The organism is Chryseolinea soli (genome assembly GCF_003589925.1).
GTDB classification, from domain to species: domain Bacteria; phylum Bacteroidota; class Bacteroidia; order Cytophagales; family Cyclobacteriaceae; genus Chryseolinea; species Chryseolinea soli.
Map to the genome: position 1 here is coordinate 5,993,930 of NZ_CP032382.1, position 57,671 is coordinate 6,051,600.

Below are 57,671 nucleotides of genomic sequence, written 5' to 3' on the forward strand. Positions count from 1 at the left end.
CGAACCGAGTAGGTGCCCACGTACATGATCTCTTTACTTTGCTGAGTTTTTTGCTGAGTGCTCTTTTGTTGCGTGCTCCTTTGCTGAGCGCTGGCCGTAAAAAAAAGCAAGAGCGATAGCAGTGCGGGTATCAGTCTTTTCATCACATTGGGGAGAAGTGTTTCAAAACTAAACTAACTTTTCACAACCGCCAAGCAGAAGCGCACACACGGCGTTTTGTATAGAGGAAAGATACAGAGAATCGCGACGTTAGCTCGCGACCTTTTTTTGAACGGCAACCCTGATCTTCTTGGTGTAGGCCAACGAAGCATACAAGTCGCCACTGGGGCGCCGGCGCCGGTGCATGGTAACGGGGTCGCATTCATACAACCCGAAGCGCATCGAAGGGCCGAGGTGCCATTCGAAATTGTCCCACGTGCTCCAGAAATAATAGCCTTTGATGTCGATGCCGTCTTGCAACGCTTCGTGGATGATGAGCGCGTAATCCTGGATCGCCTGCAAACGCAGGAAATCGCTTTCGTCGCAGACGCCGTTCTCGGTGATGATGATGGGCTTTTTGTATTTATTCCAATACCGGTCGATGCAGGTGCGGAGTCCTTCGGGGTGATATTCCCAGATGTCGTCGTGGCGGCGGCCGAGGGCTTTCATCTTTTCGGGCGTCTCCAGGAAGGTGATGGGCAATGGGTCGTGGGGGATCCGCCCGTAATAGCTCATGCCAAAAAAATCCGCTTTCTCGAAATGGCTGGGTACGTATTCCATAAACCACCAGTCCGAAAGCCGCGCGGGAAACCAACCCAACAGGTTTTCAGCCGAAAAGATCGTGGCGTTGTGCGAGATGCCCACAGGATGTGCGGGGAATTTTTCTTTGATGTAATCGTATACCTGGTCGTGTGCCAGGCCCATGTTCTTCACCACTTTACCGGCCAGCAATGGATTGATCTTGAAAGGAGGGAAGAAGGCGGTGATCCAGCCGTAGCTGGCATATACATTGGGCTCATTGAACGTGTTCCAGTACGACACGTATTCGCCAAACTCGTCCACCACTTTGCGGGCAAAGTCCACCCAATAGGGAATGTTCTCTTCTTTTTCCCATCCACCCAACCGGGAAAACCAGAGCGGGTTGGTGAAGTGATGGAGCACCATCATGATGTCGACACCCTTTGCTTTCAGATCCTGGATAAAGGCATGGTATTCCTGTGCGGTCTCGCGGTGGAACGTTCCATAGGGCTCGCGTTGCAGCTTGCTCCACTGCAAGCTCATTCGGTAGTTGGGGGCCAGCGAAGCAATGATGCCGGCGTCTTCTTTAAAGCGTTTTTCGTGATCGGTGGTGCGGTCGAACACAAATCCGTGGCGGGCTTTCACGCCTTGCCAATCGTGTTCAAATGCGGTTTCAATTTGGGGAGCGGCGGTGCTGGTGCCGAAGAAGAAGGCATCCGGGAATTGGATCTTCATCACCGGCGGGTCATGGCGCTTTGGGTAACTTCCCATTCCTTCCAATACTTCCGGAGCGTCAGGAGGTCTTCCTCGAGACAAGGATATTCGTTTTCGGAAACGGAGGGCAGTATGCCGGCGGTGAGGTGTTTGGACGTGAGGCCGCCGGTCCATTCAAAGTGGCCGGGGTCGTAGGGCTTGCGCCAGCGTCCACCCCAACGCAAACCAAGTTTTTCACCGGTCACGCCCACTTTGCGCCAGAGGGCGACATTGTCCCACACGGCAACGGAGTCAACGATCGGCACGACGTCGATCGCCAGACCATATTGGTGCTTGGAGCGGCCGGCGCCGGAGTTCGTGTATTTCTTGCCCATGGTCTTGTATTCGTTTTGCTTGGCATGGGTGCGATAGGATTCAACAACGGCCAGTTCGATGCCTTTGGCGCGGCAGTCGATGATGAGCTTTTTAATTTTATCACGGAAGTACGGATGCAGGGCGTTGAGGTCGGTGATCATGGCCATGGCGCCGCGGTCTTTGCCAAACGTGTAGTTCTGAACGCTGCTCCAGGTTTTCCAGGCCTCCAGGGTGTCGATGGCCTCTTCGGCCAGGTCGGCAGAAGGGGCGGAAAAGCCCCTGCGGTAGGGTATAACTACGTTATCCTCAACAGGTTCCTCGTGGAACCATTCGGCGTGGCTGCGGCAATCCAAAGGGGCCAAAAGGTCGCCAATTTGCGCTTGGGACGAGAAACCAGCCACTGCAAAAGCTACTGAAAGAGAGAGTTTTAGAACACTACGCATTAATACATCCTACATTATAGCAGGCAAATATATGATTTTTAGAACATTGGGTCCATATTTTTCATCACCCGAATACCGTTAATTTTTTAAGTTTTACATCCGGCGTAAGGTTTATCATGGCCTTTTCGGAATCCGCGTAGGCGCACCGTGGGGGATATACAAAATGCCATAAGCCGGAAGGCAAATCCAACAGCGACCGCTCACCCATCCAACCGTTAGCCTTTTTACGGCATATGATTATATTCGCGAAACTCTTAACCTATGAAAAAACTAGCACATGTTGTCCTCGCAGGGGTTGCCCTCGCTGCGGTGTCCTGTTCTACAAAGAAAGCGGAAGAAGACAAGCTCCCCGAGGGGGTGGGCATCAACCTTTCGTACGTAGACACGACCGTGCGTCCCCAGGATGACTTTTTCAAGTATGTGAACGGCGGTTGGATTGCCAAAACCAACATTCCCGCCGATCAAGGTCGCTGGGGCTCTTTCAACGAGCTTCGTGAATACAATAACGACGTGGTATTGAAAGTGTTGAAGAAAGCCGCCGAAAACACGCAGCTCTATCCCGAAGGCACCGATCAGCGCAAAGCTTCCGATTTCTATTCCATCGGCATGGACTCTACCTTGGCTGAGCGCGTGGGCATCACACCCATTAAACCGATCCTGGCCCAGATCGAAGCTATCAAATCCAAAAACGACATTCAGGCCTATCTGGTGGAGGATGTGCTCACCGGCGGTGGGGCCTTCTTCGGTCTGGGTATTTTGCCCGATCTGAAAAACAGCAAAAAAATGGGCGCCTACCTGGGTTCGGGTGGCATTGGCCTGCCGGAACGCGACTATTATCTGAAAGACGACGCGAAGTCCAAAGAGACGCGCGAAAAGTACAAGGAATACCTGACCAAGCTTTTCACGCTGGCGCTCGTGTCCGACACCAAAGCGAAAGCCGATGCTGCCACCGTGCTGCGCCTGGAAACCGATCTGGCAAAGGCCACACTCAGCAAAGAAGACAGCCGCAACCCGGTGAAGCAATACAACCCCCGGACGGTGGCAGAGCTCACCAAACTAACGCCCTCCATAAACTGGAAAGCCTATTTTCACGGGCTGAACGTGCACGAAGACACGATCATCGTGACCGAGCCCGAGTTCATGAAGGCCTACGAAAAGATCGTGAACACCTACAAGATCGATGACATCAAAACCTATTTGAAAGCGGCCTTACTGCGCGGCTCGTCCCCTTTCTTGAACCACGATTTTGTGGATGCCTCCTTTGAATTCAACACCAAATACCTTCGCGGCACCGACAAGATGCGTCCCCGCTGGAAGCGCGTATTGGATGTTACGGACAGCTACCTCGGCGAAGCCATGGGCAAGCTCTACGTAGACGAAGCCTTCCCACCGGAAGCCAAGAAAAAGGCCCTGGAAATGGTGGAAAACATCAAATTGGCCTTTGCCGACCGTATCAACAGCCTCGACTGGATGTCGGATTCCACCAAGAAAAGCGCGTTGCACAAGCTGAGCACGTTTACCGTGAAGATCGGCTATCCCGACAAATGGCACGACTATTCGAAGCTGACCATCGAGAAGGCCCCTGAAAAAGCCTCCTACTTTGGCAATGCCCTGGCCGCTTCACGCTTCCAGGTGATCGAGCAGATCGAGAAACTGGGCAAGCCGGTCGACAAGACCGAGTGGCAAATGACGCCCCAGACCGTGAATGCCTACTACAACCCGCTCTTCAACGAGATCGTTTTCCCCGCCGGCATTCTGCAGCCCCCGTTCTATGACTATCGCGCCGACGAGGCCGTGAACTACGGCGGCATCGGTTCGGTGATCGGCCACGAGATCTCCCACGGCTTCGACGACCAGGGCAGCCAGTTCGACGCCGACGGCAACCTGAAAAACTGGTGGCAGAGCGTTGACCTGGACAAATTCCAGGGCAAAGGCAAAGCCTACGCAAAGCAGTTTGATAAATACGAACCGCTGCCAGGCGTGTTTGTGCAAGGCCAATTCACGCTGGGTGAAAACATCGGCGACCTCGGCGGCCTCGCGGTGGCCTATGAAGGCCTGCAGCGTTTCTATAAAGACCACAAGAAACCCGGCCCCATTGACGGGCTCACACCGGAACAGCGCTTCTTCATGTCGTGGGGCACCATCTGGCGCACCAAGTACCGCGACGAAGCCCTGCGCACCCAAGTGCTCACCGACCCCCACTCTCCGGGTATGTATCGTGCCAACGGTCCACTGTCGAACTTCGAACCTTTCTATAAAGCTTATGATGTGAAGGAAGGTGACAAGATGTTCAGACCGGATAGTGCGCGTGTGAAGATCTGGTAAGCGAAATTCATTTGAACCGCGCCTCCGCGCTCGTCGAAGCCTTAGCGAAGGTGAGGCGGTTTTAAATTTTTTTCACGCCGAGTTTGTAATAAACCGATAACTCACTATTATTGCCCTCGCAAAGAGCAACCATAACATGGGAAAAGGAGATAAAAAGTCGAAAAAAGGAAAGATCTGGAGAGACTCTTACGGAGTATCCCGCAACAAAAAAGCCCTGAAGGCAAAATTGAAAAGAACGGCTTCTAAGAAGCCCGTAACCGCGGAAGCCGCTGGTGAAGCAGCAGCAAAACCGAAAAGAACAACGACTAAAAAATAAGGAGTCGAAAATCAAATGATGAAGTTTACAAACATTGCATGGTGGTGGCACAGATCGGGATCCGATATGTGAACAGCCTTGTTATGACTTTTAAGATAAGCCGAAGGCCTGCTGTTCACAGCAGGCCTTCTTTTTTTGTCCAAACTCAATCCATAGCTATACGCCGATGAAGTACAAATTGAAAACCTACTCCAAAAAACTGCTGGCCGACACGCTCACGCCCGTGAACATCTACCTGAAGCTGCGCGATGTGTATGCCGGAAGCATTTTGCTGGAAAGCTCCGATTATCACGGTCATGAAAACAGCCTCTCCTATATCTGTTGCGACCCCATCGCTTCGTTCGAAGTAAAGGACAACGCCGCCGAATACCGTTATCCCGACGGCAAAACGGAGAAGGAAACCATTACCCGTGTCGGCCAGGTCACCACCATGTTGGAGAATTTCAAGAACGCCATCGAACCCGACAACATTCCCTCGGCCTATGCCAATTGCGGCTTGTTCGGCTACATCGCCTATGATGCCATCCGTTTCTTTGAGGACGTGAAGATCGAACGGAAAGAGCAAAGCATCCCGGATGTGTTGTATAAGTTGTATCGCTATGTGATCATCGTGAACCATTTCTCCAACGAGTTGAGCTTGTATGAGCATTGCTACGCCGGCAAAGGCGAATGCCACAGCACGCTGGACCGCGTGGAGCAGATCATTTTCAGCAACAAGTTCTCGACCTACAAATTTTCCCTCACCGATGGCGAGACCTCTAATGTGGACGACGAAGAGTTTGTGAAGATCGTGGAGAAAGGGAAGGAGCATTGCTATCGTGGCGATGTGTTTCAGATCGTGTTGTCGCGCCGGTTTACCACCGGTTTCAAAGGCGATGAGTTTAATGTGTATCGCGCGCTGCGTTCCATAAACCCGTCGCCTTATTTATTTTATTTTGATTATGGAAGCTTCAAGCTGTTCGGTTCGTCGCCGGAAGCGCAGTTGCAGGTGAGCCACGGCAAGGCTCACATTTACCCCATCGCCGGAACCTTCAGGCGCTCGGGCAACGACCAGGAAGACGCCGCCATCGCGGAGAAGCTGGCCGCCGATGAAAAGGAAAATGCCGAACACGTGATGCTGGTCGACCTGGCCCGCAACGACATGAGCCGCAATGCCGAACACGTCACCGTGGAGGTATTCAAAGAGATCCAATTCTATTCGCACGTGATCCACCTGGTTTCGAAGGTGACGGGTACGTTGAAGAAAGATACGTCTGTTGTGAACATTGCAGCCGATACATTTCCGGCGGGAACCCTTTCCGGAGCTCCGAAGCACATGGCCATGACGTTGATCGACAAGTATGAAAACATCAACCGCAGTTTCTACGGCGGCGCGATCGGCTTTATGGGATATGACGGTTCTTTCAACCATGCCATCATGATCCGCACCTTCCTGAGCCGTGAAAACAAATTGATCTACCAGGCCGGTGCCGGGGTGGTGTCCAAGTCGAATTCCGAGAGCGAGTTGCAGGAAGTGAACAACAAGCTTACGGCATTGCGCAAGGCAGTTTTATTGGCAGAGAAAATCTAAAATCAACCGAAAAGAAATCATCACACGCAAAAGCAAATCAGCAGACACACATGAAAATTCTTGTTCTCGATAATTACGATTCGTTTACCTATAATCTCGTCCACATCCTGCGGGCGTTGAACTATTCCCTTGATGTTTTCAGGAACGACAAGATCGCGTTGGAAGCGGTGAAAGCTTATGATAAGATCTTGTTGTCGCCAGGCCCGGGCATCCCCGATGAAGCCGGCATCATGAAACAGGTGGTGCGCGAATATGGTCCGACCAAAAGTATCCTGGGCATTTGTCTCGGACATCAGGGTATTGGCGAAGTCTATGGAGCAACCTTATTCAACATCCCCAAAGTGCTGCACGGTGTAACGTCGGTGGCCAGGGTGACCGACCGCAACGAATATCTTTTCAAGAACGTGCCCGACACGTTCCAGGCCACGCATTACCATTCCTGGGCCGTGAAACCCGAAACCCTCACCGACGACCTGCGCGCCACCGCCACCAACGACGACGGGCTCATCATGGGACTAACCCACGTGCGCTACGACGTGAAAGGTCTGCAATTCCACCCCGAATCCATCATGACGCCGGAAGGACCCAAGATGGTGGAGAATTGGTTGAAACATTGATCGCCCTGCATTCAGACCTCATACAAAAGCATTCAATAAAAACAACATGAAAGAAATTCTCAACGAACTCATCGACCACCGCTCGCTCACCAAAGAGTCGGCGAAGAAAGTGCTGGTCGACCTGGCGTCCGGAAAATATAATCCCAGCCTGACCACCGCCTTCATGACCGTGTACATGATGCGCAGCATTACGGTGGACGAACTGCAGGGCTTTCGCGATGCCATGCTGGAACTTTGCGTGCCGGCAAAATTTGATCAGCCCGTGATGGATGTTTGCGGCACCGGCGGCGATGGCAAGAATACCTTTAACATGTCGACGTTGTCCTCCTTTGTGGTGGCGGCGGCAGGACAGCCCGTTGCCAAGCACGGCAACTATGGCGTATCCTCGGCATGCGGATCGTCAAACCTGCTGGAATATTTTGGCTACAAATTCACGAACGACATCGACGAACTGAAGCGCAGCCTTGACCGGGCAAACATTTGCTTTATGCACGCCCCGCTGTTTCATCCCGCCATGAAGAATGTGGCGCCTATACGCAAGGAATTGGGCGTGAAGACATTTTTCAACATGCTGGGTCCGATGGTAAACCCGGCCTTTCCCACGCGACAGCTCGTGGGTGTGTTCAACCTGGAGCTGGCGCGGCAATACGGGTATTTATATCAGAACACAGAAAAAGATTTTGTCATCCTCCATTCCATCGACGGCTACGATGAAGTGTCGCTGACGGGGCCGTTCAAATTCTTTTTCAACGGCGGCGAAAAGATGCTGGAGCCGGCCGACCTTGGGTTGCCCCGCCTCACGCACGACGATATTCGCGGGGGCAGCACGGTGGAGGAATCCGCGAAGGTGTTTATGAACATTTTGGAAGGGAAAGGCACGCCCGCGCAAGTATCGGCCGTGACGGCCAATGCGGCGATGGCATTGTACACGGGTCATCAAAAAGAAGGCTTGCCGCGTGCCGTGGAACGTGCCACCGAAGCGCTCAAATCCGGAAAGGCGTTGCAGTCTTTCAAAAACCTGATGGGAAAATAAAACAAAGACCGACATGAACATTTTAGACGAGATCATCGCCTATAAAAAGAAAGAAGTTGCCGATCGCAAGGAGCTTTACCCGGTGAAATTGCTGGAGCAAAGTCACTACTTTGCCACGCAGCCGGTATCATTAAAGAAATACATTCAGCGCGACGACCTTTCAGGAATCATTGCCGAGATCAAACGCAAGTCGCCTTCAAAAGGAGTGATCAATCCGCACGTGTCGGTGGAGCGTACATCCATTGGCTATATGCAAGCCGGCGCTTCCGCGTTGTCGGTGCTGACCGATACGAATTTCTTTGGCGGCAGCAACGACGACCTGATGACGGCGCGCAAATTTAATTTTTGCCCCATCCTTCGGAAGGATTTTACCGTCGATGAATACCAGATCGTGGAGGCCAAGTCGATCGGCGCCGACGCGATATTGCTCATCGCCGCCGCCTTGCCACCGGCCCGCGTAAAAGAACTCGCGGCGTTTGCACATTCCTTTGGACTGGAGGTTTTACTGGAAGTGCACAACGAAGAAGAACTAAACGCCAACCTCGACGCCCAAGCCGATCTGATCGGTGTAAACAACCGGAACCTGAAAACTTTTGAGCTCAGCGTGGAGATCTCCAAACAACTGGCCAAGCGGATCCCCGACACCGTAGTGAAAGTCTCGGAGAGCGGCATCGAATCCGTGGCAACGATTCTTGAATTGAAGACCTACGGCTACGAAGGATTTTTGATGGGGCAGAATTTTATGCAATACAGCCGTCCCGAAATCGCCGCGAAGGAATTTATACACGACCTAAAAAAAGCAACGCACTGATGGCCCGGCTCGCGGACATAAAGCTGAAGATCTGCGGCATGCGGGATGCCGAAAACATCCAGGCAGTAACTGCGTTGTCGCCACAGTACATGGGCTTTATCTTTTACCGGAAGTCGCCGCGGTTTGTCGGCGATGATTTTGTGATGCCGGCCATTTCGCCGGGTATAAAGAAAGTGGGCGTCTTTGTCAATGAGACCACGGAAAACATCCTGCGCATCGCTTCCCGGTACGACCTCACCCTAATCCAACTGCACGGGCATGAAACGCCGGAGCAATGCCGCGATCTGAAAGCCAAGGGACTGAGTGTCATCAAAGTGTTTTCCGTGGGGGAAGATTTTGATTGGAGCACCGTGCAGCCTTATAAATCGTTGGCCGATTTTTTTCTTTTCGACACCAAAGGCAAATACTACGGCGGCAATGCCCAGGCGTTCGATTGGTCGTTGCTCCAAAAATATGACCAGGAAATTCCATTCTTCCTGAGTGGTGGACTTTCGCCGGAAAATATCGATGACGTGGACCGGTTAAAAGGCATGAATCTTTATGCGCTGGATGTAAACAGCGGTGTGGAGGACAGCCCCGGTGTGAAGAATGCGTCAAAAATTGAATCTGTTCTTGAGAAATTAAAATCATTGAAGTGATCTAAACCCGAAAGCATGAAATACACTGTAAACGAAAAGGGATACTACGGCAAATTTGGAGGCGCCTATATTCCCGAAATGCTTTACCCCAACGTGGAAGAGCTGCGCACACGCTACCTGGATATCATTTACGAGGAAGGGTTTCAAAAAGAGTTTCACAAATTGCTCCGCGACTACGTGGGACGGCCCACGCCGCTCTACCTGGCGAAACGTCTTTCTGAGAAATATGGCGCCACGATCTATCTGAAACGCGAAGACCTCTGCCATACCGGCGCGCACAAAGTGAACAATACGATTGGTCAGATCCTGTTGGCAAAACGCCTCGGCAAACAAAAGATCATTGCTGAAACCGGCGCCGGACAACACGGTGTGGCTACGGCGACGGTATGCGCGCTGATGGGAATGGAATGCATTGTCTACATGGGCAAAATTGACATGGAGCGGCAGCGTCCTAACGTAGAGCGCATGCGCATCCTCGGGGCCACTGTAGTTCCCGCACTTAGCGGCAGCATGACTCTGAAAGATGCTACCAATGAAGCCATGCGGCACTGGATCAACAACCCCACCGATACACACTACATCATTGGATCGGTAGTAGGACCTCATCCTTATCCCGACATGGTGGCTCGCTTTCAGTCGGTGATCAGCGAAGAAATGAGAAAGCAATTGCAGGAAGAGATCGGCAATCCATACCCCGACTATGTGTTTGCCTGCGTCGGAGGCGGTAGCAACGCTGCGGGAGCGTTCTATCATTTCCTGGACGATGAACACGTCACACTGGTAGCATCTGAAGCTGCTGGCAAGGGAGTCGACAGCGGCGAATCCGCGGCGACTACGGCGCTTGGAAAACCCGGTGTGCTTCACGGCAGCAAAACGATATTGATGCAGACCGAGGATGGTCAAGTGGTGGAACCCTATTCCATCTCGGCCGGGTTGGATTACCCCGGCATCGGGCCTATACACGCCCACTTGTTTGATGTAGGACGTGTAAAGTTCGTGAGCGCCACCGACGACGAAGCCATGAATGCGGGGCTGGAGTTGAGCCGGATGGAGGGCATCATTCCTGCCATCGAATCGGCCCATGCGCTGGCTGCCTTGAATCAATTCACCTTTGAAAAGGACGACGTGGTGGTGGTCAATTTATCGGGCCGTGGCGACAAGGATTTGGAAACCTATATCCGTTGGGGAAAATATTAACGAGACCCGATCGACACTTCACCCACACATCAACCTCAAAACGAAGAAAATGAAAAACAGGATCAAAGACCTTTTCGCAAGCGGAAAAGGAAATATATTGTCAGTGTTCTATACGGCAGGCTTCCCCACGTTAGACAGCACGGCGGCTATTGCCACAGCCCTGGAGAAAGGCGGTGCGGACATCATCGAGATCGGCATTCCCTATTCTGATCCGGTGGCCGACGGACCGACCATCCAGGAAAGCAATAAAGTGGCACTGGAGAATGGCGTAACGTTGCCTAAAATACTAGAACAAGTAAAGCTCATCCGCAAGACGGTTAAAATTCCCATTATCCTGATGGGCTATGTAAATCCCGTCATGCAATACGGCATCGAGCGCTTTGCTAAAGACGCCGCTACGGCTGGGGTAGACGGTGTAATTTTGCCCGATCTGCCGATGGACGCATTTCTGGCCGAATACAAAACCACCTTTGAGGCCGCCAACCTCAGTAACACGTTCCTGATCTCGCCCACCACCTCAGAGGAGCGCATTCGCAAAATCGACAACGAGACAGACGGGTTCATCTATGCAGTTTCAGCCTCCAGCATCACGGGCGCTCGCGGCGAGTTCGCCGATACACAGCTGCAATATTTTGACCGCTTGAAGAAGATGAAGTTGAAAAATCCTTTCCTCATCGGCTTTGGCATCTCCGATCATACCACGTTTGCTAAAGCATCGTCCTATGGTGCTGGGGCCATTGTGGGCAGCGCGTTTATCAATTTGCTCAAGAAATCCACCAACGTCGCCGCCGACAGCGAGGCGTTTGCCATCTCACTTAAAAATAACGCCAAGTCATGATCATTCAATTGCAACCGTCGATCGCAACGGCCGACAAAGAAGCGATCATCGCGAAGAGCAAAGCCCTCGGTTATAAGACCACCGAAGTAAAGACGCAAGAGCATGTTTACCTGGTGGGCATCGGCAAAAAAGAATTCGACATCCGCCTGCTGGGACACATGGCAGGGATAGCCGACATCCACCGCGTTTCGGACGACTACAAACTGGTGTCGCGCAAATGGAAAGTAGACCGTACCCATCTCGATCTGGGTGACGGCGTGATCATTGGCGACGGCACCTTGTCCATCATGGCCGGCCCGTGTTCGATCGAAAACGAGGCGCAGGTGCAGCAAACCATCGACCACCTGGTGGCGCAAGGCGTGCGCATTATGCGGGGCGGTGTTTTTAAACCCCGCAGTTCACCCTATGCCTTTCGCGGGCTTGGGGTGGACGGCCTGAAGATGTGGCATACGCTGGCGCGCAAGGCAGGCATGAAGATCATTAGCGAGGTGATGCAGGTGAGCCAGATCGCGGAGATGCATGATTATGTGGATGTGTTCCAGGTGGGCGCGCGCAACACGCAGAACTTTAACCTGCTCGATGAATTGGGCCGGGTAGACAAAGCCGTGATGATCAAACGCGGCATCTCAGGCACGATCGAAGAATTGTTGTACTCCGCCGAATACGTTTTTGCCGCCGGCAACGAAAAGCTTTTGCTGTGCGAACGAGGCATCCGCACCTATGAACGCGCCAGCCGCAACACCCTGGATATAAACGCCATCCCGATCCTCAAGGAGAAGACACATTTGCCGGTGATCGCCGACCCGTCGCACGGTATCGGCATCCGCGAGTATGTCGAGCCCGTGGCCCTGGCCGCCGTCATGGCGGGCGCTGATGGTGTGATCTATGAAACCCACCAAAAACCGGAAGAGGCCGCTTCGGATGGACAACAAACGCTGGACTTCAAGGAATCGGAAAAACTTATCCGCAAGCTCCGAAAGGTGTATGAACTGCGTGAAAATTTTTAACAGACTTAATTTCTTAATTCCCCTATGACCGTCTACGGCATAAAAAATTGCAACACCGTGAAAACCGCGATGGACTGGCTGAAGCAGCACAACGTCGCCGTCGATTTTCACGATTACAAAACCAAGGGCATCACGGCCGTCAAACTAAAAGAGTGGAGCAAGCAAGTAGGGTGGGAGAGCCTCGTGAACAAACGCGGCACCACCTGGCGCCAACTCGACGAAACCGAACAGGCCAAGGTGACCAACGAAAAAGCAGCCATCGAATTGATGACGGAAAAGACGAGTGTCATCAAACGCCCGCTCATCGAGAAGGACGGCAAAGTAGTGGCACTAGGCTTCGACGAAGCTGCCTATGTAAAAGCGTTTAAAAAGTAGAGCTGCTAGACGGGCAATAAGATCCTGAACGTCGTTCCTTGATGGGGAACGCTTTCGACCTCGATCGATCCATTCAATTTTTCAACCTGCTGTTTCACCAGGTAAAGTCCGAGACCCTTACCGGGGATGTGGTCGTGGAATCGCTTATAGAGTTTGTAGAGGTCATTTTGATAGCGTTTCAAATCGATGCCCAAACCGTTGTCAGTCACCTCCAGAATGAGCGTGCGGTCTTTCAATACCGAGGTGATATGGATCGTTGGCTTTCTTTCCGGCGAACGGTATTGAATGGCGTTGCTGATCAGGTTGTACAATATGCTGCTGAGGTAAGCCCGGATGGAAACAAACGCTTCGCCATGTTTGAAATCATGGGTGATCGCGATGTTGTTTTCCACGATAAACGTTTTCAACGATTCTGTGATCACCGACAACACCTCGTCCAGCAACACGCGTTCGTTGATGTTGAATTTATCATGACGGATATCGATGATCTTGTTGAGGTCCTTGATCACCGTTTCTAGCGACAGCGCCGATTGCTCGATCAGCTTGAGGATGTGTTTTTTGTCATCCGCGTTCTCGGTGAGGTTGATGATGTTGATCAGGCCCAGCAAACTGGCTACGGGTCCCCGCAGGTTGTGCGATACCGTATATGAAAATTGTTCCAATTCCGAATTGCGCGATACCAGCTGTTGATTGGTTTGCACCAGGTCTTGTTTCTTCTCGGCCAACAATGCTTCCAGCAACTCGTTTTGGTTTTCGAGCTCCACCTTTTGCTCTTCGATCTTGTGATTGGCCATCACCAGGCTCTCCTGGCTTTGCATCAGCTCTTCGCTTTGCGCCTGGATCTCTTCGTTCTGTGTCTCAATGTCCTGGTTCAGCCGGTAGAGATCGCGGTTGTTCTTTTCCAGTTGGGCATTTTTATCGTTCAGGTTGTCGATGAGTCTTTCGTTGAGCAATTCGAAATCCTCAAAGAGGTTCTTGAGAAAGACCACGCTTCCCATCAGAAACAAGCCGGCTACCAGAATGGTGAGGTTGTTTCCGAAGTAACGATAAAAGCCATATTCGCCGTTGCGATCGGAGCTGAGATAAAATAGGATGGGGTCGATCGTCACCAGGATCAGGATGTTGATGCTCACGGCGGGAATGAGCAGCCTCCGTTCACGAATGCTGAAGACCATCAGGGGAACGATGCTGGTGGCCAAGACCATGCAAAACAATTGCGGACTGCGGGGCAGATAGTGAAACAGGTCCGGATTTTTCCAGCGCGGCAGAAAAAGAATGGCGCAGCAAGCCACCGGCACCAACACGCTGAGGATGAAGCGGCTCAGGTTGAAGCGCCGGGCGTCATTCAACACGAGGATGCCCCCCAAGACCACAATCACACCGAGGTTGATCGACGACCCAACGCTGAGGTGTCCGTGGTTGCGTATGAAAGCATGAAGAAACGTAATGCTGGCCAGCACGACCGTGATCATCACCAGGGCATTGGTGAGCACGATGGTGCGCATGAGCGAGCGCGATAGGGCACGGTGAATGCCCGCATACAAAATTCGTTGGATAAAACTTTTCAATGTAACGTGGTCAATTTTTTTGGTTGGCAAGGTGGGCTTAGGATGAAATCCAGTCAACACCTTTTATTAACAAAGCCTGTGTCGCCGCCTCGGGTGAGTCCGGTGCGGGCACATGATTATATTCCCATTGCGCTTGAGGCGGCAGGCTCATGAGAATGGACTCTGTGCGTCCATCCGTATCCAGCCCGAACTTGGTGCCGCGATCCCACACCAGGTTAAACTCTACATAGCGTCCGCGTCGAAGGTATTGCCATTGCTTTTCTTTTTCCGCGTACGGCAATCCTTGATTCTTTTTCATCAACTGGGTATAGATCGGAGCAAAGGCAGATCCCACGCTTTTCACAAACTCAAAACGCGTCGCTTTGGTGTGGGGCGCATCGCCTTTCAGGTAGTCAAAAAATATGCCGCCAACACCGCGGGTTTCGTTCCGGTGTTTGATGAAGAAATAGTCGTCGGCCCATTTCTTGAAGTCATTGTAGTAAGCAGGATCGTGACGGTCGCAAACGGCTTTTAACTGCGTATGAAAATAATGCGCATCTTCCGGAATGACATAATGCGGCGTGAGGTCGATGCCGCCACCAAACCACCAGGTGCCGTTGCTCATTTCAAAATAGCGCACATTCATGTGAATGATGGGCACCATGGGATTGTAGGGATGCAAAACAATAGACACCCCTGTGGCAAAGAAATCGGGATGCACACCGGGCTCGAGGGCCATGGTCTTCAACACGGGCTCCGGCGTCTTTCCCCACACGGCCGAAAAATTGACGCCGCCTTTTTCGATGATGTTCCCGCCGGTGAGTACCCGGCTCACGCCGCCGCCACCACCGGGCCGTTCCCAGGGATCGCTGATGAATTTTGCCTTGCCGTCCGTGACTTCTAACTGTTCGCAAATGTTTTGCTGGAGTGAGGTGAGCCAGTCGCGTATTTCTTCTTTTGTGGGCATCGTGGACATTCCGTGCAAAGGTATGAAAGGCAGGTGCGAATAAGAAGGATTGTTTCCAAATTTCCACAGCGTTCATTCGCCGTTCATCACATACTTCAGGCTTGGATCAATCGTTTGAATAAAGTGAAATATGTATCTTTAACGCGAGACCAACCCAGTTCAACATGTCCCTGACAACCCCATCACCGGCGCGTCGGAAGCTGAAGCCCGAAGTAGACCGCGAAATTCTGATGAAGGCCTTCGCGCTGATGTGCCAGGCCCGTCGCATGGCCGAGACGTACGACGAGAAACGAGACGTCTGTGGTAAATATGTGCACAGCACTTCCCGTGGCCACGAAGCCATTCAATTGGCCACCGGTCTTCAACTGACCGCGATCGACTACTTGTCTCCCTACTATCGCGATGAGTCTATGTTGTTGGGAATCGGATTGTCACCCTACGAGCTGATGCTGCAACTGATGGCCAAGCGCGACGATCCCTTCTCCGGCGGCCGGTCTTACTATGGACATCCTGCCCTTCGGCGAGAAGGTTTTCCGACCATCCCACATCAAAGCTCGGCCACCGGCATGCAGGCCATCCCGGCCACCGGCATGGCGCAAGGCATTGCCTACCTGGAATCACAAGGACTAAAGGAATCCAGCGGCGCGCTGGTAGTGTGCTCGTTGGGCGACGGCTCCGTGACCGAAGGTGAAGTAGCCGAAGCGTTTCAAATGGCCGTCCTGAAAAAACTGCCCATCCTCTACCTGGTGCAGGATAACGGTTGGGGTATCAGCGCCACGGGCAAAGAGATGCGCACGATGGATGCCTACGAATATGCAGGCGGATTCAAAGGGATGGACCGCATGGCGATCGACGGCGCGGACTTTATCGACTCCTACCTGGGTATGAAAAAGGCCCTGGAGACGGTGCGCAAAAAAAGAAGCCCCATGCTGGTGCACGCCACGTGCCCGCTATTGGGTCACCATACATCGGGTGTACGAAAGGAATGGTATCGTGGCGACTCGCTGGAACAAGCGCGTCAGAACGATCCCATCGATCGCTTGCGCGAATATCTCTTGCAACACGGCGAAACCGAGGAAATCTTGTGGGCCATTCAAACCGAAGCCGCGACAAAAATTTCAGAGGCCTACGAACGTGCAAAAGAATCGCCCGACCCGTCGCCGTCTGATTTTGATACGCACGAATTTGCGCCGCCCACTATCGTCACCGAACAAGGCGAACGGCAACCCGATGGCGGCGAAAAAGTACTCATGGTCGATGCTGCCCTACACGCAGTGGACGACCTCTTAAAAAATCATCCGGAAGCTTTGTTCTATGGCCAGGACGTGGGCCGGCGGCTCGGTGGTGTGTTTCGCGAGGCGGCAACGCTGGCGCAAAAATATGGCGATGAGCGCGTATTCAACACGCCAATACAGGAAGCCTACATCGTCGGGTCCACGGCAGGCATGTCGGCGGTGGGAGCGAAGGCCATCGTGGAGATACAGTTTGCGGATTATATCTGGCCTGGGATGAACCAGTTGGTGGAAGAGCTTTCGAAGAGCTGTTACCTCTCGCATGGAAAATTCCCCGTGCAGTCGCTCATTCGCGTTCCCATCGGTGCCTATGGCGGCGGTGGACCTTATCACTCCGGAAGCATAGAGTCGACGTTGCTGACGATACGCGGTATAAAAGTGGTGTATCCATCGAACGCCGCCGACATGAAAGGCTTGTTGAAGGCATCCTTTTACGATCCTAATCCCGTGGTGCTATTGGAACACAAAGGGTTGTATTGGTCGAAAGTACCCGGCACCGAAGAGGCCAAGACCATTGAACCGGACGCAGACTATGTCATCCCCCTGGGTAAAGCAAACGCGGTTCAATGGGCCGACGAAGAAAAAGTAGCGGAGGGATCAACCGCCGTCATCATCACGTATGGCATGGGCGTTTATTGGGCAAAGGAAGCCTCCCGTTCATTCGAGGGACGGTTGGAGATCATAGACTTGCGCACTTTGAATCCCATCGATTGGGAAGCCATCACGCTGGCCGTAACAAAACACGGCAGGGCATTCGTGCTCACCGAAGAACCCTTGCTCAACTCCTTTGCCGAATCGTTGGCCGGCCGCATTCAAAAGGAATGCTTTCGCTCACTCGATGCCCCTGTATGGACCTTGGGTGCGGCAAACCTTCCGGCGGTTCCACTCAATGTCGGCCTGGAGAAAGCCATGTTGCCCAACGCCGAAAAGGTCAGGGACGCTGTGGAAACACTCCTGAATTTTTGACGATCACAACGTAATACCTATACGCTGTTTAGAAACCACCGGGAGTATGTATTTCATAAAGCCAAATCCCTGGCAGCGAGCCCATAAACCGGTTATCCATCCATCCCGAAAGGGTTGTGAAAATAATTGAAATTAATGCATATTTGATCGACTTGAACCGGGTCATCTACCGGTCTTAAAAAACGCATTATGAAAAAAACAGGACACACCAAAACACGCATCGCGTCGCCATACGTTTTGTATGCCGCTTTCACCGCTCTCATGATCTTCCTCTCCGCCGTTGGCGCATATGCTCAGGAAGCCCCACGCCCCATTGAAGGACGCTGGGACATCACCGTCGACCAGGATGGCAAATCCCTTCCGTCGTGGCTGGAAGTTGAACATTCGGGCAATCATACCCTGGTGGGCCGTTTTTGTTATGCTTTCGGCAGTGCCCGTCCCATCTCCAAAGTGAATTTTGCCGACGGCAAGTTTAGCTTTGCCATCCCCCCGCAATGGGAACCCGGCACCAGCGACATGTCGTTCGAAGGCAACGTGTCGGGCGACAAACTCACCGGCACGATGGTGTATACCGATGGCAAGACCTATAACTGGACCGGGGTGCGCGCGCCCTCACTCAAAAGACAAAGCGAGCCGGTTTGGGGTGCTCCCATAACGTTGTTCAACGGCAAAGACCTGAAGGGATGGCACGCACAAGGCGCCACAAACCAATGGGTGGTGGAGAACGGTGTTCTGCGCAGCCCCAAATCCGGATCCAATCTGCTGAGCGATCAAACCTACAATGATTTCAAACTGCACCTGGAATTCCGCTATCAAAAGGGCAGCAACAGCGGCGTGTACTTGCGTGGCCGCTATGAAGTGCAAATCGAAGACAGCAAAGGCAGAGAGCCCTGGTATGGATATCTTGGCGGTGTCTATGGATTGATCACCCCCAGCGAAATGGTGGCCAAGGACGCCGGCGAATGGCAGACCTACGATATCACACTCGTGGGCCGCCACGTAACCGTGGTTGCCAATGGCAAGACCATCATTTCAAACCAGGCCATTGCCGGCCCCACGGGTGGTGCCATCGATAGCAAGGAAGGAGAGCCCGGTCCCATCTTATTTCAGGGCGACCATGGACCGATCGATTTCCGCAACATCGTGATCACCCCTGCAAAATAACATACCCATAGCAAGGCGCAGAGCGATACTTTGCGCCTTGCTATTTTCAATACATCACACCACGATCGAAAGCTTGTCACCCGTTGAAAGCGTGATGGGCTCTTTCAAAATGATCCTGATCTCCGCACCTTCTTGTTGAACATCTGCCAACAGCGTTTGTGCGCCGGCCCTCACCGTTGCGGATTTTACTTTACCACCTTCTATTTTCTCCACAGCAATTGTTTGCAAGGTCAACGAACCGCATTTCACCTCCAGGTGATGCTCTTGTGATTTACCGGATTTGTTTTGGGCGTAGGTGCCCCAACCCTGGGCAACGGTGAAAGGGGCCTTGAAGGCTTCCTTCTGGAAACGGGGCGCAAATTTTATATACTGCTTTGGCCCATGATATTCAAAGCCGCAGGCGGTGATGAAAGTGCCATAGCTGGCCATGGCGCGGGCATAATGGTCGCTGCACTCCACTTCGTTGAAAGGATTGCGTTTGGCGGCGTGGTAGCGGTCGTGAATGGTCCGGGTTAGGATGAGCGACTCTTCTGTCATGCCCTCGGCCATCATGTGGGCTGCGACCTGGTGTTCGAAGCCGCTCATGCACTCGTGGAAGTAGGTGACCTGCCACGCATCTTTCACACCATAGGGCAGGGGATCGCGTTTGGGATTGGTGTTCATGATCATACCCCCCTCACCGGGCAACGCATACGGCCGGCCGCCGTGATGTTCTTTCAAATACGGACCGACATCCGTGGTGAAATTATATTTCCACAACGCATGCAAGGCGGAGAGCGTCTTTTGCCTGTCGATCACCCGACCTAAACCAACCTGGTGTGCCCAACTCTGGCCATACACCTGGTCGATGTGACACGTGTCGTAGGAACCGATCACGGTCTTGCCTTTGGTTGCGTCGGGGCGGTGAATGAAGTATTCGCCGTTGAACAACAGTTTCTCCAGGTTGGCTTTGCCGGTATCCACAAAAGTTTGGCATTGACGGGCAAAAGCTGTGTCGTTCATCTCTTCGGCCATGCGCTGGCCGGCTTTGATACACGCCAGCCCAAGCCCGACAATCCACGCGATTTCTCCCGGCCATTTGGCGTCGAGCGTGTTCTCGAGTTGGGTGTCGATCATGCCGTCGCCGTTGGTGTCCTGTTTGAGCACAAATTGAATGGCTTGTTTTGTACGGGGCCAATTGCGTTTCAGGAAGGCGCCGTCAGCGCTCATTTGGTGTTCGCGGTAGATGCCCAATATCCTTCCGGCCTGGCCATCGATGGAAGGTTGTTCGTCATATTCGCCGCGAAAGCCGATATGACCATCGTCGTGAAAGGCAACCCCTAAGTCTACACGCTCGCGCGTGTCGCGTTCCAGCGCGGGGAAGATGCGCGCCATGGCATGCGCATATTGCCACACGTGATTGCACGTGCCGGGACAACTTCCCACACCTTCCCAGGCGTAGAACCTCCCGGATTGAAAACGGTGACAGGTGGTGGTGGCCAGTGTTGAAATGTTGAGGAACGTGCGCTCCAGGAACCAATAAGGCAGCGTGCTTTCGCGATACCATGTGTCGCACCAGAGATTGGTTTGCGTAGAGAGCTTTTCAAAGTGTTGGCGAATATAGTCCGCTACTTCCACAGAAGATTTGAAGCGGTTGGCATAATAACGACCGCCCTCTTTTTTCAGACTTTCAAAGGTGAGGTTCGGATAATACCAGGCGATAACATAGTGCTGGGTTTTTGTTTCGCCGGCCTTCAGGGCAAAATCATTTCCTACGCTGGCAATGGATGCGTTGCCGTGTTCGGTCTTGCTTTGTTCGCGATGATCGGCGGTGAAGAAGCCATCTGTAAATTCAAGTTTAGCCGCGGTGTTGATCCTTGTATTTTCGTTTAGAGAGGCCAGGCAAAAATTGCCATAGTCATGGGCGCTCTTAAAGGGTTCATCCGCCCAATTGTAGCTGTCGGTATACTCCAGCACGGCCGAAAGTCCGTCCTTCGCAGAAGCTTTGTTTACGCGGAAATACTGCTGATCGATGGCTGTGTATAAACACGATTTGTTCTCCAGCCACCCCGTGATACTGATCTTTACCGGGGTATTACTTTTATTTTCGATCGAAAAACTGAGTATGGTGGCGGGCAGACCTGAATCATCTTCATCCAATGGGATAAAGGGTGAATAAGCTTTCAACACCACAGCCACCGGTAGAGCAGGATCGCTATAGCGGATGGTGGCCATCGGATAGGTGGCTTCGAAAGCAATCTCTTCCCAATCCTCCTGTTGCAGACGCTTGATCACGGTTTTTCCTTCGTACTCCAGGCGAATGGCAAAGCCCTGCTCCAGCGGACGCACGTCTTTCACGGGCTCCACATAGTTAGCCCCGTCAAACGGGCGCACGTAGTCAAAGTTGAATTGAATTTTTTCGTGCCAAGGGATATTCTTATAGACCACACCCGTTTGATTCTTGTTGAACACATCCCACAGCCAGAGCCGGCCATCGCCACCCAGGTACACCATGCCGGTCTGGATGCCCCCCACGGGCATGCCGATGTAGGCGAGCTCGTTCCGGCTTTTCAAATAGGTGGTGGCCGTGCCGCGATCATAGAGCGACCTGATCCATTTGGCATCCAGCTTTTTTTCAAGTTGTGCGCCGGGATTCTCTTTCTTGCCGGGAGTGGTCGTTTCACCGAAATTGGCATAGGGCACTGCCAGCATTCCCGCAGAGATCAAGCTGGATTGCTTTAGGAAACTTCTGCGTTTTATGAAATTGTTTTTCATGGGAGCGTGGTCGTTAAAACGTGTCTGGAGGTTGCTAGTCAAACTTAATGAAAAGCAGGAAGGAGTAAAAATAAAGCCTCCTCGTCCATGCGTGAAAGCTTGCCATTGGCCATTGCGAAAGCGCGGAAAAATTGATTTCGATGCGAGTGAATATTGTTCCCCCGGCAGTCCTGATCTGAATTTAAGGTTTCACGGTCTTTAACATGTCGTGAACGGCTGTGAGGTCTTTGAGGGTTAAGTCGTAACCCATGCGGATATAGCGAATGGTGATCTCCGAGTCGATCTTAATGATGCACATCACGTCGTTGTGAACGACCAAGGCATAGCGATTGTTGGGAAGGGAGGAGAAGCCTCGGTTGAAGGTCTGAATGGCGGCAGAAGAGAAGCCGATGTCGATGTAGTTTTTCTTTACCACGGGGTCGTATAGGATGTCGGTGATATAGTCGACCTGGTCGAGGTTTAGGATAGGCTTCTTTGAAATGCATACTTTGGCACCCCCGATGAGCATGGCCACCTCATTTTCGCAGTGCACTCTTTTCGAAGAAGGGGAAAGCATGTACACACCCTCGTTGTGCTCCTGCACGTGGGGTGTCCAGAGCAGCAATATCCATAGATATGCGAGGGGCGAGATCACAGGTATTTAGTAAAGTTCTACATTCGAGATCAACGGGCAAGCCCGGGCGGCAGTTATGTTTACCCGTATTTTTTCCGCCTGCGCGGGATCTAATTTCAAGATGCGTTTGTAACCGATCGTAGTTCCCTCCGCCAGCGGATGCCATGCGCCATCGTGAAAGCTTTCTACGGTAAAAGATTTCACGCGCTGGCCCAGCTTGATGTATTCCTGCAGCAGTATAAATTTAATCTCCTGCGATTTGTTCAACGCGATCTCGAACGTTCCGGTGGTTTTGTCGTCGTCGGTGGCCCAATAGGTTTCCGGGTTTCCGTCGGTGGTGTTGGCGGCGGCGTATTGATCGGCCTGGCCGCGGTAGTCTTCGGCTTCGGCTGGAGCGTGCAGGATCAGGTTGGTCTTAAAGGCCGCGTCCAGCAGCGCGCGCCATCCCTGCAGTGCTTTGATGTCATTTTCATGGATCAGTCCGCGGCGGTCCGGGGGCACGTTCAGGAGCAGGGTGGAGCCTCGTCCCACGGAGGTCAGGTAAATTTCGAACAGGCGCTCCGGTGTTTTCACAAGCGAATCCTCTTCAGCGTGATAGAACCACCCCGGCCGGATCGAAACATCCACTTCGGCGGGCACCCAATTTTTTCCTTCCGGGTCGCCTTCGTTCAGCAACTTCTCGATGCCCGCTTTGCCCGCAAACAAGGTGTCGGTGCTGATGGTGTTCCAGTTGGTCTCGCCGGCCAATCCTTTTTCGTTCCCTACCCAGCGGACACCGGGTCCGGCGTCGCTGAAAAAGAGAATGTTGGGCTCCATTTTACGCACCATGTCCAACGTGGTGGGCCAGTCATAATAAGTAGCGCCTTTGATCTTGCGCATTTCACGCTTGCCGCCATAGTAGCCATCGCCACCGTTGGCACCGTCAAACCACATTTCCACGACCGGGCCATACGCCGTAAAAAGTTCTTTCAACTGATTGCGATAATAGTCAACATAAGCCGGTGTGCCATAGTCGGCACGATTGCGGTCCCACGGCGATAAATAGATTCCAAATTTCAGGTCGTGCTTTTTGCAGGCCTCCGACACGGCCTTCACCACGTCGCCATGACCGCCTTGAAACGGGCTGTGTTTCACCGAGTGTTCGGTGTATTGGCTGGGCCATAAACAAAAGCCGTCGTGATGCTTGCAGGTGAGGATGGCGGTCTTGAATCCGGCATCTTTCAGTGTGGTAATCCACTGGTCGGCGTCGAACTGGGATGGATTGAAAATGGAAGGGCTTTCATCCCCATAACCCCACTCTTTGCCCGTAAAGGTATTCGTGGTAAAGTGAATGAACGCATTGGTTTCCATGGCATGCCATGCCAGCTGTGAGGCTGACGGCACCGGGCCGAAGGGTTGGGGTGGTGCCACCTCTTTGGAAGCACACGAAAACAAACAGAGCACTGGCAGAAATATCCCGACGGATCGCATAGGAAAACATTTTCCGTGAATATACAGAAATGCGTTTTACACGAAACACCCTCGCGCGTATTTATTGGATTTGTGACAGCGCTTCTTCAACGGTGTGCACCGGCAGACGGCAAGTCTTGTTGTAACACACGTATAACGTTGGTCTATCCCCCAAGACGGGTTTGTCCTGCAACAGTGGAAGATTGCTTTTGTCTTCTGTTCCCTGCACCAAGGCAAAGGGCAAATACTGTTGCCCCCATTCCCGGCGCACGGCGCTCAAATCCTTGCCCGTCATAACGATCTCCGCCATCCCTTTCCGGACTTCGGTGTGTGCTATCGCCCACTGGGACATATAGTTCGGTTCCGACTTCACCAGATGCGACAGGCTCTCCGTCATGGCCACGGCCATCTGCTTCCAGCCGTCGTTATCCAAAAGCGTTCCGGCGTGAAAAAGGTTTTGCGCCATGATGGCGTTGGAGGACGGGATAACGTTGTCGAAGATCTCCTTTTTACGGGAAAGCAGGGGCTCTGCCGTCAGCGAAGAATAATAAAAATACCCATCGGTGGCGTCATAGAATTGCGCCAGCGTGTAGCCAATCAGTGCGGCGGCGCGATGCAGCCATTCTTCCTCGAACGTGGCCTGGTATAGTTTCAATTGGGCCTGGATCACATACGCATAATCGTCGAGGAAGCCGGTGGTGACACTGTGCTTGCCTTTCCAGGAGCGATACAGGACATCGCCGTTTTGCAGGGCGGTCGTCAGAAAGGTCATGTTCTTTTGGGCAGCTTTCAAAAATCTGTCGTCGGCAAAAACGCGGTAGGCATCCACCAGGCCGCACACCGTCATGGCGTTCCAGGCGGTGATCACCTTATCGTCCAGCCCAGGCCGGATCCGTTTGGCGCGCGCGGTGTGCAAGATCTTCTTGGCGCGGTCCAGGATAGCCTTCCAGGTTTCGGCGTCCAGGTTATGTATCTTCAGGAAGTCCGCTTCGGGTTTGTGGCGGGTCAGGATGTTGTTGCCATGTTCCCAGTTGCCTGCTGGTTTCAGGTCATAGTAGTCCGTCAGTAAAGGCTCATCCTTACCCAACAGATCCTGCCATTCTGCATTCGTCCACACATAGTATTGTCCCTCCACGCCTTCGCTGTCGGCATCCAGGGCGGAGTAGAAGCCACCCAGGGCGTGTGTCATTTCTTGTTGGAGCCAATCGAAGGTTTCATATACGGTTTCCTTGAACCGTTCGATCCGGGTCACGGCATATGCTTCGGAATAGAGGCTTAGAAGTTGTGCGTTGTCATAGAGCATTTTTTCAAAATGAGGGGCGAACCAATAAGGATCCACCGAATAACGCGCAAATCCACCGGCGAGCGTATCATAAATTCCTCCCGCCGCGGTGCGTTGCAACGTAATGACTACCTGCTGAAGCGCGGCCTCATCTTTGGTGATGTAATGATAGCGCAACAAAAAAAGCCAAACGGAGGGCATGATGAATTTTGGTGCACGGTCCATGCCACCCCACTGCGTGTCGAAATGCGCTTGGAGCTTTTTGAAAGCATCGGCGAGATCGGCGGTCAGTCCTTCGCCCTGGTAGGGTTGCTTGAAGCGCTGCACATCCGAACGAAGCAAATGCAACCGCAGCTCTTCGGCGGTGTCTTCGATCTGTGCGCGATTTACCTGGAAGGCTTTATGGATATTTTGCAGCACCTGCACCCAGGAGGACGGAGAAAAATACGTGCCGCCAAAAAAAGGTTTTTGCTCGGGGGTAAGAAACACATTCAGCGGCCACCCGCCGTTAACACCCAGGGCCTGAACGGCCTCCATATAAAGCTGGTCGATGTCGGGCCGTTCTTCGCGATCCACCTTGATACAAACAAACGCATCGTTCATCACCGCAGCGATGTTGTCGTGCTCAAACGATTCGCGCTCCATCACATGACACCAATGACACGACGAATAGCCGATGCTCACCAGGATAGGCTTTCCTTCGCGTTGTGCTTTTTCCAGGGCCTCGGCTCCCCATTCATACCAATCCACCGGATTGTGGGCATGCTGCAGCAAATAAGGCGATGTGGAATGGATCAGGCGGTTGGTTGATGGGGACATGTGGTTTATTAATTATAGAAGTTGTGATTTTACAAAAGCGATCTCTTTTTCCAGCGGCACCGTGGCCTGCAACGCTTCCAATTTTTTTAAAGTGTCGTTTAGAAATCGCTGGTGTGCTTTGGACGACGTGTGAAACGGACGATGCACCAATGCGGCCCGGATGTCGTTCCATTGCTCGGCGAATTTTTTCAGGGCATCCGAAAAATAGCGGTGGCCAAAATGTTGCCAGATATAGTCTTCCGCCACCTCGGTGGGATGGATCAGGTCGGCCTTATAATAGCGGTAGTCGCGCAGGTCGTCGATCATCATCTCATAGGCGGGAAAGTAATCGACATTCGGATGCGTCGTGGAGAGCGTATGGCAGGCGGTTCGCAACACGGCCTTGCTCACGCTGTTCAGTTCCAGGGTATCTTTTACATGTCTGACGGGGCTCACCGTGAGGATGATCTTCAAATGGGGATTGAAGGTCATCAACTCCTGATACAGGGTATCAAACGAATCCACGATCTCCCGTTCCGATAGCAATACTTTTTCAAAATCCTGGCCGGGCATTTTATGACAGTTGGCCACGCGCTCGCCGGTGTCTTTTCTGATGTATGTCCAGGCGGTTCCATAGGTGAGGATCAGCCATTGCGTGTCTTTGAGGAAGTAATGGACCGATCCGATGACCTGTTTTAGCGTTTGCCGAAGTTTCTCGGGGTCCAGTGCAGAGATTTCTGAATGAAAGTCATAATTTAGGAAGACGTCGTGGTGTTGCAGAAAGGTTTGTGGCGGCGGCATTTCGTTGAAAAGAGCGTAGCGCAAAGCTTTGTGGATAGCGTGAGGGTTGTAGAGGACCCCAAAGGGATTGGCCATGACCGTCATTTTGGAGGACAGCATGCGTTCGCCCATGCTGTGCGCAAAACACGAGCCCAAAGTCAAAATCTTGTCGTAAAGACCTATCTGAGGGGTCTTTGACGTCATGCTAACGATTGTTCGAAAGTGATCCATAAAATTATGTTTCCGCAAACACTTGAAAATTTCGAGCTTTTTGTAATACTTTAGCCTTTGATAAGCAATTGATCAAACCAAGTCAAAATTATGAATAACGACCTTACGGCCTTTGAAAAAATTCCTGTAAAAATCTTTAGCACCTCCGAAGAAGGCTCTGTCCACGTAGCCCGCGAGATCGCTGCCCTCATCAAGTCGCGTCAAAAAGAGAACAAGCCTTGTGTGTTGGGGCTTGCCACGGGATCGACACCGACTCGCCTCTATGCCGAATTGATCAAGATGCATCAGAAAGAAGGCCTGAGCTTCAAAAATGTTTACACGTTCAACCTGGACGAATACTATCCCATGCCGCCCGATGCCCTGCAAAGCTATGTGCGGTTCATGCGCGAGCATTTGTTCGACCACATCGACATCCCCAAAAAGAACATTCACATCCCCGATGGCACACTCGCCAAAGACGATGTCCAGGATTTCTGCAAAAGCTATGAAGAAAAGATCGACCGCCTCGGCGGACTCGACATCCAAATATTGGGGATCGGCCGTACGGGCCACATCGGTTTTAACGAACCCGGTTCTTCCGAAAAATCCCTGACCCGCCTGGTGACCCTCGACCAGGTTACCCGCATCGATGCGGCCAGCGATTTCTTTGGCGAGGAGAACGTTCCGCGCAAAGCCATCACCATGGGTGTAGGCTCGATCATGAAGGCCAACAAAGTGTACATGATGGCCTGGGGCGAAGGTAAATCGTCCGTGATCAAGAAGGCCGTAGAAGGTCCCGTCACCGATCAGATTCCTTCCTCGTTCCTGCAACGTCACCGAGACTGTACCGTGGTGCTGGACGACGCCGCATCTTCGGCGCTGACCCGCATCAAAACGCCTTGGATCCTGGACAGCGTTGCCTGGAACGAAAAGCTTATTCGCAAGGCCGTAGTGTGGCTCTGTCAGAAAGTGAGCAAACCCGTTCTGAAGCTCACCAACCACGACTACATGGAACACGGCATGGGCGACATCATCACCGAATTCGGCTCCGCCTATAAAGTGAACATCAAGGTATTCAACTTCCTCCAACATACCATCACCGGCTGGCCGGGTGGAAAGCCCAACGCAGACGATACCAACCGTCCTGAACGCGCCAAGCCGTTCCCCAAACGCGTGGTCCTCTTCTCGCCACACCCCGACGATGATGTGATCTCCATGGGCGGAACGTTCATCCGCCTGGTAGACCAAGGACACGAAGTGCACGTGGCCTACCAAACTTCCGGCAACATCGCCGTGTTCGACGACGACGCCATCCGCTTTGCCGACTTCGTGCGCGATTTCAATGACCAGTTCGGCCTGAGCAAAGCCGACGGTGCGCGCTTCTACAAGAAAGTGGTGCAGTCCCTCCAGAAGAAAGGACCCGGCCAATTGGACAGCCCCGAGGTGTTGAAGATCAAAGGCCTGATCAGAAGGGGAGAAGCCAAAGCAGGCGGCCGCTACGTGGGCATCCCCGACGAACAAATGCACTTCCTGGACATGCCGTTCTACGAAACGGGTGCCGTGAAAAAGAAACCCCTCGGTGAAGAAGATATCAAAGTGGTCATGGAAATATTGGAGCGCGTGAAACCCCACCAGGTCTACGCCGCCGGCGACTTGTCCGACCCGCACGGAACGCACCGCGTGTGTCTCGCCGCCATCTTTGAAGCGTTGAGAAGATTGAAGAAAAAACCGTGGGCAAAAGATTGCTGGGTATGGTTATACCGCGGCGCATGGCAAGAGTGGGACATCGACCAAATCGAAATGGCCGTACCCCTCAGCCCCGACGAACTGATGCGCAAACGCCGCGCAGTCTTCAAACACCAATCCCAAAAAGACAGCGCCATGTTCCCCGGCAGCGACAAACGCGAATTCTGGATGCGGGCTGAAGACAGAAATCACGCGACCGCGAATGCGTATAATGACTTAGGGCTCGCCGAATATGAAGCCATGGAAGCGTTTGTGCGATACAAATTCTGAGAGGCGGAGTTCAGGAGCCAGAATCCAGGAGCCAGGAGCCCGAATTTTCTGAGCTCTGATTCCAGGAGAAACGCTGGTAGCCAGACTTTGCAACCGCGAAATAGAAAAGCCGGGGATATCGATTATCCCCGGCTTCTTTTTTTATCCATAAAAAGGAAATCAAAAACTCAACCCAAACTGCGCCACTAAATTCTACCTACTACTGAATTCTAAAAATGCTGACTCCTGAATTTACTCCTGGCTCCCGGCTCCTGGATTCTGGCTCCTGATCATTGCTGCATCTGCATCTCCTGATGTCTCCGAAACGAGTTCCTCGCCACCGACGTAAGCGTCTCCTTCTGATTGACTTCGATTTCACCGTCGGCAGTTTGTCCATCCTCGTAGGCCACCGTGACGATCACCTCCAGGGTGTGGTTTGATGAGCCTCGATAGGTTCCTTTGACCGGGGAGCAGTCGGAAAAATTTTTTCCTACGGCGAGCTTCACGTGGGTGTCGTTCACCACCAGGTTGTTGGTGGGGTCCAGCCCAAGCCAGCCGTAGAAAGGGATGTAGGCTTCCACCCAGGCGTGGGTGGCTCCTTCGCCGCGCATGCCGTTTTTCTTGGGACAGATGTAGCCGCTCACATAGCGCGCGGGAATGTCGATGAGGCGCAACATCACCAGGAGGAAGTGGGCAAAGTCCTGGCAAACGCCGGAGCGCAGTTTCCATACTTCGTCCAATGTGGTCTCCACGGTCGTGATGCCTTTTTTGTAGGCGAATGTACTGTACACATATTCGCAGAAATATTTGGCCGACACCAGCGGGGAGCAATTCTTGCAGCGCTCTTCTTCGATGATCTGGTTCACTTCGGGCAACGCATCAAAACGTTCTTGTTTCAGAAAGTCGATCAGGTCGGGTTGGTATTTCAGCTTGGCCAGTTCTTCCCACTGGAGGTCCTGCGGGATGTTGTCTTCGGGTAGCGGCCGGGGTGAGAGGGCGACCACAATGCGGGAGTCGATGACCAGTTCCGGGTGTGGACGCGCGTGCGTAAAAGTGCCTACGCTATTGCCGTAATAATCGCGGTACACATCCACCACGGGATTGCCGGTGATGAGGAGCGTCTGCTCGATCACATCCTGGTAATCGTCCTGGATGGGGTAGAGCATGACCTGGTTGGCGCTGTCGCGCACGAGGCCTTCGTAAGTATATTTGGTGATGTGGCGTATTTTGAATTTAGACATGGTCGTTGGGCGTTAGATCAACTGTAGGCGAAATAATACTTGTTGAGGGAGCTTCCAATATCGTCAATTTCGGTGGTGATCTCGGTTAAATAATCGTGAAGTCCGATCAGGGAAACACTCTCCACACTGGAATACTGCACTTTGCTGCGCAGCTTGCCGATCATGAATTGCACCTTGGCAAAACCTTCTGTGTTTTGTTCGCTTCGCAAGCGTTCGAAATAGCGGTTCAATTGGTTTAAGGAATACAGCACCGACCGCGGGAAGTCAACGTTGAACAACACCTGGTCAATGATGTTCCGCGCTTCAAAACCGGATTGGTAGCGCTTCAGATATAACGAATAACCGGAGATCGACATCAACAGATATTTCCAATAGGCCGTGTCGGTTGGCTTATCGACTTCGTTCGAAAAATTGCTCAGCTTCACATCGAGAATATCGGCCGATTGAATGGCCCGCTCCATGTACTTGCCCACGTTCATAAAACAAAGTCCTTCGCCGCGGAACATGGTGATGTCGCTCACGCCGAAATAGATCATGCATTCTTTGATCAGGGCGTCGAGCACGGTCACGGGGTCTTCGTATTGCAGGGCGTACTTCAGTCGTTCCTCCCGCACAACATGATAGAATTCGTTGAGGCATTTCCACAATTCCGTTGTGATATTATCTTGTACACCGCGCGCATTTTCGCGGGCAATGGTCACCATGTTGAAAACAGAGTTGGGATTCTCGCGGTCCAGCACGATGTATTGCAGGATTTTACGACTGTTGTTATTGATGGCCGCAGCACCTTCGTCGTCCAGGTTTCCAAAGATCCTCAGCACGGGTTCCCAGCTAAAGTCTTCGGGACTGTCCTGTGAAGAAGCATAGTTTATTTTTAGCATCCGGAGAATGCTATCGGTGCGTTCCATATAACGCGACATCCAGTATAGTGAATCAGCAACTCGGCTCAGCATGGTCGTTCGATCGTTCTTAAGTTAGTCATTGTCCTGATTTATTTGGCCAGCACCCAGGTGTCCTTGCTGCCACCGCCTTGCGAAGAATTCACCACCAACGATCCTTCTTTCAACGCCACACGCGTTAATCCTCCCGGCACGATCTCGATGCCCTGGGGACCACACAACGCGAAGGGTCGCAGATCGATGCGGCGGGGCTGGGCTTTGCCGTTGATGTAGCAAGGTGCATTCGACAGACTAATGACCGGCTGCGCAATGAACTGGCGTGGCGCTTTCAGGATCTCTTTCTTGTAGTCCTCAATCTCCGCTTCCGAAGCAGCGTGTCCCATCAACATGCCATAGCCCCCGGACTCGTTTGTCTTCTTCACCACCATTTTGTGAATGTTCTTCAGCACATGCTCGCGCTCGTCGGGCTTGCCCAATTGGTAGGTGGGAATGTTCTTGAGGATAGGCTCTTCGTTGAGGTAGTAGCGGATCATTTCCGGTACGTACACATAGACAGCTTTATCATCGGCCACACCGTTGCCCACCGCGTTCACGATGGCCACATTTCCTTTGCGATAGGCCGACAGAATTCCGGATACGCCCAGCACACTGGTGGGGTTGAACACAAGGGGATCGAGGTAGTCATCATCCACCCGCCGGTAGATCACATCCACCTGGCGCAGACCCGATGTGGTCTTCATGTATACCTTGTGATTTTCTACCACGAGGTCGCGCCCTTCCACCAACTCTATACCCATGAGGCGGGCCAGCGTGGTGTGTTCGAAATAGGCGGAGTTATAGATCCCCGGCGTGAGCAGCACCACGGTGGGAGAGGAGACCTGGCCATGGCTGAGGGCCATGAGATTGTTGTATAAGATGTTGGGATACTGCGTCACCGGACGCACATAGTTTTGCGGAATAAGATCCGGGAAGATGCGTTTGGTGATCTCCCGGTTCTCGATCATGTAGGACACACCGGAAGGTGTTCGCAAGTTGTCTTCCAACACGTAGAAGGTGCCGTCATGATCGCGGATCAGGTCTATGCCGGCGATGTGCACATAGATGTCGTGGGGAACGTTCACGCCCTGCATCTCGCGGAGATAGTGTGGACACGAGTAAATCAGGTCGATGGGCACGATCCCGTCTTTAAGACTGAATTGTTCGTGGTATACGTCCTTTAGAAAGAGGTTGAGGGCGCGCAACCGTTGCTTGATGCCCCGCTCGATCAGGTCCCACTCGGAGGCCGTAATGATGCGTGGGATGATGTCGAAGGGAAAGATCTTCTCGATGCCTTCGCCGCTGGAGTAGACCGTGAAGGTGATGCCCTGGCTCATGAACAGCCCCCGGGCCAGTTCTTCCTTTTTACTGAGCTCATCGGCGGGGATACTGGAAAGGGAGTTGAAGACATTCTGATAGTGGGTGCGGACCCGATCCTCATCGTACATTTCATCCCAGGTATTGCCAATCAGCGGGTACTTATGAAAGAGGTCGGTCGCGCTCATGCGTAGGTCGTTAGGTTAGGTTTGAACTAAAGTACCAACCGGAATTGCAATTTTGGAGAAAAGGGATTATAAATATTTACGCAAACGAGTGATCCAAAAGAAATCTTTAAAAACGGGGTCAAAAAACACCCTTCCTTGAGAAAAAATGGAATGGAAATAAAAAAGCCGCCTCATTTCTGGGGCGGCTTTTTTGAAGAATAGCAGTGATCGATTACTCGGCTACCACTTTCACCTGGATGTCGTGCTTCACTTCTTTGTGAAGGTCAAGCGTGGCAGTGTATGTGCCAAGTTGCTTGGGAGTCTCTTTCAGGTGAACTTTCTTGCGGTCGATATCAAAGCCTTTGGCTTTCAATACGTCGGCAATCTGGAGGGCCGTTACGGCGCCGAAGATCTTTCCGCTTTCGCCGGCTTTGGTTCCCACCTCGATGGTGAGGTCGCCAACTTTAGCGGCCAATGCTTCTGCATCTTGCTTGATCTTGGCAGCCTTGTGGGCAGCCTGGCGCACGTTTTCGCTGATCAGTCTTTTATTCGAGTCGTTGGCGATAAGGGCGAAACCATTGGGGATCAGGTAGTTATTACCGTATCCAGCTTTCACCTTCACGATGTCGTTCTTATAGCCAAGTCCTGTTACGTCTTGTTTCAAAATTACTTCCATGTCGTTTTCTTTAAAGGTTCAACGATTATTTCAACGAATCACCAACATACGGCAGGAGAGACAGGTGACGGGCGCGTTTTACGGCTTGTGCCACTTTCTTCTGGAACTTCAGGCTGGTGCCGGTCAGTCTCCGGGGAAGGATCTTGCCTTGTTCGTTGATAAACTTCAGGAGGAAGTCAGGATCCTTGTAGTCAATGTACTTGATCCCATTCTTTTTGAAGCGGCAGTATTTCGGTTTGATCTCTGCTCGCTTGATCGGTTCGTTCATCAATGTCATCGCGTAGTCTCCTCAGCTTTTTTTACGGGTTTCTTGTTCTCCTTGTTCTTGAATTCGCCCTTGCGGCGGCGTTCGTTGTACACCACGGCATGCTTGTCCAGCACCGTCGTTAAAAAGCGCATTACCGATTCGTCCCGTCTGTACTCCGTTTCCAGAGAATTGATAGCGGTGGAAGGTGCCGAGAATTCGATGAGGTTGTAAAAGCCGGTTGACTTCTTGTTGATAGGATACGCTAACTTACGAAGGCCCCATTGCTCGTTATTGAGAATTTCGGCGTTAGCTTTCTTCAACACTTTCACGAATTTTTCGACAGTATCCTTTGCCTGTTCATCAGACAAAACGGGATTTAAAATGAATACCGTCTCGTAATTGTTCATGTTTACTGTTTTAGTTTTTGAGGTTGCAAAAGTAGGAAAAACAACCTGATTTTAAAACCCTCCGCTTAAAATTGATGAGGAAATCGCCCGATAAACCACTTCCGGGCAGGCGAAAGGGTTATTTTGGGAATATTTGACGATTTGGGAAATAGTCTTATATTCGTGTGTCCCTCGCAATTTTAAGACTTTTAACACCTGAGTCTTGCGTTTAAGCGATCAGCAAAAGGAACAGATACGGTTCAATACCGAGATGATCAAATTGCTTGTTGTGTTACTTTTCGGAACAGTTGGCGGAGTGATTTCGTTTATACTGAAGGGTATTCACACCGGCAAGGACGTCCTCTTTACCGCGGCGGGTATTTTGGTCGCAACAGTCTGTATAGTAATTGGTTATAGACAATTTAGTGCCACCCAAAAAATTATCAATGATGGAAATCCAGAGTGAACTCATAACGAACATTTTCACGGTGGCCGTCGGGCTCATTCTCCTGGCGATCATCGGCCTTTTGGTTGCCCTTCTTGTTCATACGGTGCGCATGGAAAAGGCATTAGATGAAAGCATTGCCAGGAAGAAGGCCGGTCAGGGGCAACCGTCAATCCACAAGGGAGCGCCGCCCCTGTTCATAAAGCATTCCTAAGTTTTCCCGATCTCAGGGAATACCCCAATCCAGCGACAACGATCTTTTTACCGCCTATCTGGCCAACGCACACCGTTCGTAAAATCATCGGCAATCCTTGTTCTCTCGGTCACACTTCCTCATTCAAAAGAGTATATTTCGCGATTCAAACGATTGAACTTATTTTTGTTCTGGAATGACACGGCATGGTAGGATAATATTGGTATTGCTTTTTTTGCCGGCGGCCCTTTTTATGACGGCATGCCGCGAGAAAAAAGTAGACTTCAGCGCGCAGGTAAAGCCCATTCTGAACAAGCACTGCATCAGCTGTCATGGAGGGGTGAAGCGAAACGCCAACTTTAGTTTGTTGTTCCGCAGTGAAGCCCTCGATACAGCAGAGTCGGGCAAGACACCCATCATCCCCGGTCATCCCGAGCAAAGCGAATTTGTCCGGCGCATCACGTCGAACGATCCTGAAGTGCGGATGCCCTACAAAGAGCATCCCCTGAGCAAGGAAGACATCGAAACGCTGAAGCAGTGGATCAAAGAAGGGGCGGAGTGGGGCGATCATTGGGCCTACATTCCACCGAAAGCCACAGAAGTACCCAACCTGGAAGAAGCACAATCCGGATTTAGCGTAGACGTTGAAACGTGGGCTAAAAATGAAGTGGATCATTTCGTGCTCGACAAACTTGAAAAAGAAAAGCTGTCACCTTCACCGGAAGCCGATAAGGCTACTTTGATCCGGAGAGTTTACTTCGATCTCACCGGCTTGCCCCCGACACCAGAACAAGCATCACGATTCATAAAAGACACAAGCCCGAAGGCCTATGAAACCGTGGTGGATGAACTCCTGGCATCGCCCCACTTTGGTGAGAAGTGGGCATCGTGGTGGTTGGACATGGCCCGCTATTCCGACACCAAGGGGTATGAGCGCGATGTGGGCCGTACCATCTGGCGTTACCGCGATTGGGTGATCAACGCCTTCAACAAAGACATGCCTTTCGATCAGTTCACCATCGAGCAATTGGCCGGTGACCTGCTTCCTCATCCCACCGACGATCAGTTGATCGCCACCGCCTTCCATCGCAACACGATGAACAATGATGAGGGTGGAACAGAAGATGAAGAGTTTCGTGTGGCCGCGCTGATCGACCGGGTGAGCACCACCTGGCAAGTGTGGCAGAGCACCACCATGGCCTGCGTTCAATGTCATACCCATCCCTACGATCCGTTCCTGCACGACGAGTATTACAAATCATTAGCGTTCTTCAACAATTCGCGCGACGAAGACACCGAAGGCGAGCATCCCAACCTGAGGACCTACACGCCGGAGGATCAACAAAAGCTGGAAACCATCCGCGCCTGGGTGAAGACCCACGCGGGTCCTGAAAAGGAGACAGAGACCACGCGTTTCCTCAAAACGCTGGAACCCAAATATCATCCCCACGACTTCGATCAGTTTGTCGATGGCGAACTCATCGACACCAAATGGCTCGGCATCCGCCCCGGTGGCAGCGCACGCCTGAAACAGATCCCGATGGATGGAAAGAAAAACCTCATCTTCAACTATTGGGCAGACGCCGAAGGCGGATCATTCGCGATCCACCAGGACAAGCTCGACGGTCCCGTGATCGCATCGTACACGCTAAAGAAAACAGCCTCAGGAGTTCGTCAGGCTGTTTTGTTGCCACTGCATGCGACACCGGGCAAACATGATTTGTATTTTGTATTTCACAATCCGAAGATCAAGCCTTCGCAGTCGGTGTGCGCCATCGAGTGGTTTGCGTTCCGCGATGAACTTCCCGGATCCGCTGAAATGCAGAGTACCTTTATGCATTTGCTCAATACCCAGGTCGACAACACGCCGATCATGATCGAGAACAATGCCGAACAACACCGGCAGACCCACGTATTCGAACGCGGCAATTGGCTGGTGAAAGGCAAAGAAGTGAAACCGGATGTGCCGACGGCATTGAATCCCTTCCCAAAAGATCAACCGTACAACCGTCTCGGCTTTGCGCATTGGCTGTTGGAAAAACAGAATCCACTTACGGCGCGCACCATGGTGAACCGCTTCTGGGAGCAGATCTTTGGTGCGGGCATCGTAGAAACGCTGGAAGATTTTGGTACGCAAAGTGCTGCGCCAACGCACCAGGAATTGTTGGACTGGATGGCCCTCCGGTTTATGAACGAAGACCAGTGGAGCATGAAGAAGCTCATCAAAACGATGGTGATGTCGGCGACCTACCGGCAAGAATCACGGCTCACGCCCGAACTGCTGGAGAAGGATCCCGGCAACCGCTGGCTGGCGCGTGGCCCGCGCGTTAGATTGTCGTCGGAAGAAGTGCGCGACCAGGCGTTGTTTGCCGGGGGGATGCTGAGCAAGAAGATGTTTGGCAAAAGCGTGATGCCCTATCAGCCCGATGGTATCTGGAGTTCGGTGTGGAGTGGAGAATACTGGAAGGAAAGCGAGGGCGAAGACCAGTATCGTCGCTCGGTTTATACCTACATCAAACGGACCAGTCCTTATCCGTCGATGATGATGTTCGATGGCTCCAGCCGTGAGGTATGTGTGATCCGGCGGATCCGGACCAACACGCCACTGCAGGCTTTGGTTACCCTGAACGACTCTTCCTATGTGGTTGCTGCGCGGGGTCTTGCGTTGCGCATGATGAAGGACCGTACCGATCCGAAAGACCAGATCAAAGCCGGGTATCGCATGATCCTGGTGAAGGATATGCCCGGGCAAAAGCTCGCGATCATGAACAGACTTTATGATGAGGCTTTAAAGGAGTATCTTAAGAACAAAGACGCGGCCCGGAAACTGGCGGCCACGGCCAACGATTCGCCACAGCTAGCCGCCATGACCGTGGTGGCAAACGCCATGCTGAACCTCGATGAAGTATTAACGAAAGAATGAAAATGGCCAACCTTCCTTTTGATATCGAACAACTGAAAAATATTTCCCGGCGGCATTTCCTCTGGGAGAGTGCCGCGGGGTTAGGTGCTGCAGCCTTGGGCACGTTCCTCGCGGGATGTGATGCCCGGAATGCGATACCCAAAAATCTGGCGAGTGCAACTGATCCCATGTTGCCCAAGCCTTCGCATTTCCCCGGCAAGGCAAAGCGTGTCATCTATCTTCACATGGCAGGAGCCCCGTCGCAGTTGGAATTGTTTGACTTCAAACCGGAATTGCAAAAGCTTCACAACCAGCTTTGCCCGCCGTCGCTCCTCGAGGGAAAACGCTTTGCCTTTATTCGCGGCACACCCAAGATGTTGGGACCTCAGGCCGACTTCAAACAGCGCGGCCAATCAGGCGCCTACGTGTCAGAACATTTGCCGCACTTCGCGAAGATGGCGGATGAGGTGTCCTTTTTGAAAGGCGTCTATACCGATCAGTTCAATCATGCCCCCGCACAATTATTTGTACACACGGGCTCTCCGCGTTTGGGCCGGCCCAGCATTGGTTCGTGGGTGACGTATGGGTTAGGATCGGAGAACAACAACCTGCCCGGCTTCGTCGTGCTCACCTCGGGTGGCAAGACGCCTGACGCCGGCAAGAGTGTGTGGGGAAGCGGCTTCCTGCCGTCGGTCTATCAGGGAGTGCAGTGTCGCTCGGAGGGTGATCCTGTGCTGTTTCTCAGCGACCCGGAAGGGGTGGACCGCAACCTGAAGAAGAAGACCATCGATGCGATCAACGACGTGAACCGACAGCACTTTCAGGAATATAATGATCCGGAAACGCTTACCCGGATTGCACAGTATGAAATGGCCTTCCGCATGCAGGTGTCAGTTCCTGAGGTCATGAACATCAATTCTGAACCTGAGTATATACATCAATTGTACGGAACGACCCCCGGGAAGGCGTCTTTTGCCAACAACTGTCTGCTGGCCCGCAAGCTGGTGGAACAGGATGTGCGCTTTGTGCAACTCTTCGATTGGGGGTGGGACAGCCACGGCACCGACGAAAATCTGGCCATCGACATCGGCTTCCGCAACAAATGCCGGGAGATCGACCGCGCCATGACCGCCCTGTTGCTCGACCTGAAGCAACGCGGCCTCCTGGAGGAAACGCTGGTCGTGTGGGGTGGCGAATTTGGAAGAACCCCCATGCAAGAGAACCGCGAGAACAAGAACAACCCATTCCTGGGACGCGACCATCACGTGGAAGCGTTCACCATGTGGATGGCGGGCGGCGGCATCAAGCAAGGCATGACGTGGGGGGAAACCGATGAGATCGGATATTATCCCATCAACGGCAAGGTCTCTGTACACGATGTGCAGGCCACCATACTCAATCAATTGGGCATGGATCATGAAAAGCTGACGTATCACTTCCAGGGAAGACCCTTCCGGCTCACCGATGTGGCGGGTAAAGTCATCTCCGAAATCATTGCCTGAACCGAATTGTATTAGCCTTATTATAAAATGTCCATAACACGTCGTAATTTTCTAGCGCTCAGCGCATTATCCGGAACAACCCTAGCTATGAATCCTTTAGAAAGCTTGTCTAAACCTTTTGCTCACCACACGGCGGCAGCCGGTTTTGAATTGTTGATCTTCGCCACCAACTGGGGCTATACCGGCAGTTGGGACGAGTTTTGTGCCGCCATAAAAAAGGAAGGCTACGACGGTGCCGAAGCCTGGTATCCGCTGGATGCTACGGAGCGCAAAAGCTTTCTCGATGCGTTTCACAAACACAACCTGAAATATGGCTTTCTCGTGGGCGGATCGGAGGCTGACTACCAGAAACATTTCCAGCAATTCAAAACGTCCCTGGAGCCCGCCGCGCTGGCCAATCCCGTCTACATCAATTGCCATTCAGGACGCGATCACTTTTCGTTCGAACAAAACAAGACCTTCATCGACCTCACCACCGAGGTGAGCGAGCGCACGAAGGTGCCCATTTATCACGAGACGCACCGCTCGCGCATTTTATATGCTGCACCGGTGGCCCGGCAGTACATGGAGAAGATCGCGCCACTGCGCATCACGCTCGACATTTCGCATTGGTGCAATGTGCACGAATCGTTTCTCGTGGACCAGACGGAGACTGTAGCCCTGGCGTTGAGTCGCACGGGTCACATCCATGCGCGCATTGGGCATGCCGAAGGGCCGCAGGTGAACGACCCGCGTGCGCCGGAGTGGAAGGACGCCGTGGACGCGCACTTTGCGTGGTGGGATAAGGTCGTGGAGGCGAAGCGCAAGGAGGGCAAACGCCTCACGATGCTCACGGAATTCGGTCCCATCGACTATATGCCGGCCGTGCCTTATACGCGCCAGGCCCTGGCCAATCAATGGGAGATCAATGTCCACATGTTGAAAACACTTCGCGCCCGCTACGCCTGATGCTTTGGTTGACTCAAATTTTTGGAAGGCTTCACCCCATCCTTGTCCACCTGCCCATCGGCATTTTGTTTCTGGGTTTTCTGTTCGAGTGCCTGGGGTTTTACCCGGGCTATAAAGGTCTGCGAAGGGCGGTGCAGCCCACGATCGTGTTGGGTACGGTGTCGGCCATTTTTTCGGCGCTGAGCGGCTATTTTCTTTCCCGCGAAGGCGGCTACGACGACCGGCTGATCGTGTTGCATCAAAACTTTGGCATTGCTACGGCGGTGTTTGCCACGGTGCTTTGTTTTGCACGGCAGAGCATCATCACCCGTTTCCCCGAAAAGAAAAAGCGAAAACGCATCCGCATCCTGCTGTTCCTGCCCCTGATCATGCTGGTCACCGTCACGGGACATTTGGGAGGCTCGCTCACGCACGGTGAGGACTTCCTCTTGCCGCCACCCGCAGCGAATGGCGACGATGCCACGCCCGCGGTAAAGATCAAATCCATCGAAGCCGCCGACAGTGCTGTGCTCTACGGCGATGTGATAGAGCCCATCCTCGAAGCGAAGTGCTACAGTTGTCACAGCGCTGCCAAACAGAAGGGACAATTGCGTCTGGATTCGGAAGAGTTTATCCGCAAGGGAGGCAAACACGGCGTGGTGGTGAAGACCGGAGTAGCCGACTCCAGTCTGCTGTATCGCCGGCTCATGCTTCCGCTGGAGGATGAAAAGCACATGCCCCCCAATGAGAAATCACAACTCACTTCGTCCGAGATCGCGCTGGTGCAAGCCTGGATCGAGGAGGGCGCCAGTTTTGACAAACGCATCCAAGCCTTCCGTCAAGTGGCGCGGATCAAAGGATTTATTTCGTCACTCATAGCACCGTCGCACAGCAACGACGACATCCCCACAGAAGAGGTTTCGCCTCCCGACGAAAAAGCCGTGAGCGCGTTGACCGCGAAGGGCATCCTGGTGGTGCCCGTAAGCGAAGGAAACCATTATCTTTCGGTGAGCTACGTCAATGACCGCAAAGTCAGTGACGCCGACCTCCGGGATCTACTTCCCCTGACAAAGCAGATCGTCTGGCTGAACCTCGGCCGGACAAAAATTACAAACGAAGGATTGAAAACGATCGCCCAACTCACAAGCCTCCGCCAACTTCACCTGGAATACACAGCGATCGACGATGCCGGAGTGAAAGCGCTGGCGTCACTCGAACAACTGCGACTGCTCAATCTCGTCGGCACAAACCTCCACGACGAGGGACTGACTCACATCGCGTCCCTAAAAAATCTGAAGAAGCTTTTTATTTACAAAACCGCCGTCACGTCAGCGGCCATCGAACAGTATTCTCAAAAAGCAAAAAGCGTTACGGTGGATACGGGAAGCTATCAATTGCCGGTGTTGTCTTCGGATTCGGTTGTTTATAAGCGCAAGAGTTAGAGAAAATTTTCAAAAGTCAGAATCCAGGAACCGGGAGTTTAGCACCCAGCATTCAGTAACAAATTAGCCGTTCTTGTTAAAAATCTTAAGTAGCAGTCTCTGACTCCTGTCTACCGAAGGCCAAGCCCTACAGGCTCCTGGATTCTGGCTCCTGGCTCCTGTACAGCCATGCAACTTATCGCTCCCAAAATCCATCTTTACACAAAGACAATTTAGCTTACACCGATAGGGATAGATTTATAAATTTTAGTTTAATTACCGTTTATTATGGGCTATATTATTAGTGGAATTCAGCAGGTTGGGATCGGTGTTCAGGACGCCGATGCGGCCTGGGCATGGTACAGGAAACATTTTGGGATGGATGTCCCGGTTTTTAAAGACAGTGCCACGGCGTCGTTGATGACGCGTTACACAGGTGACCGGGCCGAGGACCGCTATGCCATTCTGGCCATGAACATGCAAGGTGGCGGCGGTTTCGAGATCTGGCAATTTACCAGCCGCACTCCCCGCGAACCTGAAGTGGAGCATTTTCTCGGCGACACGGGCGTCTTTGCCGTGAAACTGAAGACCCAGGATATCGCTACGGCCTATCGCACGTTGAAAGCCAGTGGTGTGCACATCCTCAACAGCGTGCAACAGTCACCCGACGGTCGGATGCACTTCTATGTGAAGGATCCTTTCAACAATCTGTTCGAGATCACGGAAAGCAAAAGCTGGTTCAAGAAGGCCAAAGCGATCACCGGCGGCGTGGCCGGCTGTGTGATCGGGGTGACGGATATCGACAAGGCATTGAAGCTTTATCGCGATGTTCTTGGCTACACCGAGGTGCTTTATGACGGGCAAAAGAAATTCGAAGATTTTGAAGGCGTGCCCGGGGGTGAGAATGAATTCAGGAGGGTGATCCTTCGCTCGAATAAAAACCGGATGGGCGCTTTTTGCAGGCTTTTGGGGGAGACCGAATTGGAATTGGTGGAAGTCAAGAACCGCGCGCCCCAAAAGATATTTCACGATCGTTATTGGGGTGACCTGGGCTACATCCACATCTGCTTTGACATCAATGGCATGGAACAACTTGCCGACCGCTGTCAGCAAGCCAATTTCAGCTTCACGGTCGACAGTCGCGACTCGTTCGACATGGGCAAAGCGGCCGGCCATTTCTCTTACTGTGAAGATCCCGACGGCACACTCATCGAATTTGTCGAGACGCACAAAATACCCATCGTCGAAAAAATAGGATGGTATCTCAACATCCGTCATCGCGATCCGGGCAAGCCTTTGCCGGACTGGATGCTGGGCATGCTGGCGCTGAACCGGGTGAAGGATTAACACCCGGTCAGGCAAAATCAGAAATCGTTTCTCTCTATTTTACGGTGAATTGTCCGCTGCCCATCAGGTAGTCGTCGGTGTATACTTCGAGCTTGTAGGTGCCGGAGGCATATTCCGATCCTTTGTCATAGAGGAAGGAAAGCTTTTGTTTGGTGTTGTCGAAGAGCACGTCCTGTGACTCGGTGTAGAACTCTTCCTTGCCGTTGAACAGGAAAGTTCCGGAGCCGCGGGCCACGTCAAAAAGCACCTGGCCGTTCTCGTCCACGATGCGGATCATGATCTTCTTGCCTTCGATGGGAGCTACTTTGTTTTCGGCGATGTTGAACTCGACTTTCAGCTTCCCAACCTGGCGGCTTTTGAAAGGTGACTCGCGCTCTTTGCCGCGATCGGACAAGGCGACGATGCGCACATTTTCAACTTTCAACTGCGACGCTATCGCGACTTTATCGGCCAGTTCATCTTTGGTTTGGCTGAGGCGGTTTATCGAATCGCCCAATTGGTTCTTTTCGGTTTTGAGCGATGTGTTTTCGGTGAGCAATTCTTTGTTGACAGACTTCAGCTTGGTGATCTCCTCGTCCTTGATCTTCAACAGCGTTTCATATCCTTCCACTTTGTCTTTGAGGGCCTTGATCTCTTTGCCGGTGGCACGCTTGGAGCGTTTCAGTTCGGCTTCCACTTCGCCTTTGGCTTTTAACAAATCAGACACGTCGCCGCCCAGCTTTTGCACCTCGGCGATCTTGGTGTCCAACTCGGCTTTGATCTCGCTCATGCGTTGCATGGTAGTGGCGAGCTCTTGTTCGGTAGAAGTGAGGTCGGTTTTGATCTCTTGCCTTTCTTGCGAGTCGAGGTAGATCTTTATGCCTTGCACGACGATCACCAGGGAAAGGAGGGCGATGATGATGGCGTTCTTATTACTTTTCTTCGGAGCCTCAACAGGCTCTGGATTGAATTCGCTCATGGCTGTGGATAATATGAATGATGGCAAAAATAGGACTTCTCCCCATGCAATTCAATGGCTAATACTGTAAAACAACGTGTTGTTTGTTCAGCGATGGGTCGAAGAACACCAGTCCACACCGGAACAGGTCGGCGGTGGCATAGACCAGGGGGTGTCGCTGGATGGCTTTCCAGGCGGCGGCCATGTCGGCCGAGTGGTGGATGTCGTCGATGACCATGACGCTGCGGGGATGCATTTTCATGGCCAATGCTTCGAAGTATTGCTGGGTTGGGATGAGGCGGTGGTTGGCATCCAGGAGGGCGAAGTCGATCGATTTCACGTCCTCCAGGAAGCGCGGCAGGGTGTGATCGATATTGCCGCGCACGAGTTGGATGTCCCGGGTACCGGCAGCGTCGAAGTTGGCTTGAGCAATGTCGGCAATGGCGCTCACGCCCTCGAACGTGTGGACGGTTCCTTCATTGAACCGGGCCAGGTATAGCGTGTTGATCCCAAAGGAGGTGCCCAGTTCGACCACCTCATGGCAGTGGAAAGCTTTGATGATGCGCGCATACAACTTCGAATATTTGACCGGACTGGTGCTGGTGCGGGCAATGTCGCGAATCGATCTTTGATGACCGGAGAGCACCGAAGAGGCGGCGCCCAGATCTGCCGCGGCGATAGCGCGACGGTCGGCCAGGAGGGTTTGCCGGATCTTCTCAGCCGTCTGAAAATCGGCATCCACTTTTTTGGGACGGACAACTTGTGTATAGAAGTCGTAAAAAAAGGGGGAGTGCAGCGAGTGCTCGCCAACGGCATCCAGCCAATAGGTGAAATACGATTGAAGTTGGAAGAAAGCGTTTGTCACTCAGTTGAGTCGGAGAGGGGCAACCATGGTGAACTCGGGAATATTCACCTGCATGGTGGTACCATCCACGACGCGCTCCATCAGGTAGGTGCCTACCATTTTGCCAATGCCCGATTTGAGGTTGCAGCCGGAAACATATTGGTGTGCCTGGCCGGGTTCGAGCACGGGTTGCTGGCCTACCACACCTTCACCTTCCACTTCGCGTTGGGTGAACCCGGCATCAAAAATATGCCAGTGTCTGCGGAGGAGTTGGATGGTGTATTCGCTGTGGTTTTCGATGGTAATGCGGTAGGTAAACACATAGTGGTATTGGCTCGGGCTGGAATACGCCGGCTGGTATTCCGTCTCGACACTTACCTTGATACCTTGGGTGATTTCCGTTACCATACGGTTCAAAAATATTAATTTTTTACAATTCCCGTCACGAAGGTTTTTATTTCCTATCAAAATACTGGAAATCAGCCGATTAAATATCAATTTTTCACGATTAATTTTCCTTCCCCGCACCGCTTTTTGCGCTTTTGGCGAATGCCATTAGTTTTGAATCTATGGATGTCAAAATTGCACCAAGCTGGAAAAGCAAGCTCGTTCCCGAATTTGAGAAACCGTATTTCCAGCAACTCATTGAATTTGTAAAACAGGAATACAAAACACAGACCGTCTATCCGCCGGGCAAAGAAATATTCCGCTCGTTCGACTGCAGCGACTTCGACAATGTCCGCGTGGTCATCATCGGGCAAGATCCTTATCACGGTCCCGGCCAGGCTAACGGTCTCTGCTTCTCTGTCCGCGACGGCGTGCGTATGCCCCCCTCGTTGGTCAACATCTTCAAAGAGATAAAACAAGATCTGGGCAAACCCATTCCTGCTTCGGGCGACCTGGAGCGTTGGGCCGTTCAGGGCGTGCTGCTTCTCAATGCCACCCTGACCGTGCGCGCCGCTTCACCGGGCTCACATCAAAACAAAGGATGGGAGATCTTTACCGACGCGGTCATCAAAAAGATATCCGACGAAAAAGAAAACGTCGTGTTCCTCCTCTGGGGTGCCTATGCCCAAAAGAAAGGCGAGATCATCGATCGGAACAAACACCTTGTTTTGATGTCGGCCCATCCGTCGCCCTTCTCGGCTGACCGGGGGTTCTTTGGGAATAAGCATTTTAGTAAGGCAAATGAGTATTTAAAGCGGAAGGGGATAAAGGAGATTGAGTGGTAGGTTTACGAGTAATAGTTGTGGCGCGTATGGTAGCTGGTTTTGTTTGTGTGCTGAGGCAAAAAACTTTGTTGGTGGGGACACCAACAAAGGGGCTATGGCCGGAAACGTATTGGGCAAAGCATCAATAAGGGCGGATGGCCCAAACTTGTGGGTGAAAAAGGAATGAACATCGCGAACTCTTGGCTCTACAAACTTCCTGTCCCTTGTTCTGTTAGATTGTCGCTTAGCAAAAAAGCCAGGAGCCGCGAGAATTTTGAATTTCTCCCGGCTCCTGGCTTCTGATTCTCGCTCCTGAATACTTACCGTATCAGATTAAAGAACCTGCTCCACCGGATCTTGTGCAGGAAGTCTGCATTTCGATCGATCGAGAGCCAGATGAAAAATGCTTTTCCGACGATGTGGTCTTCGGGTACAAAGCCCCAGAAGCGGGAGTCGAGGGAGTTGTGGCGGTTGTCGCCCATCATGAAGTAATAGTCTTGTTTGAAAGTGTATTCGGTCACTTCCTTGCCGTCGATGTAGAGGCGGCCGTTTTCGATCTTGACGTCCTTGTTGTGGTCATACATTTTGATGGTGGGGCCGTAGAAGGCGAGGGTCGAATCGTTGATGGAAATGGTACCGCCTTTCTTGGGAACCCATACCGGGCCGAAGTTGTCGGTCACCCAATGTGAATATTTCTTTTCAGACGTGCCGGCCGCGCCGTCGTAATAGCGGGAGTAGGGGATCTGTCCGTCTACTTCATTTCTGTTTTCGATCACCACCGATTTGATGTAGGACAACTTCCGGAGTGCGTCAGCCCTTTCCTTGGTGAGGAACATGAGGTAATAGAACTTGCCATTCTGCTGGCTGGGCCCCTGGACATCTTCGGTGCCGAGGTCGAGCGCGCGCAGGTTGCGATCGTTGATGCGGTTGTCGGACATCACCACATAGCTATACTGCATTTCGGGGGGATTCGGCAAGGGTTCGCCATTGGTGTACACTTGCTTGTCCTGGATGAACAACGTATCGCCGGGCACGGCCACGCAGCGTTTGATGTAGTTCGTTTTGAGATCGACCGGGTAGTCAACGTTCTCGTTAAGCTCGCGCGGAGGGATGTTGAAGACCACCACGTCGCCACGCTTCACGTGTGTGAGGCCGGGCAATCTGTATTGCGGCAGCTTGATCCATTCCACATATGAAGGAATGTTGGTGAACCAGATCTTCTGGTGGGTCAGCGGAACCTGCAGGGGTGTGGTGGTGGTCCGCGTGCCGTAATGGAATTTGCTCACGAAGAGAAAGTCGCCTACCAGCAGGGAGTTCTCCATCGAAGGCGTTGGAATGGTGTAGGCCTCCATGATGAGCCAGCGGATGAGCGTGGCGGCGATCACGGCAAAGCCGATGGCTTCGGTCCATTCCTGACGAACCGATTTTTTGCCTTCTTCTATCTTCGGAGGTGTATAAACGACCTCTTTCTTGAAGCCCAGGTAGGGGAAGTAGAGGAAGGGGAAGATGGCCGCCGCGATGTATTCCGGAAGGGTATTCTTGCCATAGCACTTTACAAAATCGATGACGAGACCGATCATAATGACCTGACCAATGACGGGGATGAAAAGATAGAAGATCCATGACCAGGGACGGCCGGCGAGTCTCAGGATGACCACCAGGTTATAGACGGGAACAAGCCCCTTCCAGCCGGCCTCGCCTGCCTTTTCGAACATCTTGTAAAGGCCAATAAAAGTGGGAATTAAAAAGAAGAGGGTGCCAATGAGTAGTGCTAAACCTCGAGAATCTTCCATCAGTTTGAATTTAAAGCCTGCAAATAAAATGAAAATAATTGACCTATGAATAGGTCGCCAGGACGGCGCCATAATTTCAGGCGACGGACGGGCTTATTTTGAAAAATCAGAATTTAAGGAAATCGTCCATGCCCAGCACTCCTTTTTTGTCTTTTGCCCACTCGGCCACCATCACGGCGCCCAGGGCAAAACCCTCGCGGGAGTGTGCGATATGCTTGATCTCGATATCGTCGATGGCAGATTCGTACTTCACCACGTGCGTTCCCGGCACCTGGTCGATGCGGAACGATTCGATGAAGAGGTCACCTCTGTTGGTGCTTTCCTTGTTCACCCATTTTCGCTTGCGCTCAACGTTCTTCAGCACACCCTCGGCCAGGGTAATAGCCGTGCCACTCGGGGCGTCTCGCTTTTCGGTGTGGTGCACTTCGTCCATGCGGACGTCATACTGCGGAAAGCCGTTCATGATGCGGGCCAGGAATTCGTTTACCTTAAAGAAGATGTTCACCCCCAGGCTGTAGTTGGAGGCATAAAAGAAGGTGCCATCCTGCTGTTTGCAAAGGCTCTCCACTTCAGCCCGGCGCTCAAGCCACCCGGTGGTGCCACAAACAACCGGAAGCTGCCGTGACAGACATTTGCGAATATTGTCGAACGCCGCATCGGGATGCGAGAATTCGATGGCGACGTCGGCTTTAGTGGTGTCGAATTCGTGGCGGTTGTCTACATCGATCTTGGCCGCGATCTCGTGGCCACGTTCCAGGGCAATGCGCTCGATGATCTTACCCATTTTCCCATAGCCCAGCAGGATGATTTTCATACGTTAAAAAATAGATTCAGGCAAAAATGCATTTTTTATTGGATTGGGCAATCGAAATCAGGAGCCAGGAGCCAGAATTGGGCAATCGGTATTCAGTAGCCAGTAGTCAGTAGCCAGGAATCAGTTAATCGGTAGGTCTGCGACCTAGAAGTGAGAATTGGGTAGTCGTTGGGGTTCAGATAAGACAAAGAATAGGCGAGGTGGGAATACTATGGCAAAGTAATACGGAGCTACAAAAGCTGACATCTTGCTACGGAGAAGAATACTTTCAAGAAAAAGGCAATTTCGGCTGGCTACTGACTACTGGCTACTGGCTACTGAATGCCGAGAAAAAGATTCCGGCTCCTGGCCGCTCCTTACACTAGAATTTAACCAGTAACGTAACCCCTGACGTTCGCCCAATCAGGGCATTTTGCTCCACCGACGGGTGCCAAGTGACTTTCAAAGAGGGATTGAGATCAAATTCCTTGAGATGGGCATCGACGAGCGCGTCGACCATTTGAAGAATATAGACCCCTCCGGCGATGACGATCATGAAGTCGCGTTGGCGGCGGTATTGGTCTACCACGTTGCGATAGGTGGAGGTGGTGTAGACGTCGCCGGGGTAGATTTCGCTGTCGCCATCGTAGCCATGGTCGAGGTTAAAGAAGAGTTTGTTCTTATACTTGATATAGCCTTCCTGATAGAAGTTGATGGCGTAACCGAGGGCAATGAAGCCCCCATAGACCAGCGGAAGTTTCCAGTATTTCTTGTTGTAGATCTGTCCAAGGCCCGGGACAACCGCGGCATAGAGCAAAGCCTTGCGTGGGTTGTAGCGGGCGGCGTAGGTCTTGAGCATCACGGTGTCCTGGCTTTCGACAATAAGGCTATCGCTCTCGTGGTCGACTGCCAAGGAATCTTGGGCCATAGTTTTGGTGAGGGCCAGGCATGCCAGGACTAGGAGGACGAGGTATTTCTTCATTTCACGCTTTGGATGCGCAAGTTAGGAATACATCTTGAGGATGTCCAATATCCGGTTCAGATCCTCCACGGAGAGGAAGGGAATGCGGATATCGCCTTTCTTGCCATCGCTCTTCACAACAACTCGAGTGCCAAAGTGTGACGACAGGCGGGTCTGGAGCTGCGCTATTTCGCGTGAAGCCGGGGCAGACGCCGCGGATTCGGACGGAGCGGATTTGGTGGAGGTCTTCTGCGAGAGGTCGCGGACGAGCTCTTCCACCTTGCGCACCGACAGGTCTTCGTTGACGGCCTGCTTGAAGATGTAGAGTTGCTGGTCGGCATTCTCCACATTGATGATGGCGCGCGCATGACCCATCGACAGCTTGTTGTCGCGCACGGCGATCTGGATGTCGGGGGGAAGTTTGAGCAGGCGCAGGTAGTTGGTGACGGTGGTGCGGTTCTTGCCAACGCGCTCGCCGAGCTCTTCCTGTTTCAGGCTACACTCTGTCATCAGCCGCTGATAGCTGAGGGCGATTTCTATGGCGTTGAGGTTTTCGCGCTGGATGTTTTCGATGAGGGCCATCTCCAGCATTTGCTGGTCGTTGGCCGAGCGGATATAGGCCGGGATGGATTCGAGGCCTGCCAGTTTGGAGGCCTGAAAGCGACGCTCACCCGAAATCAACTGGTATTGGTGGTCGGACAGGCGTCGTACCGTGATGGGTTGGATGATGCCGTGGACCGTGATGGATTCGGCCAGTTCCAACAAGGCTTCCTGGTCGAAGTGCGTGCGGGGTTGGAAGGGGTTCACTTCAATCTCCGCCACGGGTATTTCCGTCATGCCGCTGGTGGGGATGGCCGGTGCTGCCTGGGTGGCGCGCGCTGTTTCGGGCGCTTCCAGGTTCACGGGGATGCTATCGACCTCCAGCCGTTCGTCTGTGGGGCTGTCGCTCAGCAAAGCGCTTAAGCCCCTTCCTAATGCTTTCTTTTTGCTCATTTCGACATTCCGTTTTTATCCAGCACCTCGTGTGCCAGATTGAGGTAGCTAATGGCTCCTTTGCTTTCGGCATCGTGAACGATGACGGGCAACCCAAAGCTGGGCGACTCGCTAAGCTTCACGTTGCGAGGGATGATGGTTTTAAACGTCATTTTCGAAAAATGTGTTCTCACCTCTTCCACTACCTGGTTGCCCAGGCTGGTACGCGAATCATATAACGTCAATAAGATACCTTCTATTTCAAGCCGCGGGTTCAGGCGCGTCTGGATGATCTTGATCGTGTTCAGCAACTTGCCCAATCCTTCGAGCGCGAAGTACTCGCACTGTACGGGAATGATGACCGAGTCGGCGGCCGTCAACGCGTTGATGGTGATGAGACCCAGGGACGGTGAGCAGTCGATGATGATGAAGTCGTATTCATCTTTCACTTTGCCCAGGGCGTCGCGCATCTTTTCCTCGCGGCGTTCGATGCTGACCATTTCCACCTCGGCACCGACCAGGTCGATGTGGGAGGGAAGCACGTCCAGGAATTTGAGGTCGTTCTTTACGATGGCGTCTTTTGGATTTACACCATCGACCATACACTCATAAATGCCCTGGCTGATGTCCTTCGGGTTCAGGCCGAGACCTGAAGTTGAATTGGCCTGCGGGTCGGCATCCACCAGCAATGTTTTACATTCCAGTACTGCCAGACTTGCCGCGAGATTGATAGCCGAAGTGGTTTTACCGACTCCCCCTTTTTGATTTGCTATCGCAATGATTTTTCCCATTTACTTTTGTTGACGGTTTAAAAAATAAAAAATCCGGTCTGAGGGAAAGGCCGGGCTGCAAATATATGCGAAAACTCAAGCGATCGTGGAACGTCGTGGAACAGGTTATCCACAATCGGTGCACAAATCGTGCGGTTTTTCGGGGATAAAATGGGGGTTTTAGTGTGAGGTGAACTGCGATTCATGTGTATAGGGGTCTGGTTATGAGGGTGCTAAGTTTGTTCATCTCTTGCTGACAAAACTTGGCGGGTGCGACGCTGAACCAAGCGCGCTCCAAAGACGCAAGACAACGGCGATGGTGGTTTCGCGTCAGTCTTGAACACTAACCTTCGCTTGATGTTCAGCACGGAAACCTGTGCGCAAAACCTGGACATTTCCGTCGAACGCGACTATCTTCGTTGGCAACTTTCTCCATGTATGCGCAAAACGCTGACCTACGGTCTGACTCATTTGGCTGTGACGGTGGCTGACCTTGGCCGCACCAAGAACTTTTATTGCGCGGTGTTTGACATGGAGGTGATGTATGATGATCCCGGGTTTCTTCAGCTCACGACTCCGGGTTGCCATGATATTTTGGTCTTTGAGCCCGGGCCGGCGAAGAAAGCTGGCTCGGTGGGAGGTATCGCGCATTATGGTTTTCGGTTGCGGGAGGCGGATGAGATGGGGAAGATGCGTGATAAAATTCTTAAGGCCGGCGGTGTGATTCAGGATGAAGGGGAATTTGTGCCGGGGTCGCCTTATATTTTTTTTAAAGATCCGGATGGGTATGTGGTGGAGGTTTGGTTTGAGATGTTGGGTGAGAGGGATGGTGATTAGGCTGACGAAACGGTATGGTGGGAAACTGATGTCTGTTGGCGATGCATCAACAAGGGCGAGGGTGTTGGTGTAGAAACGGAAAGGGCGGTTACTTGCTTTTGATCGGGCCGGATTGAAGTTGCATGTACTTAGATACGGTATTGTAGCCGTACACGGCACTGTAGGTGTAGCCAGCGTTGGTTTTGAAATAGACGGTGAGCAACATAAATTTCTTTACGCCCGCCAATCGGGCCTCGAACGAATGCTTGTCGATGATGTCAACCGGTGTCTTGTTGTCTTAATCACGGCGCTCAAGACCGACGACACCCGAGTAGGTATTGTTCTCCCAGACAATCCATGCCTCCTGGAAGGGAGCACTTTCGCTGGTTGTGGTGCCGGTTATTTTCACATCGATGGCGATCGTATCGCCCCGTGGGATAACGCTGAGGTTTTCGGCGGTGAGGGATTGCAATTGGGGGAAGAGGTTGTGAGGGGCTTCATCTTCGGAGGTGCACCCGGTAGCCACAACAAGAAGTGCGAAAAATAAAATGGCCTGTTTCATAGTCTCTGTTTTAAGCCAAAGGTGGCCACCCATTCCGTGAGCGTAAAGTTATCGAAAGTTTGGGTATCGATCGAGCCGGCGCGGTAAGTGTTGGCGAGTGTGTAGCCGGGGTTTTTCTGGTATCGGAGATCGACAAACAATTCCGTTCGCTCAAGACCTTGAGGTCAAGGCCTACGCCAGTCCAATAGCCCTGTACGAAATTGGAGGTGATCTTGTATTGAAAATTCTCCACCGGAATGTAACCGTCTCCTTGCGTGCCGTTTTTCCACGTATACATATTTCGACTGAATGTTCCGCTGGGGGTGAGGCCGAGCGTTAAACCGGCGTCGACATAGAAGCCGACAGTGCTGTGTGTGAAGAAGTATTGCACGCCTACTGGCGCCTTGACGCCCGTGAAAGACGTAGACATTTCATAATATTCCTTTGCGGGATTGTTGTTGGGATCGTTGAAAATAGAACTATAGACACGGGTGTATTGTCCCTTGAATGCATAGCGATAGTAGTCGACGTCGGCCCGCAATTTCCATTTGTCTACACCAAACAAATCAATCGAAAACGTGGCGCCTCCAAAGGCAAAGTTGCCGGGATTTAAATCCACCCCCGAAAAAAATGAGGTTTGAAGTTTTGCCTGCCCTACGCCGCCGTGAAGGCCTACCTCAATTACATTTTTCCTCGAGGCTTTTTGCAGCGTTGTCGATTTGCAATCGGCATAATCGATGAAACTCTCTTTTAGAGGCTTAATAACGATCCTGATGGCAAGCGGGGTATAATCTACATCAGAACAGTCCTTGAACATTTCGTGGAGACGGCTGAGATAGAGCTTAGACCGGCGGCGATATATGTTCCCACTGACTTCCGACCGTTCATTTTTATCGTATAGCTCGCAAATGGTTTTGTCCTTCTCGCCATAGAAATAGTGGCCGCCTCTATAGAGCGATACGTAACCCTTCAGCAAGACCTTCGCAAGTGATTTATCCTGCTCTGGGCCCTTCAAGTGTCTGGCAACAAAATGCGCTTCATTTAAGAAATTGACTTCCTCCAAGTCATTAACATTTAGTCTGCGTACAGTTCCGCCGCTTTTGAAACGAATGATACGTGTTGTGTACAAATTTGCCTTGTAGCTGATTTTCCCTGTGAGTGTGTCACCATCGCTGGTGATTATCGTGCCAGGCCTGAAATCTTGTGCGCCCGCGGAAACAACGGCGAGGAGGAGAACAAGGAAAACGAGAAAGGAGGTTTTTCTAAAACGTGTAAAGAAGATCATGAATCAAGGAGAGCTATCTAGCAGAATAAGAATAGGTTAACTGTTGCAATGGAGCACAAATAAAGTAATTCTAAAAGTCAATATTACAAAAATATTGTGTCGCGCTAAGCTTTCAGTTAGAGTTGCTTTTAACAAACTATATTTGAAGTGCTTCATCAGGAACCAATGCGACATCGAGCGACACGCCGTAGAGATAGGTTTTTCTTTTTGCATTCCTTACTGGCATGTGTTGTCGTTTTTCAATTGGCTTCTTGCAGCCAGCCAAGACCATCCGTTTCTTTCTACTATTGGAAAACAGTCTTTGATCTCTCGCCGGAGGAGCACGCCGTGCTAAGCGCCAATAACGTTAAGCGGCTGTATGTGCGTTATTTTGATGTGGAGCTGTCAGCAGGAAAGGCAACGCCAAGATCGCCGGTCAAATTTGCCAGTAAGCCAGACGGGTGGGAACTCGTGCCAGTGATTTATGTAAAGAATGAGGTGATGCTATCCAACACGCTGGATATAGCTGACTTGGCGAAAAAAGTAATGACCCTGGTGGGCTCGATCAATGCGCACGAAGGTCTTGCAGCCGCTTCCGAGATCCAGGTGGATTGCGACTGGTCGCTGGATAGCAAGGAGACCTATTTCAAATTTATTGAAGCGTTAAAAGCTGCCGGTGTCAAGACCATTTCGGCTACCATAAGGCTGCACCAGGTGAAGTATGTGAAGACTACCGGCATGCCACCGGCGGACCGGGGGGTGTTGATGTTCTATAATATGGGGCATATCGCTGCCGATTCGTCGAACTCTATTTACGAGCGCGCCACGGCTGCGCGTTATACCCAAAGCCTCCATCAATACCCGCTGAAGCTGGATGTGGCGTTGCCCATTTTCTCGTGGGGGTTGCACATCCGGGGCAACAAGGTGATCGGTCTTTTAAATAAAGTCGACGACAACGTCTTTCTTCGCGATCCGAACTTCAAAATGAAAGCGGCGCCATTTTTTGAAGTGACTCACAATGTGCTTAAACTTGACCATTATTTTGAACAGGGCGACCGCATAAAAATTGAGACGGTGACTACGACCGACCTCAGCGAAATGGCCAGCGACCTGTCGGGAGACCTGCCCGGAAGACCGGGCGAGATCATTTTTTACGACCTGGACAATTTTAATCTGAAACACTACCGTCATGAAGACGACTTCTACGAAAAAATTAGCAGCGCTTTTTAGCCTGGCTGCACTGACCCTCTACGGCATCGTGATCGCTTGCGCCGATATGGACTGGGGTTATGACTACGATTCGAGTTTTACCCCGGAGGTCTATGTTGACGCATCGTATGCGCCACTCTTTTTTGCTCCCCGCGACGTGTTCTATGACATCGTCTTTGAAGACAAGTACACCACGCGATTTAATGATGCGCTGGTGGCCGAGTGGATCACCTATTTAAAGGGAAGCACGCTGACGGACGTTCAGATCCGGGAAATGTTGCTCAATGATGACGCGAAAGCAGGCATCACCGACGCTTACAACGCCATTCAGGAAAAACAACCTTTGCCGGCAAACCTTGCGGCATTGGCCTCCAATGAAAAAGTGAAGACCTTTGTCGAATTTCTCTACCACGCCAAGGTCATCGAAGCCGCCAGCACCACCTCCATCGACTCCTGGAACTATGAAGAGCACAAATTCAATCCGGCCAATGCCGTTACCACGGCACAGATGGAGAAGCTGTTTGTGCAGACTGCCGATCCCTTTCTGAAAAACCGCTATTGGTTCCAAGCCATGAAGGGATACTTCTACGGACCCGACAAACAGAAGGTCGTGGCATTCTTTGAAAAAACAAAGGCATCGGTGCCACGGAATACGCTTTACTACAGAGGGTTGAGTTATGTGGCCGGCGCTTACTACAGCCGCAAGGATTATGCGACCTCCAACTATTTGTACAGCGTCGTGTTCGATCAGTGCCCGGCACTGCGAACCGTTACGGCCTACAACTTTCATCCACAGGAACAAAAGGATTTTGATGCCTCCCTGACCCTGGCCAAAACACCCACCGAGAAGGCGGCGCTCTGGGCGTTGCTCGGCTATTATGCCGATGAGAAAACGGCCATCAAGGAGATCTACAAATTGAACCCCGCCAGCCCACACCTGGATTTTCTCCTCACGCGCCTGGTGAACAAAGCGGAGGTGAAGTTGAATGAAACGACCTTCACAACCGCCGCAGAATATCGCCGCGTGCTGAAAGAACGATCGGACAAAGACGCCTTGCAAGTGGTGACTACCGTGGCCCTTGAAGGAAAGACCACAAAACCCTATTTGTGGCACCTGGCTGCCGGGTACCTCAACGTGCTGGCCGATAACCATGCCGTGGCCACCACCTTTTTTGACAAGGCCGAAAAGACCAGCCCCAAGACCGATCTGGCAAAACAGCAACTGCAATTGCTGAAATTGATCAACGCACTGAGTGGGATCGATCGACTGGATGCGCAAACGGAAGGGGTCTTGTTGCCCGATCTAAACTGGCTCTATAACACCCTTCCCAAAGGACAGCAAACGGCGTTTCGCTATCACCATGCCGCCGAGTGGAGCAAGCGCTATGTCTCGTCGCTCTACCAAAGTCAACAGAACACGGTAATGGCCGAGCTGTTCAATCGCCAGGAGAAATTCTATCAGACACCGGCAAACCTGGAAACCATGAAAGCTTTTCTGCAGAAGCCAGGGAAGACCGCGTGGGAGCAGCTTGCTGTGGGACTGTATCCGATCACGCTGTCGGACGTCTTTGAATACCAGGCTGTGACGAGCGCCTACGCAGGAAAGATGGATGCGGCGATCGCGTTTATGGAGCAATCACCAAACAGCAAGGATACCCAGTTGCTCGGCAATCCTTTCAATGGCAAGATCAAAGACTGTCACGACTGTGATCATGAGGCCACACAGAAAGTGAAATACACCAAGCTTTCCTTTTTAAAGAAGATGAAGGAGATGCTGACGTTTGTCGAGATAAATCAAGACGTTTATAACAACAGCTTGCTGGTGGCCAATGGTTTTTACAACATGACCTACTTTGGCAATGCGCGTGTTTTCTACTATGGGGCGATCATGAATCAATACGGCAACTACATCGATCCTGCTTATCAATCGCAGCTCCTCGGTTGTGCGTCTGCCCGGCAATATTATCAGAAGGCCTTCGCAGCCGCTACCACGCCGGAACAAAAAGCCAAGTGCGTGTATATGCTTGCCAAATGCGATCGTAATGATTTTTACACGAACCGTTATCACGCGAAGCAGGATTTCTACGGCGACACGGACGTGGATTTTAAGGCGTGGGATGGATTTAAAAAACTGAAAGGAGAGTATGCGGGGACGAGTTATTATAAGGAGGTGATCAAGGAGTGTGGGTATTTCAGAAAGTATTTGGGGATGGAGTAATCGGCGCAGACCATGACACTCGCGGGGCAATTCTTGTGATAAATTTTGAGAACATTCTTTACCTCCAGCAAGGCTCAAGTGTCCAGCAACGAGCTTATACCGTCCTGACCTCGCACAACGTATTCACTATTCTAAAAAGTTTTGAACCTATTCTCACCGGCACTATTCCCATCGGTGTAAATGTTGAAGATAGCGATCTGGATATTGCGTGTTGTTGGTATGACATCAGAGCGTTCATCGATTGTGTCACCGAAAACTTCTCATCCCATTCGGGATTTTCCCTGCGCGAGGTCATACTCAAAGGCAGGCCCACTGTGATTGCCAATTTCAGATTGGATGATTTCGACATAGAGATCTTTGGTCAAAACCGACCTGTGAAAGACCAGGAATCGTTCCGGCACATGATGGTGGAGTATGCTCTGTTGCAGGAGCATGGTGAGACGTTGCGACAGCAGGTGATCGCGTTGAAAAGATCAGGGATGAAAACGGAGCCGGCATTTGCACAATTGTTGGGATTGACGGGAGATCCATATTTGGCCTTGCTCAAGCTAGACAAAGGTCAGGACCCAAATTTATTCCGCGGTTAGCGCATCCGTGATTTGAAATATTTTTTGCTGTATGAAATGTCATTATAGCCCTGCTATTCACGTCCACGTCAGGATAACTACTTAGTACGGTACGCAGCGATGCAAAAGCAACGATAACCTTACATGTAACTGACACATCCGTAGGAGATCCCGGTTATGTTTAACACTTTTGCGGCTGTTAGCTATACCTGTACCGTATGAGATTTGTGTTTGCGGCTGTCCTGTTGGCAGCCGGTTGTGTTCCAGTGTTGGGACAAGATTTTGATGCCTACAAAAC

General features: G+C 52.0%; 52 protein-coding genes (2 of these 52 running past the window's edge). 26 read left to right on the plus strand and 26 right to left on the minus strand.

Annotated features, from left to right (window positions below; genetic code table 11):
• The 3 genes from D4L85_RS25115 to D4L85_RS25125 form a co-directional block, all read right to left on the minus strand.
• A protein-coding gene (locus D4L85_RS25115; RefSeq protein WP_119756893.1) for a lactonase family protein crosses the window boundary here: on the minus strand, positions 1-143 show its 5' end (the start). Its footprint begins 1,042 nt before the window's first position; only the first 143 of its 1,185 coding nucleotides appear in the window; its start codon is at positions 141-143; the stop codon falls past the left edge of the window.
• Positions 144-249: 106 nt separating this feature from the next.
• The gene (locus D4L85_RS25120; protein ID WP_160143986.1) at positions 250-1,452 is read right to left on the minus strand and encodes a family 1 glycosylhydrolase; all 1,203 of its coding nucleotides are present in this window, start codon (positions 1,450-1,452) and stop codon (positions 250-252) included.
• Positions 1,452-2,147, minus strand: coding sequence for a M15 family metallopeptidase (locus tag D4L85_RS25125; protein WP_160143987.1), 696 nt, complete (start codon positions 2,145-2,147; stop codon positions 1,452-1,454). Before D4L85_RS25125 ends, D4L85_RS25120 begins: the two co-directional genes overlap by 1 nt.
• 342 nt (positions 2,148-2,489) lie before the next feature.
• Here D4L85_RS25125 and D4L85_RS25130 point away from each other — a divergent pair, with 342 nt between their 5' ends.
• From D4L85_RS25130 to D4L85_RS25180, 11 genes are all read left to right on the plus strand, one after another.
• Positions 2,490-4,553, plus strand: coding sequence for a M13 family metallopeptidase (locus tag D4L85_RS25130; protein WP_119756896.1), 2,064 nt, complete (start codon positions 2,490-2,492; stop codon positions 4,551-4,553).
• 136 nt (positions 4,554-4,689) lie between these two features.
• Complete coding sequence (locus D4L85_RS34850; RefSeq protein WP_228450619.1) at positions 4,690-4,869, plus strand: 30S ribosomal protein THX; 180 nt, start codon at positions 4,690-4,692, stop codon at positions 4,867-4,869.
• A 166-nt stretch (positions 4,870-5,035) separates the two neighbouring features.
• Positions 5,036-6,439 (plus strand): anthranilate synthase component I family protein, encoded by a 1,404-nt coding sequence (locus tag D4L85_RS25140; RefSeq protein ID WP_119756897.1) that lies wholly within the window; start codon positions 5,036-5,038, stop codon positions 6,437-6,439.
• A gap of 50 nt (positions 6,440-6,489) precedes the next feature.
• Positions 6,490-7,056 (plus strand): anthranilate synthase component II, encoded by a 567-nt coding sequence (locus D4L85_RS25145; RefSeq protein WP_119756898.1) that lies wholly within the window; start codon positions 6,490-6,492, stop codon positions 7,054-7,056.
• A 46-nt stretch (positions 7,057-7,102) separates the two neighbouring features.
• Complete coding sequence (trpD, locus tag D4L85_RS25150; RefSeq protein WP_119756899.1) at positions 7,103-8,089, plus strand: anthranilate phosphoribosyltransferase; 987 nt, start codon at positions 7,103-7,105, stop codon at positions 8,087-8,089.
• Positions 8,090-8,102: 13 nt separating this feature from the next.
• Complete coding sequence (gene trpC, locus D4L85_RS25155; protein WP_119756900.1) at positions 8,103-8,900, plus strand: indole-3-glycerol phosphate synthase TrpC; 798 nt, start codon at positions 8,103-8,105, stop codon at positions 8,898-8,900.
• A complete protein-coding gene (locus tag D4L85_RS25160; protein ID WP_228450620.1) occupies positions 8,900-9,538 on the plus strand; it encodes a phosphoribosylanthranilate isomerase in 639 nt (212 codons plus the stop codon). The genes trpC and D4L85_RS25160 overlap by 1 nt, the downstream gene beginning before the upstream one ends.
• A 15-nt stretch (positions 9,539-9,553) precedes the next feature.
• Positions 9,554-10,735: a tryptophan synthase subunit beta gene (gene trpB, locus D4L85_RS25165; RefSeq protein ID WP_119756901.1), complete on the plus strand. Its 1,182-nt coding sequence runs from the start codon at positions 9,554-9,556 to the stop codon at positions 10,733-10,735.
• Between the two features lie 49 nt (positions 10,736-10,784).
• Positions 10,785-11,573 carry a tryptophan synthase subunit alpha gene (gene trpA / locus D4L85_RS25170; RefSeq protein ID WP_119756902.1) on the plus strand — a complete coding sequence of 263 codons (789 nt, stop codon included), beginning with the start codon at positions 10,785-10,787 and terminating at the stop codon, positions 11,571-11,573.
• The gene (locus D4L85_RS25175) at positions 11,570-12,580 is read left to right on the plus strand and encodes a bifunctional 3-deoxy-7-phosphoheptulonate synthase/chorismate mutase (RefSeq protein ID WP_119756903.1); all 1,011 of its coding nucleotides are present in this window, start codon (positions 11,570-11,572) and stop codon (positions 12,578-12,580) included. Before trpA ends, D4L85_RS25175 begins: the two co-directional genes overlap by 4 nt.
• Positions 12,581-12,637: 57 nt before the next feature.
• A complete protein-coding gene (locus D4L85_RS25180; RefSeq protein WP_236849090.1) occupies positions 12,638-12,955 on the plus strand; it encodes a Spx/MgsR family RNA polymerase-binding regulatory protein in 318 nt (105 codons plus the stop codon).
• A 5-nt stretch (positions 12,956-12,960) separates the two neighbouring features.
• On the opposite strand, the gene D4L85_RS25185 is transcribed toward D4L85_RS25180, so the two are convergent.
• Both D4L85_RS25185 and hemF read right to left on the minus strand, forming a co-directional pair.
• The gene (locus D4L85_RS25185) at positions 12,961-14,523 is read right to left on the minus strand and encodes a sensor histidine kinase (RefSeq protein WP_160143988.1); all 1,563 of its coding nucleotides are present in this window, start codon (positions 14,521-14,523) and stop codon (positions 12,961-12,963) included.
• Positions 14,524-14,560: 37 nt separating this feature from the next.
• On the minus strand, positions 14,561-15,478 hold the full coding sequence (gene hemF / locus D4L85_RS25190) for an oxygen-dependent coproporphyrinogen oxidase (protein WP_119756906.1): 918 nt from the start codon (positions 15,476-15,478) through the stop codon (positions 14,561-14,563).
• 155 nt (positions 15,479-15,633) lie between these two features.
• On the opposite strand from hemF, the gene D4L85_RS25195 reads away from it, so the two are divergent.
• The gene (locus D4L85_RS25195; RefSeq protein ID WP_119756907.1) at positions 15,634-17,727 is read left to right on the plus strand and encodes an alpha-ketoacid dehydrogenase subunit alpha/beta; all 2,094 of its coding nucleotides are present in this window, start codon (positions 15,634-15,636) and stop codon (positions 17,725-17,727) included.
• Between the two features lie 189 nt (positions 17,728-17,916).
• The gene (locus D4L85_RS25200) at positions 17,917-18,891 is read left to right on the plus strand and encodes a 3-keto-disaccharide hydrolase (protein WP_228450621.1); all 975 of its coding nucleotides are present in this window, start codon (positions 17,917-17,919) and stop codon (positions 18,889-18,891) included.
• Between the two features lie 54 nt (positions 18,892-18,945).
• On the opposite strand, the gene D4L85_RS25205 is transcribed toward D4L85_RS25200, so the two are convergent.
• The 5 genes from D4L85_RS25205 to D4L85_RS25225 all read right to left on the minus strand — a co-directional run bounded on the left by D4L85_RS25205 (position 18,946) and on the right by D4L85_RS25225 (position 26,771).
• Positions 18,946-21,645, minus strand: coding sequence for a GH116 family glycosyl-hydrolase (locus D4L85_RS25205; RefSeq protein ID WP_119756908.1), 2,700 nt, complete (start codon positions 21,643-21,645; stop codon positions 18,946-18,948).
• Between the two features lie 181 nt (positions 21,646-21,826).
• Positions 21,827-22,279: a hypothetical protein gene (locus D4L85_RS25210; protein WP_119756909.1), complete on the minus strand. Its 453-nt coding sequence runs from the start codon at positions 22,277-22,279 to the stop codon at positions 21,827-21,829.
• A gap of 6 nt (positions 22,280-22,285) precedes the next feature.
• Positions 22,286-23,728: an alpha-L-fucosidase gene (locus D4L85_RS25215; RefSeq protein ID WP_119756910.1), complete on the minus strand. Its 1,443-nt coding sequence runs from the start codon at positions 23,726-23,728 to the stop codon at positions 22,286-22,288.
• A 61-nt stretch (positions 23,729-23,789) separates the two neighbouring features.
• Entirely contained in the window at positions 23,790-25,808 is a 2,019-nt protein-coding gene (locus D4L85_RS25220) for a thioredoxin domain-containing protein (RefSeq protein WP_119756911.1), read from the minus strand.
• A 12-nt stretch (positions 25,809-25,820) separates the two neighbouring features.
• Positions 25,821-26,771: a GSCFA domain-containing protein gene (locus D4L85_RS25225; protein WP_160143989.1), complete on the minus strand. Its 951-nt coding sequence runs from the start codon at positions 26,769-26,771 to the stop codon at positions 25,821-25,823.
• Between the two features lie 117 nt (positions 26,772-26,888).
• Between D4L85_RS25225 and nagB the strand changes: the two genes are divergently transcribed.
• The gene (nagB, locus tag D4L85_RS25230) at positions 26,889-28,793 is read left to right on the plus strand and encodes a glucosamine-6-phosphate deaminase (RefSeq protein ID WP_119756913.1); all 1,905 of its coding nucleotides are present in this window, start codon (positions 26,889-26,891) and stop codon (positions 28,791-28,793) included.
• Positions 28,794-29,062: 269 nt separating this feature from the next.
• On the opposite strand, the gene D4L85_RS25235 is transcribed toward nagB, so the two are convergent.
• The 6 genes from D4L85_RS25235 to rpsF all read right to left on the minus strand — a co-directional run bounded on the left by D4L85_RS25235 (position 29,063) and on the right by rpsF (position 33,762).
• Entirely contained in the window at positions 29,063-30,013 is a 951-nt protein-coding gene (locus D4L85_RS25235; protein ID WP_119756914.1) for a transglutaminase family protein, read from the minus strand.
• 17 nt (positions 30,014-30,030) lie between these two features.
• Positions 30,031-30,921 (minus strand): alpha-E domain-containing protein, encoded by an 891-nt coding sequence (locus tag D4L85_RS25240; protein WP_236849091.1) that lies wholly within the window; start codon positions 30,919-30,921, stop codon positions 30,031-30,033.
• 83 nt (positions 30,922-31,004) lie between these two features.
• Positions 31,005-32,453 (minus strand): circularly permuted type 2 ATP-grasp protein, encoded by a 1,449-nt coding sequence (locus tag D4L85_RS25245; protein ID WP_119756916.1) that lies wholly within the window; start codon positions 32,451-32,453, stop codon positions 31,005-31,007.
• A gap of 211 nt (positions 32,454-32,664) precedes the next feature.
• A complete protein-coding gene (rplI, locus tag D4L85_RS25250) occupies positions 32,665-33,108 on the minus strand; it encodes a 50S ribosomal protein L9 (protein WP_119756917.1) in 444 nt (147 codons plus the stop codon).
• A gap of 25 nt (positions 33,109-33,133) precedes the next feature.
• The gene (gene rpsR, locus D4L85_RS25255) at positions 33,134-33,385 is read right to left on the minus strand and encodes a 30S ribosomal protein S18 (protein WP_073130474.1); all 252 of its coding nucleotides are present in this window, start codon (positions 33,383-33,385) and stop codon (positions 33,134-33,136) included.
• Positions 33,382-33,762, minus strand: coding sequence for a 30S ribosomal protein S6 (gene rpsF, locus D4L85_RS25260; RefSeq protein WP_073130477.1), 381 nt, complete (start codon positions 33,760-33,762; stop codon positions 33,382-33,384). Before rpsF ends, rpsR begins: the two co-directional genes overlap by 4 nt.
• A gap of 425 nt (positions 33,763-34,187) precedes the next feature.
• On the opposite strand from rpsF, the gene D4L85_RS25270 reads away from it, so the two are divergent.
• The 6 genes from D4L85_RS25270 (at position 34,188) to D4L85_RS25295 (ending at position 42,478) form a co-directional block, all read left to right on the plus strand.
• A complete protein-coding gene (locus D4L85_RS25270; RefSeq protein ID WP_160143990.1) occupies positions 34,188-34,400 on the plus strand; it encodes a hypothetical protein in 213 nt (70 codons plus the stop codon).
• Positions 34,401-34,632: 232 nt separating this feature from the next.
• Positions 34,633-37,302 (plus strand): DUF1553 domain-containing protein, encoded by a 2,670-nt coding sequence (locus tag D4L85_RS25275; protein WP_228450622.1) that lies wholly within the window; start codon positions 34,633-34,635, stop codon positions 37,300-37,302.
• A gap of 2 nt (positions 37,303-37,304) precedes the next feature.
• Entirely contained in the window at positions 37,305-38,783 is a 1,479-nt protein-coding gene (locus D4L85_RS25280) for a DUF1501 domain-containing protein (RefSeq protein ID WP_228450623.1), read from the plus strand.
• 87 nt (positions 38,784-38,870) lie between these two features.
• Positions 38,871-39,731 carry a sugar phosphate isomerase/epimerase family protein gene (locus D4L85_RS25285; RefSeq protein ID WP_228450624.1) on the plus strand — a complete coding sequence of 287 codons (861 nt, stop codon included), beginning with the start codon at positions 38,871-38,873 and terminating at the stop codon, positions 39,729-39,731.
• The gene (locus D4L85_RS25290; RefSeq protein WP_160143991.1) at positions 39,731-41,152 is read left to right on the plus strand and encodes a c-type cytochrome domain-containing protein; all 1,422 of its coding nucleotides are present in this window, start codon (positions 39,731-39,733) and stop codon (positions 41,150-41,152) included. Before D4L85_RS25285 ends, D4L85_RS25290 begins: the two co-directional genes overlap by 1 nt.
• Before the next feature lie 267 nt (positions 41,153-41,419).
• Entirely contained in the window at positions 41,420-42,478 is a 1,059-nt protein-coding gene (locus D4L85_RS25295) for a VOC family protein (protein ID WP_073130493.1), read from the plus strand.
• 34 nt (positions 42,479-42,512) lie between these two features.
• Here D4L85_RS25295 and D4L85_RS25300 read toward each other — a convergent pair whose 3' ends face one another.
• The 3 genes from D4L85_RS25300 to apaG are packed head-to-tail and all read right to left on the minus strand — an operon-like array spanning position 42,513 to position 44,667.
• Positions 42,513-43,436 carry a chromosome segregation protein SMC gene (locus D4L85_RS25300; RefSeq protein WP_119756923.1) on the minus strand — a complete coding sequence of 308 codons (924 nt, stop codon included), beginning with the start codon at positions 43,434-43,436 and terminating at the stop codon, positions 42,513-42,515.
• 58 nt (positions 43,437-43,494) lie between these two features.
• Positions 43,495-44,280, minus strand: a complete 786-nt coding sequence (locus D4L85_RS25305; protein ID WP_119756924.1) for an O-methyltransferase — start codon at positions 44,278-44,280, stop codon at positions 43,495-43,497.
• Positions 44,281-44,667 carry a Co2+/Mg2+ efflux protein ApaG gene (apaG, locus tag D4L85_RS25310; protein WP_073130499.1) on the minus strand — a complete coding sequence of 129 codons (387 nt, stop codon included), beginning with the start codon at positions 44,665-44,667 and terminating at the stop codon, positions 44,281-44,283.
• A gap of 161 nt (positions 44,668-44,828) precedes the next feature.
• On the opposite strand from apaG, the gene ung reads away from it, so the two are divergent.
• Positions 44,829-45,491 (plus strand): uracil-DNA glycosylase, encoded by a 663-nt coding sequence (gene ung / locus D4L85_RS25315; protein ID WP_119756925.1) that lies wholly within the window; start codon positions 44,829-44,831, stop codon positions 45,489-45,491.
• A 299-nt stretch (positions 45,492-45,790) separates the two neighbouring features.
• Here ung and lepB read toward each other — a convergent pair whose 3' ends face one another.
• From lepB to D4L85_RS25340, 5 genes are all read right to left on the minus strand, one after another.
• On the minus strand, positions 45,791-47,263 hold the full coding sequence (lepB, locus tag D4L85_RS25320) for a signal peptidase I (RefSeq protein WP_335621950.1): 1,473 nt from the start codon (positions 47,261-47,263) through the stop codon (positions 45,791-45,793).
• A 106-nt stretch (positions 47,264-47,369) separates the two neighbouring features.
• Positions 47,370-48,077 (minus strand): 4-hydroxy-tetrahydrodipicolinate reductase, encoded by a 708-nt coding sequence (dapB, locus tag D4L85_RS25325; RefSeq protein WP_119756926.1) that lies wholly within the window; start codon positions 48,075-48,077, stop codon positions 47,370-47,372.
• 361 nt (positions 48,078-48,438) lie between these two features.
• Entirely contained in the window at positions 48,439-49,038 is a 600-nt protein-coding gene (locus tag D4L85_RS25330; protein WP_119756927.1) for a DUF5683 domain-containing protein, read from the minus strand.
• A gap of 21 nt (positions 49,039-49,059) precedes the next feature.
• Positions 49,060-50,010, minus strand: a complete 951-nt coding sequence (locus D4L85_RS25335) for a ParB/RepB/Spo0J family partition protein (RefSeq protein ID WP_119756928.1) — start codon at positions 50,008-50,010, stop codon at positions 49,060-49,062.
• Positions 50,007-50,780 (minus strand): ParA family protein, encoded by a 774-nt coding sequence (locus tag D4L85_RS25340; RefSeq protein WP_073130536.1) that lies wholly within the window; start codon positions 50,778-50,780, stop codon positions 50,007-50,009. Before D4L85_RS25340 ends, D4L85_RS25335 begins: the two co-directional genes overlap by 4 nt.
• Before the next feature lie 336 nt (positions 50,781-51,116).
• Here D4L85_RS25340 and D4L85_RS25345 point away from each other — a divergent pair, with 336 nt between their 5' ends.
• On the plus strand, positions 51,117-51,596 hold the full coding sequence (locus tag D4L85_RS25345; protein ID WP_119756929.1) for a VOC family protein: 480 nt from the start codon (positions 51,117-51,119) through the stop codon (positions 51,594-51,596).
• A 277-nt stretch (positions 51,597-51,873) separates the two neighbouring features.
• Here the strand turns inward: D4L85_RS25345 and D4L85_RS25350 are convergent, their stop codons facing one another.
• Together D4L85_RS25350 and D4L85_RS25355 are read right to left on the minus strand one after the other, a co-directional pair.
• Entirely contained in the window at positions 51,874-52,137 is a 264-nt protein-coding gene (locus D4L85_RS25350) for a hypothetical protein (protein WP_119756930.1), read from the minus strand.
• Positions 52,138-52,147: 10 nt separating this feature from the next.
• A complete protein-coding gene (locus tag D4L85_RS25355; RefSeq protein WP_160143992.1) occupies positions 52,148-53,092 on the minus strand; it encodes a porin family protein in 945 nt (314 codons plus the stop codon).
• 789 nt (positions 53,093-53,881) lie between these two features.
• Here D4L85_RS25355 and D4L85_RS25360 point away from each other — a divergent pair.
• From D4L85_RS25360 to D4L85_RS25375, 4 genes are all read left to right on the plus strand, one after another.
• A complete protein-coding gene (locus tag D4L85_RS25360) occupies positions 53,882-54,610 on the plus strand; it encodes a hypothetical protein (protein WP_228450625.1) in 729 nt (242 codons plus the stop codon).
• The gene (locus D4L85_RS25365) at positions 54,570-56,807 is read left to right on the plus strand and encodes a hypothetical protein (RefSeq protein ID WP_119756933.1); all 2,238 of its coding nucleotides are present in this window, start codon (positions 54,570-54,572) and stop codon (positions 56,805-56,807) included. The genes D4L85_RS25360 and D4L85_RS25365 overlap by 41 nt, the downstream gene beginning before the upstream one ends.
• 35 nt (positions 56,808-56,842) lie before the next feature.
• Positions 56,843-57,394 (plus strand): DUF4269 domain-containing protein, encoded by a 552-nt coding sequence (locus tag D4L85_RS25370; RefSeq protein WP_228450626.1) that lies wholly within the window; start codon positions 56,843-56,845, stop codon positions 57,392-57,394.
• Positions 57,395-57,591: 197 nt separating this feature from the next.
• A protein-coding gene (locus D4L85_RS25375; protein ID WP_119756934.1) for a M48 family metallopeptidase crosses the window boundary here: on the plus strand, positions 57,592-57,671 show its 5' end (the start). It continues 1,999 nt past the right edge of the window; only the first 80 of its 2,079 coding nucleotides appear in the window; it begins with the start codon at positions 57,592-57,594; its stop codon lies off the right edge, out of view.

Coding starts and splice junctions, on each gene's coding strand:
- D4L85_RS25120 (WP_160143986.1), bottom strand. CDS start 1,452: ATGAAGATCCAATTCCCGGATGCCTTCTTCTTCGGCACCAGCACCGCC.
- D4L85_RS25130 (WP_119756896.1), top strand. CDS start 2,490: ATGAAAAAACTAGCACATGTTGTCCTCGCAGGGGTTGCCCTCGCTGCG.
- D4L85_RS34850 (WP_228450619.1), top strand. CDS start 4,690: ATGGGAAAAGGAGATAAAAAGTCGAAAAAAGGAAAGATCTGGAGAGAC.
- D4L85_RS25140 (WP_119756897.1), top strand. CDS start 5,036: ATGAAGTACAAATTGAAAACCTACTCCAAAAAACTGCTGGCCGACACG.
- D4L85_RS25145 (WP_119756898.1), top strand. CDS start 6,490: ATGAAAATTCTTGTTCTCGATAATTACGATTCGTTTACCTATAATCTC.
- trpD (WP_119756899.1), top strand. CDS start 7,103: ATGAAAGAAATTCTCAACGAACTCATCGACCACCGCTCGCTCACCAAA.
- trpC (WP_119756900.1), top strand. CDS start 8,103: ATGAACATTTTAGACGAGATCATCGCCTATAAAAAGAAAGAAGTTGCC.
- D4L85_RS25160 (WP_228450620.1), top strand. CDS start 8,900: ATGGCCCGGCTCGCGGACATAAAGCTGAAGATCTGCGGCATGCGGGAT.
- trpB (WP_119756901.1), top strand. CDS start 9,554: ATGAAATACACTGTAAACGAAAAGGGATACTACGGCAAATTTGGAGGC.
- trpA (WP_119756902.1), top strand. CDS start 10,785: ATGAAAAACAGGATCAAAGACCTTTTCGCAAGCGGAAAAGGAAATATA.
- D4L85_RS25175 (WP_119756903.1), top strand. CDS start 11,570: ATGATCATTCAATTGCAACCGTCGATCGCAACGGCCGACAAAGAAGCG.
- hemF (WP_119756906.1), bottom strand. CDS start 15,478: ATGTCCACGATGCCCACAAAAGAAGAAATACGCGACTGGCTCACCTCA.
- D4L85_RS25195 (WP_119756907.1), top strand. CDS start 15,634: ATGTCCCTGACAACCCCATCACCGGCGCGTCGGAAGCTGAAGCCCGAA.
- D4L85_RS25200 (WP_228450621.1), top strand. CDS start 17,917: ATGAAAAAAACAGGACACACCAAAACACGCATCGCGTCGCCATACGTT.
- D4L85_RS25205 (WP_119756908.1), bottom strand. CDS start 21,645: ATGAAAAACAATTTCATAAAACGCAGAAGTTTCCTAAAGCAATCCAGC.
- D4L85_RS25215 (WP_119756910.1), bottom strand. CDS start 23,728: ATGCGATCCGTCGGGATATTTCTGCCAGTGCTCTGTTTGTTTTCGTGT.
- D4L85_RS25220 (WP_119756911.1), bottom strand. CDS start 25,808: ATGTCCCCATCAACCAACCGCCTGATCCATTCCACATCGCCTTATTTG.
- D4L85_RS25225 (WP_160143989.1), bottom strand. CDS start 26,771: ATGACGTCAAAGACCCCTCAGATAGGTCTTTACGACAAGATTTTGACT.
- nagB (WP_119756913.1), top strand. CDS start 26,889: ATGAATAACGACCTTACGGCCTTTGAAAAAATTCCTGTAAAAATCTTT.
- D4L85_RS25235 (WP_119756914.1), bottom strand. CDS start 30,013: ATGTCTAAATTCAAAATACGCCACATCACCAAATATACTTACGAAGGC.
- D4L85_RS25240 (WP_236849091.1), bottom strand. CDS start 30,921: ATGGAACGCACCGATAGCATTCTCCGGATGCTAAAAATAAACTATGCT.
- D4L85_RS25245 (WP_119756916.1), bottom strand. CDS start 32,453: ATGAGCGCGACCGACCTCTTTCATAAGTACCCGCTGATTGGCAATACC.
- rplI (WP_119756917.1), bottom strand. CDS start 33,108: ATGGAAGTAATTTTGAAACAAGACGTAACAGGACTTGGCTATAAGAAC.
- rpsR (WP_073130474.1), bottom strand. CDS start 33,385: ATGACATTGATGAACGAACCGATCAAGCGAGCAGAGATCAAACCGAAA.
- rpsF (WP_073130477.1), bottom strand. CDS start 33,762: ATGAACAATTACGAGACGGTATTCATTTTAAATCCCGTTTTGTCTGAT.
- D4L85_RS25270 (WP_160143990.1), top strand. CDS start 34,188: ATGATGGAAATCCAGAGTGAACTCATAACGAACATTTTCACGGTGGCC.
- D4L85_RS25275 (WP_228450622.1), top strand. CDS start 34,633: ATGACGGCATGCCGCGAGAAAAAAGTAGACTTCAGCGCGCAGGTAAAG.
- D4L85_RS25280 (WP_228450623.1), top strand. CDS start 37,305: ATGGCCAACCTTCCTTTTGATATCGAACAACTGAAAAATATTTCCCGG.
- D4L85_RS25285 (WP_228450624.1), top strand. CDS start 38,871: ATGAATCCTTTAGAAAGCTTGTCTAAACCTTTTGCTCACCACACGGCG.
- D4L85_RS25290 (WP_160143991.1), top strand. CDS start 39,731: ATGCTTTGGTTGACTCAAATTTTTGGAAGGCTTCACCCCATCCTTGTC.
- D4L85_RS25295 (WP_073130493.1), top strand. CDS start 41,420: ATGGGCTATATTATTAGTGGAATTCAGCAGGTTGGGATCGGTGTTCAG.
- D4L85_RS25300 (WP_119756923.1), bottom strand. CDS start 43,436: ATGAGCGAATTCAATCCAGAGCCTGTTGAGGCTCCGAAGAAAAGTAAT.
- apaG (WP_073130499.1), bottom strand. CDS start 44,667: ATGGTAACGGAAATCACCCAAGGTATCAAGGTAAGTGTCGAGACGGAA.
- ung (WP_119756925.1), top strand. CDS start 44,829: ATGGATGTCAAAATTGCACCAAGCTGGAAAAGCAAGCTCGTTCCCGAA.
- lepB (WP_335621950.1), bottom strand. CDS start 47,263: ATGGAAGATTCTCGAGGTTTAGCACTACTCATTGGCACCCTCTTCTTT.
- dapB (WP_119756926.1), bottom strand. CDS start 48,077: ATGAAAATCATCCTGCTGGGCTATGGGAAAATGGGTAAGATCATCGAG.
- D4L85_RS25330 (WP_119756927.1), bottom strand. CDS start 49,038: ATGAAGAAATACCTCGTCCTCCTAGTCCTGGCATGCCTGGCCCTCACC.
- D4L85_RS25335 (WP_119756928.1), bottom strand. CDS start 50,010: ATGAGCAAAAAGAAAGCATTAGGAAGGGGCTTAAGCGCTTTGCTGAGC.
- D4L85_RS25340 (WP_073130536.1), bottom strand. CDS start 50,780: ATGGGAAAAATCATTGCGATAGCAAATCAAAAAGGGGGAGTCGGTAAA.
- D4L85_RS25345 (WP_119756929.1), top strand. CDS start 51,117: ATGTTCAGCACGGAAACCTGTGCGCAAAACCTGGACATTTCCGTCGAA.
- D4L85_RS25350 (WP_119756930.1), bottom strand. CDS start 52,137: ATGAAACAGGCCATTTTATTTTTCGCACTTCTTGTTGTGGCTACCGGG.
- D4L85_RS25360 (WP_228450625.1), top strand. CDS start 53,882: ATGCTATCCAACACGCTGGATATAGCTGACTTGGCGAAAAAAGTAATG.
- D4L85_RS25365 (WP_119756933.1), top strand. CDS start 54,570: ATGAAGACGACTTCTACGAAAAAATTAGCAGCGCTTTTTAGCCTGGCT.